Here is a 57,671-nt window from a genome sequence, read left to right as displayed (position 1 = left end):
GCGATGATGTTTTTCTGGATCTCGTTCGACCCGCCATAGATCGACACCTTGCGGGTGTTGAAATAGGTCGGCGCGATGGTCTCCGCCCATTCCGGCCCGATCGGCGGCTCGTTCGAGCCGTGATCGTCCTCCGGCGCATAGGGCGCGGCATGCGGGCCGATCACCTCCATCAGCAGCTCGGTGGTCGCCTGCTGGAGCTCCGATCCCTTGATCTTGAGCACGGAGGATGCCGGATCGGGCTTGCCCTTGGCGCGCCTGGCCTCGGCCGCGATCACCCTGAGCTGGGTGATTTCAAGGGCCTTCAGCTCGATCTCCACCGCCGCCACCTTTTCGCGGAAGCGCTGGTCCTCGATCAGCGGCCGGCCGCCGCGCTGCTCGATCGCGGCGAGCTCCTTGATACGCCGGATGCGCTGCTTGGAAATGCCGATGCGGGCGATGCCGGTGCGCTCGTTGCCGAGCAGGAACTTGGCATAGTCCCAGCCCTTGTTCTCTTCGCCGACCAGGTTCTCGACGGGCACCTTGACGTCGTCGAAGAACACCTCGTTGACCTCGTGGCCGCCGTCGATCGTCTGGATCGGCTTCACCGTGATGCCCGGCGTCTTCATGTCGATCAGCAGGAAGGAGATGCCGAGCTGCTGCTTCACCGTCGGATCGGTGCGGACCAGGCAGAAGATCCAGTCGGCATACTGGCCGAGCGTCGTCCAGGTCTTCTGGCCGTTGACGATGTAGTGATCGCCGTTCTTCACCGCGCGCGTCTTCAGCGAGGCGAGATCCGATCCGGCGCCGGGCTCGGAGAAGCCCTGGCACCACCAGTCGTCGAGATTGGCGATGCGCGGCAGGTAATGCGCCTTCTGGGCGGCGTTGCCGAAGGTGGCGATGACCGGCCCGACCATGGTGATGCCGAAGGCGAGCGGCGGCGGCGAGGGCGCCATCATCATCTCTTCCTGGAAGATGTACTGCTTCACGGCGCTCCAGCCGGTGCCGCCGAATTCGACCGGCCAGTGCGGCACACCCCAGCCATGGGCGTTCAGCGTCTTCTGCCAGAACACGATGTCGTCGCGGGTGGCGTGATGGCCGGCGGCCAGCCGGTCGCGCAGCGCCTTCGGCAGGTTCTTGTCGATGAAGGCCCGCACTTCCTTGCGGAAGGCCAGCTCCTCGTCGGTGAACTTCAGTTCCATCTCCGTCCTCCCTCGATCCCGGGCAACGCGGCCATCGGCGCGACATACCCGTGCGAATGTTTCTTGGCCGCATTCAACCGCCATGCGGGCGCGCTGGCAACAGGAACCTGCGTGGCAGCCCTGCCTCATGGGCTCACCTCGACGCCTTGCGGCACGGGCACTCGCCGCTAGTCTCTGCCTTTCGACGGAGGGCCGCCGGCCCGTTCGACCAGGAGCATCCCATGGCATTCGATTTCAAAGGCAAACGCGTCGTGGTCGCCGGCGGCAGCCGCGGCATCGGCCGATCGATCGCGCTCGGCTTTGCGGAGGCCGGGGCGGATGTGTCGATCTGCGCGCGCAATGCGGCGGGCCTTGCCGCGACGTCGGCCGAGCTCGGCCGCTTCGGCGGCAAGGTTCACGCCGCGCCCTGCGATCTCGCCAGCGCCGAGGCGATCGCGGCCTATGTGCCGGCTGCGGCCGAGGCGCTCGGCGGCATCGACATTCTCGTCAACAACGCGTCCGGCTTCGGCCAGGGCGATACGGAAGCCGGCTGGGACGCGGGCCTCAAGGTCGACGTGATGGCCGTCGTCCGGGCGAGCCATGCCGCCGAGCCGTTCCTCGCCGCGTCCAAGGGCTCTTCGATCGTCAACATCGCCTCGATCTCCGGCTTCCGCCCGTCGCTGCGCACCGCCGCCTATGCCGCGGTCAAGGCCGCGGTCATCCACTACACGACCTCGCAGGCCGCAGCCCTCGCCAGAAAGGGCATCCGCGTCAACTGCGTCGCGCCCGGCTCGATCGAGTTTCCGGGCGGTCTCTGGGAGCAGCGCAAGACCGCCGACCCCGCGCTCTATCAGCGCACGCTCGCCGCCATCCCCTTCGGCCGCATGGGCAGCCCCGAAGAAATGGCCCATGTCGTGATGTTCCTCGCCTCGCCCTATGCGAGCTGGGTCACCGGCCAGACCATCGCCGCCGATGGCGGGCAGTTGCTCGGCTGAAACCGGACGGGCGCGCGACACGCGGCGGCCCGCCCCCCAAACATGTCACGGGGCCGGCGCCGTCGATGATCTCGGCCAAAGGCTAACCGGCGGATGGACCCGGGCCGCCCGGCGGCCAGAGCAGCGCGGCCTCCAGCCCGGGGCGGTCCGTGCGGTTGCGCAATTCGAGACGCGCGCCGAGGCGCCGCGCCGCCGTCTCGACGATGGTGAGGCCGAGGCCGGTGCCGGCGGCCGGGCTGTGCCGGCCGCGATAGAAGCGTCGCCGGACGAGGCCGAGATCCTCGTCCGGAATGCCCTGCCCCTCGTCGCGCACGACGATGCCCGCCGCGCCCGGGACCATCGTCCAGGTCACCGTGCCGCCGCCAGGCGTGTGATGCAGGGCATTTTCGTGCAGGTTGCGCAGGGCGAGCGACAGGCTCTCCCGCTCGGTGGTGAGCACCATCCGGTCGAGCGCGGGATCGATCACCACGTGCACCGTCCGCGCCGGGAGTGCGCCGTGCTCGTCGATCTCGCGCAGCACCTCCCCGATGGTGACGCGGCCGACGGCAAGCCCCGGCCCACCGGCTTCCAGCCTGGCGAGCGCCAGCAATTGCCGGACGAGCGCGGTCATGCGGTCCACGGACACGACGATCTGCCCGAGCGCGCCCGCGCGGATCGCGGGATCGCTGGCCGCCCGGGCGATCTGCGCCTGGGTCTTCAGGCCGGCGAGCGGCGTGCGCAGCTCGTGGGCGGCGAAGGCGGTGACGTCGCGCTCGTGGCGCCACGCCGCCTCCACCTTGGCCATCAGGCCGTTGAGCGCAACCGCCAGCGGCCGCACCTCGGCCGGCGTCCGCGCCGTCTCGATCGGGCGGACGTCGTCGGCCCGGCGCGCCGCCAGCTCGCCGGCCATGACGGCCAGCGGCCTGAGACCGCGGCCGAGGCTGAGCCAGATCAGCGCGCCGAGCGCCGGAATGACGACGAGTCCTGGCGCAAGCAGGCCGAAGAGAAGGTCGTTGACCAGTTTCTGGCGCAGGCTGATGCGGTCGCCGACCATCACCCGGAATCCCTTGGCCGGATCCTCGACGGCATAGACACGCCAGGTCTCGCCATCCACCTGCCGGTCGGAGAAGCCGGCGGCCTGGTCGCTCAGCTGGCTGTCCGGCGCGCCGACGGAACGGCCGACGAGACGGCCGTCGAACGACCAGATCTGGCAGGAGAGCTGGCGCGTATAGAGCGCCGGCTCAGCTCCGGCATCGGCCGCCACCGCGGCGGCGGCCGCGTGGGCGACCGTCATATTGCCGTTGGCGACCAGCGAATGGATCATCCGGGCGGCTTCCTGCAGCCGCGCGTCGAGGACGCGCGTCAGCTCGGCGCGGCTGCAGACCAGGATCCAGGCGGTGGCGCAGAGCCAGATGGCGCCGGTCGCCAGCACCAGGATGACGAACAGGCGGCCGCGCAGCGAGGTCATGGGGCGGTCCTCATGCGATAGCCGATGCCGCGCACCGTCTCGATGGCGCCGCGCCCGATCTTGGCGCGCAGGTGGTGCACATGGACCTCCACCGCATTGCTCTCCACGTCCTCCTGCCAGCCATAGAGGCGGTCTTCGATCTCGGCGCGCGAGCGCACGGTGCCCGGCCGCTCCATCAGGGCGGCGAGCACCGCGAATTCCCGCCGCGACAGCGCCACCGGCCGGCCGGCGACGCTGACCGAAAGCGTCGCCGGATCGAGCGCGATGCCGGCCGCGCGCATGACCGGCTCGGCCCGGCCAGCCCCCCGGCGCGCCGCGGCGCGCACCCGAGCGGCGAGCTCGTCGAGATCGAAGGGCTTGCCGACATAGTCGTCGGCGCCGGCATCGAGGCCACGGATCCGGTCGGCGACCTCGTCGAGGGCGGTCAGCAGCACGACCGGCGTGCGATCGCCGCCGCGCCGCATGGCGGCGAGCACGTCGAGCCCCGATCCGTCGGGCAGCATCAGGTCCAGCACCACCGCCTCGAACCGCGCCGCGGCGAGCGCGGCACGGGCATCGGCGCAGGTTTCGACCACGTCGACCGTCGCGCCGCCGAGGCCGAGGCCGACCTTCAGGCCGTCGGCGAGCACAGGATCGTCCTCGATCACCAGAATGCGCATGGCTGTCGCTTCAACACCTTTTGTTCTGCCCTCGCCCACCCGCCTTAAGGCTGACTTAAGGTGGTTTTCGGACAGGCCGGCGCTCTCATCAGCCAAAGGGCCGCCATGCCGGCATTTCTCCAGCGTCGCCAGATCCTCGCCCGTCTCCTCATGTGCGCGGCCCTGCTCCTTTTCGCAGCGCCGGCCGCAGCCGCGCCGGCGCCCGCAGACCAGATCTTCCGGCTCGCGGTCAGCCGGACGGCCGATGGCGGACTCGCCCTCACCTGGACGATCCAGGCCGGCAACTATCTCTACCGCGACAAGTTCGCCGCCAGCCGCGACGGCCGCGGCGTCGCCGTCGAAACACCTCCGGGCGAGGCGAAGGATGATCCGAATTTCGGCCTGGTCGAGGTCTATCACGACACCGTCGCGGCGCGCATCGCAGCGCCGCTGCCCGCGGCCGGCGTCCTGCGGCTGACCTGGCAGGGCTGCGCCGAACAGGGCATCTGCTACCCGCCGGTGACGCGCGCGCTCGACCTCGCAACCCTCGCCCAGACCGACGTCGCGCTGGACCTCGACGCACTCGCGGCCGGCGGCAGTGTCGCCGCCGCGCCGCCGGCTGCCGCTGCGGGCGGAGCGGAGGTTTTGGCTCCCGTCGCGAACGAGGCCTCGCCGGCCCTCCTCGCCGGCCGGTTGCTGCCCATGCTCGTGGCCTTTTTCGGCTTCGGCCTGCTGCTGGCGCTCACACCGTGCATCTTCCCGATGGTCCCGATCCTGTCGGGCATGCTCGCGCGCGCCGGAGAAACCCTGTCGGCAGGGCGCGGCCTGGTGCTCTCATCGACCTATGTGCTCGCCATTGCCGGGTCCTACGCGCTCGTCGGACTGGCCGCCGCGTGGTCCGGCCGGAACCTGCAGGCCGCACTGCAGACCCCGTTCGCCCTCGGCCTGACGGCGGCCGTCTTCGTCCTGCTCGCCCTGTCCATGTTCGGCCTGTTCGAGCTTGGCCTGCCGACCCGGCTTCAGCCGGCGGGAACCGGCCGCCGCCGGGGCACGATCGCCGGCGCCGCAGGCCTCGGCTTCGGCTCGGCCCTGATCGTCGGCCCCTGCGCGACGCCGCCGCTCGCCGCCGCCCTGCTCTATGTGGCGCAGACGGGCGATGCGCTGCGCGGCGCTGCCGCGCTGTTCATGCTCGGCCTCGGCATGGGCCTGCCGCTTGTCGTCTTCGGCACGCTCGGCGGCCGTTTCCTGCCGAAATCGGGCGCCTGGCTCGTCCGCGTCAGGCAGGGCTTCGGCATCGTCTTCCTCGGCATCGCCCTGACGCTGGTCACCCGCCTCCTGCCGCCGACCGAGACGCTCGGCCTCTATGGCCTCGCCGCGCTGGCGGCCGGGGTCTTTCTCGGAGCCTTCGACCGGCTGGTCCGTGATGCGGGCGTGCTGCCGCGCCTTGGCAAGGCCGCCGGCCTCGCCGCCGTGCTTTACGGCGCAGCCCTGATCCTCGGCTTCGCCGCCGGCGCCACCGACCCGCTGCGCCCGCTCGTCATGCTCGCGCGCAGCGGCGCGCCGCCTGCCACCATCGCCGCCACGCCGGTCGTTGTCACCGCGCCAGCGGGTTTCGACGCCGCGCTGGCCGAGGCGCGCAGACAGTCCCGACCGGTGCTCGTCAGCTTCACGGCGGACTGGTGCACAGTCTGCAGGTCCAACGAGCGGATCATGGCCGAGCCGGCGGTCGCGGCGCGCCTCGCGCGCCTCGCCGTGATCAAGGCCGATGTGACCGCCTACGACGCCCGGAGCCGCGCGCTGATGCGCCGCTTCGACGTGGTCGGCCCGCCGACGCTGATCCTGCTCGATGCCGCAGGCGTCGCCGCTGGCCCGGCCATCGTCGGCGCCATCCAGGCACAGGACTTCGCCCGACGCCTCGACCAGGCCGCCGGCGCGGGCGGCTGAGAGCGTGCCCGCCCGATTTCCCCTCCACATGAACGGATGACGCAGCCATGAACCGGCGATCCCTGATGCAGCTTGCGGCCTCGGCCGCCCTTCCCCTGTCGGCCTCGGCGGCCCGGGCCGAGGCCGTCGACAGGCGCGCGCTCCTCGCCGATCCCGAAGCTCCGACCGTCGGCAATCCGCAGGGCGACCTGACCATCGTCGCCTTCACCGACTACAACTGCCCCTATTGCAAGTCGTCCGCAGGGCCGCTCGACCGCACCGTCAAGACCGACGGCCGCATCCGCCTCGTCTACAAGGACTGGCCGATCCTTGCCGAAAGCTCGGTCTTTGGTGCGCAGCTCGCGCTCGGGGCCCACCGGCAGGGCCGCTACGAGACCGCGCACATGGCTCTGATGGGCATTCCAGACCGGGGCGCCTCGCAGGAGCGCATGCTGGCGGCGGTGCGGGCCACCGGCATCGACATGGCGCGGCTGCAGGCCGACCTCGACGCCCACAGCCCGGCGATCATCGCGCTGCTCCGCCGCAACATGGCCCAGGCCGAGGCGCTTGGCCTGCGCGGCACGCCAACCTTTCTCATCGGCCCGCTGCGCACCATGGCGCTGGACGAGGCCGGCTTCCGCCGTGCCGTCAGCGAGGCGCGCCGGCGCCAGGCCGGCAACTGACCGATCCTTCCGACCCTCCCCCAACGAACCGAAATACAGCTCGACATGCAGCCCCGCATTTTCAGCCGGTCCCGCATCCTTGGCCGGGCCCGCCTCCTCGCCACCCTTGTCCTGATTGCGGCCGGCACGGCCGCCTGCACCACGACCGGATCATCGCCGAGCCCGACGGCGGTGGCCCGCCCGGCCGTCGACCCCGAAACGGCCCGGCGCTATGCCGCGATCGAGACGGAGCGCTTCCGCGTGCCGGCCGTGTCGCTCGAAGATCTGAAACCCCAATATGTCCGCCAGCTCGTCGACTATCCGACACGCCAGCCGCCCGGCACCATCGTGATCGATCCGCGCAACCGCTTCCTCTACCTCGTCCAGGAAGGCGGCAAGGCGCTGCGCTATGGTGTCGGCGTCGGCAAGGAAGGGCTCGCCTTCTCCGGCTCGGCGACCATCGACCGCCGCGCGCAATGGCCGCGCTGGGCGCCGACGCCCGACATGATCCGGCGCGAGCCCGCGCGCTATGCCCGCTGGGCCGGCGGCATGGCCGGCGGCGAAAACAACCCGCTCGGCGCCCGCGCGCTCTACCTCTACCGCAACGGCCGCGACACGCTGTTCCGCATCCACGGCACCAACGAACCGTGGACCATCGGCGATGCGGTGTCCTCGGGCTGCATCCGCATGATGAACCACGACGTCATCGACCTCTACGACCGGATCTCCGCGGGCGCGCGGGTCGTGGTGCTGTAGCGGCGCCAGGAGGTGCCGGCGCCCGAGGCGTCCCGGCTCAGCCCTGCGGGGTCGAGACCTTGCGCTGGCGCGCGCGCTCGAGGCCGAGGCGGTGCTCGCGCCAGATGACGAAAATGCCGGAGGCGACGACGATGGTGCCGCCGGCCAGCACATAGGCGCTCGGCAGGTCGTGGAAGACGAGATAGCCGATGATGATCGCCCAGATCATCGAGAAATATTCGAACGGCGCGATCAGCGAAGTGTCCGCGTGACGATAGCTCATGGTCAGGAGGATCTGGCCGAGCCCGCCGAACACGCCGACCGCGAGCAGCACCACCGCCTGCCAGAAACCCGGCACGATCCACCGTCCCATGCCGGGCACCAGATAGGCGAGCGGCCAGGTGAACAGGGCGAGCACGGTGCACAGCATCATGAAGGTGAAGACGATCGCGGCCGTCGTCTCGGTGGAGACGAGCTTGCGCACCTGGATGGTGGCGAAGGCCGCGCAGACCGCACCGGTGAGCGCGAACATGGCGCCGACCGACTGGCCGTCGGACATGGCGCGGATGGCGTGCACGTCGAGATGCGGCCAGAGGATGACAACGACGCCGACGAAGCCGATGGCGACCGCCGACCAGCGATAGACCCGCACCTTCTCGCCGAGGATGAGCGCGGCGAGCGGCACCACCATGAGCGGCGCGGCGTAGCTGATGGCGGTGGAATCGGCGAGCGGCAGCAGGGTCAGGCCGACGAAGCCGGCAAACATGCCGGTCGCGCCGATCACGCCGCGCTTGATGTGCGAGGAGACGCTGGTGACGCGGAAGGCGTCCATGATCTCGTCGCGCCAGGCCAGCATGATGAACAGCGGCAGCAGCGCGAAGAACGACCGGCAGAACACCACCTGGCCGACCGGCACTTCCTTGCCCGCCACACGGACCAGTGTCGACATGCAGGTGAATGCCATGGTCGAAAGGACTTTGAGCAGGATTCCCGTGACGGCGCGGGAGAGAACGGGCATGGCGGGGGATGGACCGGTCGGTGAGCGGTATCCCCTTCAACCATGTTCGCTCCGCAATGAGGAGCCTTTTCTCCGCAGCATTGCCCTGCGGCCGATTTTTTGCTCGAAACGGCCGGAAAGCGCCAGTCCGCGCAAGCTCAGGCGAACTTTTTGGCGCCGGCGACGCAGGCGACCACCGCCACCGTCACCGCCAGCATGACCGGGCTGACGCTCTCGTGGAGCAGGGTCGCCGCCAGCGCCAGGCCGAAGAACGGCTGCAGCAGTTGCAGCTGGCCGACGGCCGCGATGCCGCCCTGGGCAAGGCCGCGGTACCAGAAGATGAAACCGATCAGCATGCTGAACAGCGAGACATAGGCAAGGCCGATCCAGGCCGGCTCGCCGATGCCGCCGAAGCCGGCCGGCCAGGTCACGGCGGTGAGCAAGACCATGAGCGGCAGTGACAGGACCAGCGCCCAGGAAATGACCTGCCAGCCGCCGAGCCGGCGCGACAGCACCGCCCCTTCCGCATAGCCGAGCCCGCAGACGATGATTGCGCCGAGCATCAGGAGATCGCCCAAGGGCGCCCGCGTGATGCCCTGACTGAACGCGAAGCCGACGACCAGGGCGCTGCCGATGAGCGAGAAGATCCAGAAGGCGAGCCGCGGCCGCTCGCCGCCGCGAACGACGCCGAATATGGCCGTCGCCAGCGGCAGCAATCCGACGAAGACGATGGAATGGGCGGCGGTGACATGTTTCAGCGCGAGCGCAGTCAGGAGCGGGAAGCCGACCACCACGCCGAGCGAGACGACCGCGAGCGGAACGAGATCCTGCCGCGCCGGACGCTTTTCCCGGAAGGCGGCGAGCAGCACGACCGCCAGCAGGCCGGCGATCGCCGCGCGCGCCACGGTGAGGAAGACCGGATCGAAATCGGCGACCGCGACGCGCGTCGCCGGCAGCGATCCCGAAAAGATCACCACCCCCAGGAACCCGTTCATCCAGCCGCTTGCCGTCTTGGTCACGTGACAGCTCCTTGTCGTGAGCGCCGCTCTATCGGCTGTTCGCCCTGGCCTCGCCAGTCACAATCCAGTACAATTTACATGAACCGTTATGGATGCGAGTGCAGTACGGATGCATCAGACCGTCGCCACAGAACGATCCGGCGCGACACGCATCGACCAGGTCATGGCGGCCATCCGGAGCCGGATCGCCGCGCGGACCCTGACACCGGGCTCGCGCCTGCCGTCGGTCCGCGCCTTCGCCAAGGCGATGCAGGTCTCGACCTCGACGGTCGTCGAGGCCTATGAACGGCTGGTCGCCGACGGCACGATCCACGCGCGGCCGGGCTCGGGCTTCTATGTCGCCGCGCCTCTGGCGCCGCTGTCCCTCGCCGAGATCGGCCCGAAACTCGACCGCGCCATCGATCCGCTCTGGATCTCACGCCAGGCGCTCGATGCCGAGGGCCTGCTGATCCCCGGCTGCGGCTGGCTGCCCGCCTCCTGGATGCCCGAGGAGGCGATCCGGCGGGCGCTGCGCCTCGCCGCCCGTGCCGATGCCGCCGTTCTCACCGACTATGGCGGCCCGCTCGGCCTGCCGCCGCTGCGCCAACTGCTGGCCCGCCGCCTTGCCGACCATGGCGTCACCGTGCCGCCGGAGCAGATCATGCTGACCGAGTCCGGCACCCAGGCCATCGATCTCGTCTGCCGCTTCCTGATCGAGCCCGGCGACAAGGTGCTCGTCGACGATCCCTGCTACTTCAACTTCCACGCGCTGCTGCGCGCGCATCGCGCCGAGATCGTCGGGGTACCCTATACGCCGACCGGCCCCGACATCGCCGCCTTCGGCGCGGCGCTCGCCGAACACCGCCCGCGGCTCTACATCACCAATTCCGGCCTGCACAACCCGACCGGCGCGGTGCTCTCGGCGGTCACCGCCCACCGCATCCTGAAGCTTGCCGACGAGGCCGGGCTCACCATCGTCGAAGACGACATCTTCGCCGATTTCGAGCATGTGCCTGCCCCGCGCCTCGCTGCCTTCGACGGGCTCGACCGCGTCATCCAGATCGGCAGCTTCTCCAAGACGCTCTCGGCCTCGATGCGCTGCGGCTTCGTCGCCGCCCGCCGCGACTGGATCGACGGGCTGGCCGATCTGAAGATCGCCACCAGCTTCGGCGGCGGCCGGCTCGCGGCCGAGCTCGTGCTAGGCCTGCTCACCGACGGCAGCTACCGCCGGCACATGGAGGCGCTGCGCGCCCGCCTCGCCCGGGCCATGGACGAGACGATCGAGCGGCTCGGCGCGCTCGGCATCAAGCCGTGGCTGAAGCCCGCGGCGGGCATGCTGCTCTGGTGCGAGCTGCCCGAGGGCATCGATGCGAGCGAGATGGCCCGGGCCTGCCTTGCCGACGACATCGTGCTGGCACCCGGCAATGCCTTCAGCCTGGCCGGCAATGCCGGACGGTTCCTGCGCTTCAACGTGGCGCAGAGCGCGGATCCGCGCATTGACCGCGCGCTCGAGAAGGCCATGGCAGGCGCAAGATCGGCGGGCCTTGGCTAGTCCGGCTCGCGCCTGATCATGATCGCGCAGGGGGTGTGCAGCTCGCCGGCGATGAAGGTGCGCAGCCCCACCCCGCCGCCGCGCTCGTCCGCCGCGACCTCGGTGCGATCGTCGCGGTTCTCAGCGGGCGTGCGATCGTAGGGCGGATCGACATAGCAGCCCCGGCCCCGGCCGACGACCCTGGCCGTCGCGACATCGATCAGCCGCGCCTCGCACAGGCTGAATTCCGGTTCGTCCTCGTCCTGCTGCGCGCAGCGGCTGGCGGCGATCGTGATGACATGCCGGCGCCCGCCGATCTCGATCCGCTGCGCCAGGAGCTGGAGCTGCGGCATGCCGTCCGGCGGCAGAGCCAGGCCGGGCGTAGCCAGGACATCGGCGGTCTGCGCGGCAATGACGTCGGACCAGGCCGCGGCGATCACCGGGTCCTGGTCCTGGCGCTTCAGGATCAGCAGTTCCAGGCGCTGCCAGGTGGCGGCCGGCTCCGCCTCTGCCGCTCCGGCCGCGGCGAACCAGCCGGCCGCGACGCAGGCAAGGATCAGCCCGCGACCGACGGTGGCGGCCGCCCGGCGGACCGGCACTGCGTTCCGGATGTCATGCGCGCGGCGAACCACGTGCCCCCCTTCCGTTCGACGGACAGTCCTCAGCTTCATCGCGACGATCTTCACCGACGGCGACCGTCACGACTGGCCCCATTCCTTGCGGCGGCGCTCGGGTTCCAGCACGGCCAGGCCGAAGACGAGCATGGCGCCGATCGCATAGGCGAGGATATCCCACCAATCCGGCGTTGCGCCGAAGACGATGCGAAGGGTTGGGCTGGGGATGCGCACACCGACGACCGTCAAGACATATTGCACCAGTTCCACGGCGGCGCCGGCGGCGAAAGCCAGGACGGCGACCAGCGCCGGGTCTGCCGCGACAAAGGCCCTGATCGCATAAAAGACCCACGCGACGGCGAGCACGTCGCCCAGGAAGCCGCGGACCCACCCGAGATTCCGGCCGAAGACGGCAAGCAGGACCAGGATCCCGAACAGCAGCACCGCGCGCAGGAACGAGGCCGGATCGAATGTCAGCCGCATGGTCGGGCCCCTGCTCGCCGCGGCCTGCCGCCGGCGGATGATGTGCAGCGGACCGGCTTCCTGACGAATCGGATGCCGGTCCCATCGGTCGTTAAGGCCGCAAATGATGGCGGGAGTCGGGACGGGCGATGCTTGGGCGCGTCCAGCTCCCGCCATTGCCGCGATCCGGCGGCGATCCGGAATTTCACCGGGATTATGGAAGCCGGCGCGCCGATATAGGCTTTGCCCGTCATCGCGCTGCGATCGCCAACAGAACACACGACCGAGGGGAATTTCGCCATGGACCGACTGACCGACACACTCAGCCGCGCCGCGCCGGTGATCCTGAGCCTGCTCCGGATCGTGGTCGGCCTCCTGTTCCTGCAGCATGGCCTGGTCAAGCTGTTCGGCTTTCCGATGGCCTCGCCGACGCCACCGGCGATGTTCTCGCAGATCTGGTTCGCCGGCGCGATCGAGATCGTCGGCGGCATCCTGCTCGTGCTCGGTCTGTTCACCCGGCCGGTCGCCTTCCTGGTATCGGGCGAAATGGCCTTCGCCTATTTCATCGGCCACCATCCGCGCGCGATCTATCCGATCCAGAACGGCGGCAATCTCGCCATTCTCTACTGTTTCGTCTTCTTCTACCTGGTCTTTGCCGGCGCAGGCCCGCTGAGCCTCGATGCCCTGCGCGGGCGCCGCCCAGCCTGATCCCTTCGGCCTCACCAGACGAAACGCAGGCCCGCGCTGCCGCCATAGGACAGGCCGCCGGACGAGACTTCGCCCGACACCTTGGCCCGCGCCGACCAGCCATTGCCGAAGCGCCATTCCGAACTGATGGAGGCGCTCAGCGCATCGCGCGGCGCCGCCGTGCCATGAACGACGAAGGCGGTTTGCGGCAGACTGTCGAAGGTTGCGAGCGCCACCGGCCGGCCGGAATAGTCGTGGCGCCAGGCAAGATGCCCGCGCAGCAGAAGGATCGACTGGTCGGTGATGGCAAGGCGCGTATCGAAGCGCAGGCCGAGCTCGCTCGTCAGGCTGTCGTAGCGGCGCGCGCCATAGCTGAGCGCGAAGGCGCCGGCCGCTTCGGTTCCGGTCTCGCCATAGCCCGGCTGCCAGAGGCTGCGGGCCTGCACCGCGGCAAACGGCGTGATGCCGATCACGGGGGCGACGGCGAACCGGTAGCCGGCTTCCAGCCGCCCGGCGAGGACATGGGCTCCGTAGCGCCCGGTCAATTCGCCGCCGCGGCCGGTCAGCGGCAGCTTGCGGCTGGTGGTGAGCGCGTAGTGGCCATAGGCTGCCGAGGCCGAGAGATAGAAATTGCCGATCCGCGTCGAGGCATAGAGCCCGGCCTTGAAGGCCTCGCCCTGGCCCGAGCCGAGCCCGCGCGAGAGGCCATAGTTGATCGCGGCGCCGGAAATGGCGAAACCGAACAGGCTACTGCCGTCGAGACGGTAGTCGGCACCGGCGGCCACGCCGGCGGAACGGGCGCTGAGATCGGCCGTGCCAAGCCGCGCATTGCCGTTCATCGCTCCCGCGCTGCCATAGGCCGTGCCCCAGCTGCTCCAGCGCCGCTCGGCATTGCCGGCGGCACGCCCTTCGAACGACGCGAAGGCCTGGGTCAGCCGGGCTGGCGCCGGCACGTCGCTCTCGGCGAAGGCCAGCGCCGGACCAGCGGCATCGGCCGCCGCCGCATCGCCGCGCGTCTCCATCGAGGGATCGAGCATCATGTCGAGGAACTGGCCCATGTCGCGGCCAGCCGCCACGGTGCCGCCGGTCGCGACCTCGCCTGACAGTTGCGACATCGCGGCGGCCAGTCCCGCCTTGGACAGGTTGAACAGGCCGATGAAGGATTCCGGCGCATTGCCGACCGAAAAAGCCGCGTCGATGGCGCCGGCGACGTTGCGCTGGTTGACGCGGGCATCGCCGGGCAGGAACGGCGAGATCGAATTCGGATCGAGCTGCAGGTAGACGCTGCTTGCCTCGTAGACGAGCTTCGGCTTGATGGTCAGCCCGAAGCCGGTGGTGAAGTCGATGCTGGAGAAGGTGCCGGCGAGGCCCCCGTCGGCATTCAGGATCAGATAGCGCGCATTGATCCTGTAGGTGCCGCCGGTCGGCAGGATCACCGCGCCGCCGGCGATGGTCGCCGTGCCCGTCACGTTGGTCCGATCCGCCGCCGTCGGCGAGACTTCGACGCGATAGGCGCTGCCGGCGGCCAGGATGAGATCGCCGGCGATCGTGATCGTGCCGATGGAATTGCCAGGCGCCAGCGCCGCCCCGTCATGGACGCGGGTGGTGGGCAGGCTGCCCACTCCGCCGACCGAACCGGCATTGATGTCGAGGCCGCCGGCCGCGACGAGCACGCCGTCGACGGTCACCGTGCCGCTGCTGGCGATGCCACCGGCAAGCGCATAGTGGCCGCCCGCGGCGACGGCGAGCCGCGCCCCCGCCGCATTGGCGAAGCTGTCGCTGCCGGTCACCGGGCCGGTGACGGCGAAACTGCCGCTATTGACCACCGGGCCGTCGATACGTCCGCCGCCCGCACGCACCGTTCCCGACGTGCTGAGGCCGCCGCTGATCGTCCCGTAGCTTTCCAGCGCACCGCTGTTCATGAAGCCGCCGCCGGTCGTCAGGCTGCCGCCGGCCTCGATCAGCGCCTGGCCGGCATTGGCGACGACGCCCGTGACCGCGTAGGCGCCGGAGCCGGACACGACGAATTCGGCGCCTGTCCGATTGGTCAGGCCGCGGGATGTCGCGACCAGGCCGCTGACGGCGAAGATACCGGCATTGTCGACCGCTGCGCCGAAGGTTCCGCCGCTCGCGACCGTCGTTCCCCGGTTGACGAGATCGCCGGTGACGAGACCGGCGGTCTGGACGAACCGGCCTGCCATGACCTCGACGCTGCCATCGATCGTGCCGCTGTTGGTGGTCGTCCCCGCGCTATTGGTGACCGCTCCCGTGACGATGCCGCTATTGTCGAAGCGCGCACCGTTGTTGATCGCGCCGAGCCAGGTACCGGCATTGCCGAGGGTGCCGGCATTGGTCGCGGCGCCCGTCCAGCTGGCGCCGCCGCGGTTGATGATCAGGCCGCCATTGATGACCGCACCGGTCCAGATGCCGCTGTTCTCGATGCCGCCGGCATTGTCCTGGACCGCGCCCGTCCAGACCCCCGTCGCCTGGTTGGTGATGGTGCCGCCATTGCTGACCACGACCGCCTGGGTCACGCCCTTGGCGCTGAAGCTGCCGGCATTCTCGAGCGTCGTCTGCAGCGTGCCGTCATTGGTCACGGCCGCACGGTTGACGAGGCGGCCGATCGCATAGCCAGCCCCGGCGTCGACGACCAGCGTGCCGCCGGCGGCGTTGGTGAACGTGTCGACGCTGGTCACCGTGCCGGTGACGCGGAAGCTGCCGGAATTGGCGATGGCGCCGTCGACCGCTCCGGCCTGCGCCTCGACGGACGCGCTGTTGGTCAGGCCGCCGCGGATCGCGCCGGACTGCTGGATGAGGACGCCGCCGGTCACCCCCACGCCGCCATCGAGCGTGCCGGCATTGGTCACCGTGCCGGCCGTGCTGGTCAGAAGGCCCGAGACGGTGCCGCCCGCCCTGTTGATGAAGGTCGCGGCATTGTTCACGGCGCCGGTCAGCGCCGCGCTGTTTTCGACCGTGCCGGTGCCGGACACCGTGACAGTGCCGACGATGGTGTTGTTGTTGATCAGGATACCGCCCGAAACCGTCGCCCCGTCGTTGAGCGAACCGGCATTGGTCGTGGTCCCCGCCGTATTGGTCAGGAGACCCGAGACGGTGCCCCCCGCCCTGTTGGTGAAGGACGCCGCGTTGTTGACCGCACCGGAGATCGTGGCGCCGTTCTCGACCGTGCCGGTGCCCGACACCGTGACGGTGCCGGCGATGCTGCCGGTGCTCGTCAGGATACCGCCCGAAACCGTCGCCCCGCCATTGAGCGCGCCGGCATTGGTCATCGTCCCCGCCGTATTGGTCAGCAGACCGGAAACCGTACCGCCGGCCAGATTGGTGAAGGTCGCGGCATTGTCGACCGTTCCGGCAATCGTCCCGCTGTTCTCGACCGTACCGGTGCCCGACACCGCGACCGCTCCGCTCATGCTGCCGGTGCTCGTCAGCATCCCGCCCGAAACCGTCGCCCCGCCATTCAGCGCGCCGGCATTGGCCGTGGTGCCCGCCATGTTGGTCAGGAGGCCCGAGACCGTGCCGCCGGCCTTGTTGATGAAGGTTGCGGCGTTGCTCACCGGCCCCGCAATCGTCGCGCCGTTCTCGACGGTGCCGCCGCCCGACACCACGACCCCGCCGGCGATGCTGCCGGTGCTGGTCAACGTTCCGCCCGAAACGGTCGCACCGCCATTGAGCGCGCCGGCATTGGTGGCGGTGCCCGCCGTGTTGGTCAGGAGGCCCGAAACCGTTCCGCCAGCCAGATTGGTGAAGGTCGCGGCATTGCCGACCGTTCCGGTGATCGCCCCGCTGTTCTCGACAGTCCCCGCGCCCGATACGGTGATCGCGCCGGTGATGCTGCCTGTGCTCGTCAGGATGCCTCCCGAAACGCTGGCGCCGCCGTTCAGCGCGCCGGCATTGGTCGCCGTGCCCGCCGTGTTGGTCAGGACGCCGGACACCGTGCCGCCAACCTTGTTGATGAAGGCCGCGGCATTGTCGACCGTCCCCGAGATCGCGCCGCTGTTCTCGACCGTGCCTGTGCCCGACACGACGACCGCGCCGGCGATGCTGCCGGTGCTGGTCAGCGTGCCGCCTGAAACGGCGGCGCCACCGTTCAGGGCCCCGGCATTGGTCGTGGCGCCCGCCGTGTTGGTCAGGAGGCCCGAAACCGTGCCGCCAACCTTGTTGATGAAGATCGCGGCATTGTCGACCGTTCCGGCGATCGTCCCGCTGTTCTCGACCGTGCCCGCGCCCGACACGGCGACCGCGCCGGCAATGCTGCCGGTGCTGGCCAGCAGGCCGCCGGACACGGTCGCGCCGCCGTTCAGCGCGCCGGCATTGGTTGTCGTCCCCGCCGTATTGGTCAGGAGACCCGAGACCGTGCCGCCAACCTTGTTGGTGAAGGTCGCGGCATTGTCGACCGTTCCGGCGATCGCGCCGCTGTTCTCGACCGTGCCCGTGCCCGACACGACGACCGCGCCGGTGATGCTGCCGGTGCTGGTCAGCGTGCCACCCGAAACGGTGGCACCGCCGTTCAGCGCACCGGCATTGGTCGTGGCGCCCGCCGTGTTGGTCAGGAGACCCGAGACGCTCGCGCCCGCCTCATTGGCGAAGGTCCCGGCATTGGCGATCCTGCCGGTCCAGGTTCCTTCGTTGACGAGGCGTCCGCCGGCGTCGTTCGTCGCGTTGCCGGTCCAGGTGCCGGTCGACGCATTGGTGATCGTGCCGCTGTTCGACAGCACATCCGCCCGGGTCGTCCTGGTGTTGGTGAAGGTGCCGGAATTGCTGAGCGTGGTGGTCAGCGTGCCGTCGACCACGACCGCACCGGCATTGCCGAGCGAAGCGACCTGGTAGTTGCCGCTCGCTGCGATCGCCAGGGTCGCGCCGGCCGCATTGGTGAAACTGCCGCTGCTGGTCACCGTGCCGCCGACCGTGAAGGTGCCGGCATTGTTGGCGATCGCCCCATCGACCGTCCCGCCATCGGCATGAACCGTGCCGGTATTGGTGAGCCCACCCGCCAGGGCGCCGCTCGATGTCAGCGTGCCCGTATTGCCGATGCCGGAACTGCCGGTCAGCGAACCGCCGGCCGCGACCGTGATCGTGCCGGCATTGCTGACGAGGCCCGCCACCGTGTAGCTGCCGCCTGCCGACACGGCGAGCGTCGCGCCCGCCGCGTTAGTGAAGGTCGAATTGCTGGTCACCGTACCGCCGACCGTGAAGGTGCCGGCATCGTTGGTGATCGCCCCGTCGACCGCGCCGCCATTGGCAATGACCGTACCGGTATTGGTGAGCCCACCCGCCAGGGTGCCGCTCGATGTCAGCGTGCCCGCATTGCCGATGCCGGAACTGCCGGTCAGCGTACCGCCGGCCGCGACCGTCACCGTGCCGGCATTGCTGACGAGGCCCGCCACCGTGTAGCTGCCCGTCGCCGACACGGCGAGCGTCGCGCCCGCCGCATTGGTGAAGGTCGAATTGCTTGTCACCGTGCCGCTGACATTGAACGTGCCGGCATTGTTGGCGATCGCTCCGTCGACCGCCCCGCCATTGGCATGAACCGTACCGGTATTGGTGAGGCCGCCGGTCACCGTACCGCTCGAGGTGAGCGTACCGGTATTGCCGATGCCGACGCTGCCGGTCAGCGTGCCGCCGGCGGCGACCGTCATCGTGCCGGCATTGCTGACGAGGCCGGCCACCGTGTAGCTGCCCGTCGCCGACACGGCGAGCGTCGCGCCCGCCGCATTGGTGAAGGTCGTGTCGCTCGTCACCGTGCCGGTGACGTTGAAGATGCCGGCATTGTTGGCGATCGGCCCGTTGACCGCGCCACCTTCGGCATTGAATGTGCCCCGGTTGACGATATTGCCGGTGACGGTGCCCGCCGTCGTCAGGGTGCCGGTATTGGTAATGCCGCCATTGCCGGTCAGGACGCCGCCGGCCGCAACGCCCAGCGCGCCGGCATTGTTGATCGCTCCACCGACCGTGTAGCGGCCGGTCGCGTTCACGACCAGCGTCGCGCCTCCGGAATTGGTGAAGGCGCCGCTGGTAGTGCCCGTGCCGCCGACGGTGAAACTCCCGCCGCTGTTGTTGTTGACGTTTCCATTGATCGCTCCGCCATTCAGGATGACGGTGCCACGGGTGATAACGGCGCCGGAGACCGATCCCGCGGTCTGGGTGAATGAGCCGCTGTTGATCGTGAGGCCGCCCGTGATGGTGCCGCTATTGGTGATGGAGCCGAGCGTCAGAGTGACGCCGTTGAAGATCGAACCGCTGTTGTCGAGCGTGCCGCCGGTGAGATAGGCGCCGTTGTTGAGATTGCCGGTAGTGGTCGTGCTGCCGCTGCCCTGGTTCAGGATGCCGGTGACCGTGCCGCTGTTGGTGAAGGTGCCGCTGTTGTTGAACGGCCCCTGCATGGTTCCCGAATTGTTGAAGGTGCCGCCATTCGTCGCCGTGCCCTGCAGCGTGCCCTTGTTGATGAAGGTGCCGCCGCCATTGTTGGTGACGTTGCCGGTCCAGGTCCGGCCGGTCTCGTTGGTGATCGTTCCGGTGTTGCCGAGGACCGCGCCGGTCCAGGTCCCGCCGGCATTGGTGATCGTGCCGCTGTTCGAATTGACCTGCGAATTCATCGCGGCATTGTTGGCCACCGTGCCGCTATTGGCGATCCGGCCGCTGAACGTGCCGTTGTTCTGCAGGACGCCACCGTTGGTGGTGATGCCGGTGACCGACATCGTGCCGGTGCTCTGGACCGTCACCGCGCCGCCGTTGGCCAGCGTGTTGCTGATGGTCAGCGCCGTTCCGCCATTGACCTGCATGCCGGCGCCGGCATCGACCGACCAGGCAAGGCCGTTTGAACCGGACACCGACCAGGTGGCGGAACCGGTCACCTGCATAAAACCGAAACCGGTATATTGGCCGCCGATCTGGTTCGTGTTGAACGCGCCGTTGCTCGCGCCGCCGAGCCGCAGCGTGTCGTTGCCGTCGCCGGCGACCCGGCCGGTGATCGACGAGCCGTTGCGGATCTCCAGGACGTTGTTGCCGCCGGTGAAGGTGATGGCATTGGCCTGGCCGCCCGTGCCGGTGCCGCCGGCTATGCTGCCCGCATTGATGATGGTGAGGTTCGAGCCGTAGATGCCTTCGCCGCCCGCGCCCTGCGTGCCGGCCCGTGCCGGGCGGACCGGATCCTGGCCGGTGCCGCCGGCCCCGCCGGCCCCGCCGGTGCCGCCTTGGACGCTGCCATTGTTGATGAAGGTGAAGTTCGACCCGTAGACGCCGACGCCGCCGTCGCCGCCATTGCCGCCGGCGCCGCCGATGCTGCGCGTCTCGGCGCCCGCCGCCGAATTGGAGGCATTGCCGCCGGCGCCGCCCGTGCCGCCGAGTCCGCCGAGGACGGTGCCATTGGACGTGATGACGGCTCCGCCGCCACCGACCACGCCATAGCCGGCCGCGCCGCCACCACCACCGCCGCCGCCGCCCAAGGCCCCGGTCGAAGAATTGTTCGCCGCGATATTGCCGCCGCGGCCGCCCGTGCCGCCCGTGCCGCCGGTCACCGATCCGATGGTGGCGTCGCTGTTGATGATGGTGCCGTGCGCGCCGCCATTGCCACCACCGCCGCCGCCGGGTGCGAACATCGTGCTGTCCTGGCCGGCATTGCCGGCCGTGCCGCCATAGATGATCACTTCCGGGCTGCCAGGACCAGGAGAACCGGCATTGGTGTAGCCGCCGGTGCCGCCGATGCCGCCGCCGGCGCCGCCACCGCCACCGCCGCCATTGCCCAGGAAAAGCACGACGTAGCCGGGATCATGGACGTTGGCGTGACTGCCCTCGCTGCCCGCCTGCCCCGGTGCCGTCGCGCCCGCGCCACCGAGGACCATCGGGGCGCCGGGACCGCTGTCATAGTAGCCGCCGACGCCCGAACCGCCGGTGCCGCCGGAGGTCTGGGCCGACGCCGACGTCAGGGGCAGGCCGAAGGTCGAACCGACGGCAAACGTCAGCGGACCGAGAACCCGGCCGACAGTTGCCAGCGGGGCCGCCGTCCGGCGCGCCCTTCGATGTCTCCAGCGTCGCTGACCCACGCTCCGAACGCCCTGCCCTTCCACCGCCCGTCCTGCAGCGGGTCCATGACGCTAGGGCAAGGCAGAATGCGGCGTCTTCCCACTGAGCGCAGGAACTCGCGGTTAACCAACAGGCACGCGAAAAGGCCGCGGCGCACCGGCCGCGGCCCCGGGGCAAAGCTCTCGGTTCCTGGTTCGTCAGGCCGCCTTGCGGGCGGCGACGGCATTCTGGATCGTCTGCCAGACGCGTTCGGGCGTCGCCGGCATGTCGATCTCGCGGATGCCATAGGCCCGCCAGAGCGCGTCGACCACCGCGTTCATCACCGCCGGGCAGGCGCCGATCGTGCCGGCCTCTCCAGCGCCCTTGATGCCCAGAAGATTGGTGACGCAGGGCACGTTGCGCGTCTCGAAGTGGAAATTCGGGACATGGTCGGCCCGCGGCATCGCATAGTCCATGAAGGAGGCCGTCAGAAGCTGACCGGAATCCTTGTCGTAGACGGTGCGCTCCAGCAGCGCCTGGCCGATGCCCTGGACGATGCCGCCATGGATCTGGCCGGCGAGCAGCACCGGATTGATGGTGACGCCGAAATCGTCGACCACCGTATAGGCCACCACCTCGGTGCGGCCCGTCTCCGGATCGATCTCCACCTCGGCAATATGGGTGCCGTTCGGAAAGGTCGGCTCGGGCGGCGTCCAGGTGCCATGGGTGCTGAGCTTGTCCTCTGCACCCGGCAGGTTGGCGACCGCCTGATAGGTCAGCGCCTTGTCGGTGCCGACGACGCGCACCGTGCCGCCGGCGATTTCGAGATCACCGACCCCGACCTCCATCTCGGCGGCTGCCAGCTCCTTGATCACGTCGACCAGCTTGCGCGCGCCGACATCGACGGCCGCGCCGCCGACGGGGAGCGAGCGCGAGCCGCCCGTCCCGGTGCCGGTCGGGATCAGCGCCGTATCGCCCTGGATCACCGTGATCTTCTCGATGGGGATGTCGAGATGCTGCGAGGCGAGCTGGGCATAGGCGGTCTTGTGGCCCTGGCCGTTCGACTGCGTGCCGATCTTCAGCGTCACGCCGCCGTCCTTCTCCAGCGTCATCCAGGCGTTCTCGGGATTGCCGCCACCGCAGGCCTCGATATAGGTGGCCATGCCGATGCCGCGCACCCGGCCCTGTTTTTTCGCCGCCTTGACCCGGTCCTTGATCGTATCCCAGCCCGCCACCTCCATGGCGCGGGTCATGTGGCCGTCGAACTCGCCGGAATCGTAGGTCCGGCCGACCGGCGTCTTCCATGGGAACTGGTCCGGCCGGATGAAGTTGCGCCGGCGCACCTCGGCTGGCGTCAGGCCGGTCTCGATGGCGATACGGTCCATCAGCCGCTCGATCAGATAGGCCGCCTCCGGCCGCCCGGCGCCGCGATAGGCATCGACCGGCACGGTATTGGTGAAGGCATAGGTCAGCGAGACGTGGATGGCCGGGATGGCATAGACGCCGGCGAGCATCAGGGCGCCGACATAGGGGATGAAGGTCGAATATTGCGAGAGATAGGCGCCCATATCGGCAACCGTCTCGACCTTGACGCCGAGGACGCGGCCGCGCTTGTCGAGCGCGGCGGTGGCCGTGGACACGTTGTCGCGGCCCTGCGAACAGGCCATGAAATGCTCGGCGCGCTCCTGCACCCAGGCGACCGGCTTCTTCAGCTTGCGCGCGGCCAGCATGCACAGCGGATATTCGCGGAACATGAAGGTCTTGGTGCCGAAGCCGCCGCCGACATCGGGGGTGATCACCCGGATGCGCTCCTTCGGGATGCGGAAGATCTTGTCGGCCAGGATCGCCTGCACGCCGTGCGAGCCCTGGCTGCCCATGGTCAGGGTGAAGCTCTTGGCCTTCGTGTCGTATTCAACGAGGCAGCCGCGCGTCTCCATGTAGTTGGTGACGAGGCGGTTGTTGACGATCGTCAGGCTGACCGTGCGGGCGGCCTTGGCAAAGGCCTTTTCGGTGGCCTCCGCATTGCCGAGCTCGACCTCCGCGGCGACATTGCCGGAATATTCGGGCCAGATCTGCGGCGCGCCCGGCTTCAGCGCGTCGACCGCGTCGACCACCGGATCGCGCGGCGAATAGTCCACCTGGATCGCTTCCGCCGCATCCTTCGCCCGTTCCAGCGTGTCGGCCACCACGAAGGCGATGCCGTCGCCGCCGTGGCGCACGGTCTTCGAGCAGAGCACCTCCCAGGGCGGCGCGACGATCGGCTTGCCGCTCTTGGTCGGCACGACCGACATCAGCGGCAGGTGCCCGATGCCTTCCAGATCGTCCGCGGTGAACACCGCCTTCACGCCCTTCATCGCCCTGGCGGCCGATGTGTCGGTGATGGTGAAGTCGGCAAAGGCGTAAGGCGCACGCAGGACGTAGCCGACGAGGGCTCCTTCCGGAACGAGGTCGGCGACGTAGCGTCCCTCGCCCTTGATCAGCGGCGCGTCCTCGAGGCGGGTCGGCGCCTGACCCATTCCGAATTTCGTCGGCGTCATGAATGATGCTCCGGGCTGTCGAGCGAGGATGGAACGGCCGCGCCGCATCGCGCAAGACCCGCCAGACGCAACGGCGCAATGCAGGTCTGGCCACCGCCGGGCGCGGCGGGCCCGCAGGCCGCACACCTTTCAGATAGGCATGCGGACCGTCCTGACCAAGGGGCAGGCGCGCGCGCCGGTCCGGCCGGAAGCCGCCCCTCGCATTGCCGGCACGGCCTCCCCATCTCTCCGCCACCCCCTTCAGGAGAGCCTGTTCAGATGCTCGCTGTCACTCCCCGTTTCGTCCTCGACGAGGACGCGCCGGTGGCCCCGTCGGCCATCCCCGCCGACGGCGCCGGCGATGCCGCGCTGCTCGACGCCTATTCCACTGCCGTGACCAGGGTGGTCGAGGACGTCGGCCCGGCCGTGGTCAAGCTGACCGTCGCCGGCCGCGACAACCGCCGCGCCGGCACCGGCTCGGGCGTCATCATCTCGCCCGATGGCCTCGTTCTGACCAACAGCCACGTCGCCGGCGGCGCCCGTGCCATCCGGGTCGCCACCCAGGACGGCCGCGACCTGTCGGCCCGGCTGATGGGCGACGATCCCGACACCGATCTCGCCCTCGTCAGGGTCGACGACCCGGCCCTGCTGCCCGCCGCCAAGCTCGGCAGTTCCAAGGCGCTGAAGCGCGGCCAGCTCGTCGTCGCCATCGGCAATCCGCTCGGTTTCGAATCGACCGTCACCGCCGGGGTGATCTCCGCGCTCGGCCGTTCGCTGCGCGCCCAGACCGGCCGGCTGATCGACGACGTCATCCAGACCGACGCCGCGCTCAATCCCGGCAATTCCGGCGGGCCGCTGGTCGCCTCCTCCGGCGAGGTGATCGGCATCAACACCGCGGTCATCATGGGCGCCCAGGGCATCTGCTTTGCGGTGGCCGCCAACACGGCCGAGGTGGTCCTCGGCGAGCTGATCCGCCACGGCCATGTCCGGCGCGCCTTTCTCGGCATCGGCGCGCAGCAGATCGCGCTGCCGCGGCGGCTGGTCGCCGCCCTCGGCCTCACCGCCGCTTCCGGCGCGATGATCGCCTCGGTCGACCCCGAAGGTCCGGCCGCCAAGGCGGGCCTGCGCGAAGGCGACGTGCTGGTCCATCTCGACGGCATGCCGGTGACCGGCGCCGACGACGTCATTCGCCTGATGGTCTCGGCCCGCATCGGCCGCCCGCTGGAGGCGACCTATCTGCGCGGCGGACGGATCGACTATGCGAGCGTGACGCCGACGGAGCGGAAGCGCTGAACGGCCACGGCCGGCACGGCCCGAGGAGCCGCGCCGGCCGACCGAACGATCCGGTTATAGCACCTATAGGATCTCTCTCTTAGACCCCGCTGCCCCGGCGGCGTAGCAATCATCGTGCGGTCACGGTTGTGAGGAAAGCGCGATGAAATTCGGCCTGATGACGCAGATCCAGGTGCCCAAGCCCTGGACCGAGACCACCGAGCGCAATGCCTTCTGGGACGGCCTCGCCCAGGGCGTCGCGGCCGAGGCTGCGGGCTTCAGCCATTTCTGGATGACCGAGCAGCATTTCCTCATCGAGATCGGCCATGCGCCGGCTTCCGACCTGTTCCTCGCCGCGCTCAGCCAGCGCACAACGACGCTGCGCATGGGGCTCGGCGTCGTGCTGCTGCCGCTGCACAATCCGTTCAGCGTCGCCGAGCGCGTCGCGACCCTCGACATTCTCAGCAATGGTCGCGTCGAGTTCGGCACCGGCCGGGGTACCACGCCCTATATCCTGGAGGGCATGGGCGTCGACCCCGCCAAGGGCCGCGAGCTTGGCAAGGAATCGCTCGAAGCCATCCTCAGGATGTACGAGCACGACTATTTTCCCGGCTACAAGGGTGCCCATTTCGATCTGCCGGCGCGCCATGTGACGCCGCGGCCGATCCAGCGGCCGCATCCCCCGCTCTGGATCGCCGCGACCAATCTCGAAACCTATGAATTTGCCGGCCGCCAGGGTTTCGGGGTGATCGGTGTGACGCGCAACAGCCTGACCGAGACCAAGGCGGCGGTGGAACGCTACCGGGCCGCCGCCGGCGGCAGCGACCGGTCGAGCCAGATCGGCAAGGTCGCCAACAACCAGGTCGCGGTGTTCGGCATTGCCTGCTGCCACGAGAACGACCGCGTCGGCCGCGAGCTCGCCTGCGCGGCGGCGCGCTGGTACTACGGCGACAACGACGCCGAGCTCAACCATCTGCGCTTCAACACGGCCGGCGGCGTCGAGAAGGTGCGCGCGCGCATCGCCGCGCTCAGCAACGACGAACTGATCGAAAGCGGCATGGCGCTCGGCGGCGATGCCGACACGCTGTCGCGGCAGGTCGAGAACTGGGCCAATTGCGGCCTCGACCAGATGATCTTCATGATCCAGGCCGGCCGGACCACCCATGACCAGGTGATGCGTTCCATCGAGCTGATCGGCGAGAAGGTGATCCCGCGCTTCGCCGACCGGGACTATGCGATGGCCGTCTGAGCCGGCCCGCCATGTCGAAATCCGATTTCCCGCCGGAGGAATTCGCCGATCGGCTCGCCCGCCTGCGCCAGGCCATGTCCGCCGCCGCGCTCGACTGGCTGCTGGTCTTTCACCCGGTCTCGATCCACTGGCTGACCGGTTCCGATGCCAAGAGCTACCAGGCCTTCCAGTGCCTCATCGTGCCCGTGGCCCCGGCGCCGACGGTCATGTTCACCCGCCGCTCGGAAGAGGCCGAGTTCCACGACGACGCGCTGGTCGGCACGCTCGCCACCTGGGGCGGCCCCGATCCCGAGGATCCGCTCGCCGCCTTCGAGCGGCTGGTCGGCCGCCTCGGGCTGCATGAGGGCCGCGTCGGCATGGAGGTGCCGGCCTATTACCTGCACCCGCACCACTATCTGAAGATCAAGGCCCTGCTCGGCCGCGCCCTCGTCGGCGAGCCGAGCCAGCTCGTGCACGACCTCAAGCTGCGCAAGTCGCCACGCGAGATCGCCTTCATCCGCACGGCGGCGGCGATAGCCGACCGGACCGTCGAGACGCTCGCGGGCGCGCTCCGCCCCGGCCGCAGCGAGCTGGAGGTCGCCGCCGAGATCTTCCACACCATGCTCGCCGCCGGCGGCGGCCAGCCGGCGACCCCGCTCAACCTGGTGTCCGGTCCGCGCGCGGCCTTCAGCCATGGCGCGCCGACCGAGCGGCGGCTTTGCCTCGGCGACACCGGCAACGCCGAATATTGCGTGCCCTACCGGCGCTATTCCGTCACGATCGGCCGGCAGTTCTCGATCGGCCCGCCATCGCCGCGCCTGCGCGCGCTCCACGACGTCGTCCGGCGTGCCGGCGACGCCGCCATCGCCGCGATCCGGCCGGGCGTTGCCGCGACCGTCCCGCACGAGGCGGCCCGCGCGATCATCGCGGAAGCCGGTCTCGATGCCGCCCGGGTCCACCTGACCGGCTATGGCGTGGCGCCGGCCTTCCCGCCGGCGACGGCCGAGCCGGTCCAGCTCTTCGCCGGCAGCCCCTACCGGCTGGATACCGGCATGGTGCTGTCGGTCTGCCCTCCGGTCTTCATCACCGCCGAGCGCCTCGGCGTGCGGCTCGTCGACAATGTGCTGGTGACCGATACCGGCGCCGAGCGGCTCTGCACGGCCGCGCGCGACCTCATCGTGGTCTGAACGGCTTTCAGGGTTCGGGGATCTCGCCGCGCCAGACACCCGAGCGGACGAGGTCGCGCACGACCTCCTGCACCGTTTCCGACAATTTGCCGATGAGCACCTGCTGCGCCTCGGTGCGCGGCACGTTCTGGCAGGTGATCAGCGCGAAGGGCCAATAGGCCGCAGGCGCGAAGGAGCGGATTTCCAGCTCGCCGCGGCTCAGCTCGTCCTCCACCGAGCCGCGGGTCAGGAGGCTGAAGCCGACGCCCTGGCGCAGCAGCGCGCGGGTGATCGTCGTATCGTCCACCTCGACCTTCGCCGACAGGGAAATGCCGCGCTCCGCCGTCCATTTGTCGAGCAGGCGGCGCGACGCATTGGGCCGGCTCGGCAGGATCAGCGGCAGCCGGGCGAGATCCTCGGTGCGCACCGGTGCCCCGCCGGTGCCGAGCGCGCCGGGCCGTCCCACCAGGAACACCTCCTCGTTGAGGAGGGGCGTCGCCTCGAACCCGCGCTGCGGCACCGGATCGTGCAGGCAGGCGAGATCGACCTGGCCGCGTACCAGCCATTCGTGGATATAGCCGCTGAAGCCGCCGACGATCTTCAGGAAGACATGCGGATGGGCCTGGCCGAACCGCTCGACCAGCGGCGGCACGATGAAATGGCCGGCCGCCGGCGGCACCGCGAAGGAAATGACGCCCGACAGGCCGGCATGGCCGCTGCGGATCTCGGCCTTGGTCTGCTCGATCTGGCGCAGCAGCAGCTGGCTGCGCTCGAGAAGGAGCTTGCCGGCCTCCGTCAGGGTGACGCCGTGGCCGTGGCGCTTGAACACCGGCCGGCCGAGCTCGTCCTCCAGATTGCGGATGGTCCGGCTCACGGCCGGCTGGGAAATGCGCAGAAGCTCGGAGCCGCGGCTATAGCTGCCGCTCTCGGCCACCGTCTGGAAATAGCGAAGCGCCCTGATATCCAAGCCACCGTCCCGTCAGATCAATTCAGGCATGAGACGCTGCCGAGACTATCAGAACCTGAACAAGAGAAAGAAATGCGCGGGCAGTGCCAGGCCATGCCCGCCGGCGGCGCGCATGCCCCGGCCAGCACCGGTCAGTCCGGCCCCTCGCCCGCGCGCGCCTGGGCTGCCCGCACGAAGCCGGCCATGTCGGCAAGCTTCACCTCGCAGAGCGATACCGACTGGGCGCCGGCGATGAACGGCCTCAGCACAGCCGCAAAGGTCTCGGCATAGGCGCGCGAGGCCTCCCAATCGTCGACGCTCTGCCGGTCGGCCCAGAACGTGAGGGTGAAGAGGTTCTCCGGATCATTGGCATCGCGGGTCACCAGGCGGCCAAGGAGACCCGGAGCCTCGATCGCCATCAAGCCGCGATAGCTGCGCTCGATCGCGTCCCAGCTGCCCGGATAGGTCTTGCCCCAGTAGATGCGGACGAACATGGGCACCATCTCTTCCTGAAGGGAGACATCCGGGCGTCGGGTCGCCGAGGCGGCCCGGTGGCTAATGCGGCACGACGGCCGCCTCGATGCCGCGGCCGATCCGCGCCTTGGCGAAATCGACCACCTGGCGACCGACCTCCTGGAGCTGGAACCGCGCCGAGAGGTCGAGACAGTCGCCGGCCGCGTCGAAGACCGGCGTCGCGGTGTTCAGCATGGCGGCGAGCGGCGTCGGCCAGCCGCGCAGGGCATGGGCAATGCCGCGCAGAGCTGCCAGCGTCTGGCCGCCCGCCTGCCAGCCACCGGCGCAGACGATGAGCCCGACGGCAAGGCCGTCGAAATAGACGCGCTCGTCGGCCCTCAGGTCCTCGGTATAGTCGAGCGCGTTCTTGACCAGCCCCGACATGGAGCCGTGATAGGCCGGAGAGGCGACGATCACCCCGTGGCAGCGCCGGAACGCCGCGACGAGCCGCGCCGCTTCAGGCGTGCGCTCGACCTCGCCCGGCACATACATGGGCAGCATGAGGGAAGGTCCCGCGATCATCAGCGTCTCCGCGCCGTGCGCGGCCGCCGCCTTCAGGCTCAGGGCCAGCGCACGCTCGGTGGACGACCCTGCCCGCGTGGTCCCGCCGAGACCGAGGATGAGGGGACGGACGGCCTGATGCATGATGGTCCTCGCAGGCACCGAAGGGGCCGATCGGGACCCCCATGGGAACCAGTCTGCCGGCCACACGCTCATACGTCCAAGGCAAAGCACCTATAGCTGATATAATTCATTCGCGCCGACGGGCGCTCAGTCGACGATGATCATGCCGCGCGGATGGCGCGACAGCAGCTCGGCGCCGTCGGCCGTCACCAGCACGTTGTCGATCAGCCGGACGCCGAGCTTTTCCTCGGCGATGAAGATCGGCGGCTCGACCGACAGGACCATGCCCGCCTCGAGCACATGGCGCGAGCCGCCGAACATGTTGACCGGCTCGCCCCAGGACGGCGGAAAGCCCGGCGCGAGCCCGTAACCGGAGGTGTGGACGCGGTGGCGGTCGAGCCCCTCGCGCGCGATCACCCGCTTCGCCGCCTCGTGCGGCCGGATCGCCGGCACGCCGGCGCGGATCTCGGCGATCAGGGCGTCCGCCGCCTCGAGCGCGATCGCATGCAGCTCGTTCATGCGCGGCGTCGGCCGGCCGATCGAGAACTGCCGGCCGATCGTCGCGGTATAGCGCCTGAACGCCGCACCATATTCGACATTGCCGAAATCGCCCGGCTTGAGGCGGCGCTCGGTCGGCGCGCCATGGCTGAAGCATGACCGCTCGCCGGAGACGAGATTGAGCGTGCTGGCCGGCAGGCCGCTGCCGTGCTTCAGAAGCGCGGCATAGACCGCGCCGGCGACGGCGAGCTCGGTCTCGCCCTCGGCGAGGCTCGCGGCGAACACCGCCATGGCGGCGTCGGCGATCTCGGCCGAGCGCCTGACATAAGCGAGCTCGGCCGGCGACTTCACCATCTTGAGATCGTGCACGAGATGGTTCGGCTCGGCAACGAGAGCGGCGCCGAGGATGGACTTCACGCCGAGATAGTGGTGCGGATGCAGGTAATAGGCGGGAACCTCGATGCCGACCCGGCCGCGCCGGAGGTTGAGCCGGCCCGCGATCCGCTCGAACAGCGCGAGCGGGTCTTCCGGCTCCGGCCCGCCCCAGGTCTCGAGCTGGTCGATCAGCGCGTCCTCTTCGAACTCGGCGCGCTCGGCCTCGCGCGTCAGCATGACCGTCGGCCGGTCCTCGGCCGCCAGGATCAGGCACTGGAAGGCCTGGTAGCTCTTGGCATCGGACCCGGTCAGCCAATGGATCGAGACCGGGTGGAACAGGATCATCCAGTCGAGACCGGCCTCGGCGACGGCCTGGCGCACCCGCGCCCGGCGCGCGCCGAACTCGGCGCTGGTGAAATCATGGCGTGACATGGCGGCTGCAATCTCGGCCCGAGGATCGGGCCGAACCTACGGCCGGGCCTCCGCCGCGTCTAAAGCCTTTAGATTATAGCAGCTATAGACGCTTGGCATTATGCGCGACGGCCGGCTTGATCCAATCTTGCCGGCGCGTCGGCGGTGACCTGGCCTTGCGGCAAGGCGCGCCCGCCCAGCCCGGTACCGCACGGACAATAACGCGCCGAAGGCGCGAGGAGACGAGAGGGGAGGCCCATGCCCGAGGCACGACAGGCGATCGACCGCCGCGCCGCCATGGCGTCCGCAGCGGGCATGACACGACGCAGCTTCACGCTCGCCGCCGCGCTGCCGCTCATGCTGGCCGGCCCGGCACGGGCCCAGCAGCGCCCCAAGGTCAAGCTGTGGGGCGCGTCCGCCACCGTCGAGGCCTATCACGGCTTCCTGTTTCTCGGGAATCCGCTCGGCTTCTTCAAGGACGACGGCGTCGACGTCGAGTTCGGCACCGCCGCCGGCTCGGCCGCGACGCTGCAGCTGATCGCCGCCGGCCAGGTTCAGATGGGCTATCTTGGCATGGACGTGCTGATCCTCGCCAAGGCGCGCAACCCGCAGCTGCCGATCACCGCCGTCTATCTGCAGGACCGCGGCAACATCTACGAAATCGTCGTGCCGGAGACGAGCGGCATCCGCAGCGTCGCCGATCTCAAGGGCAAGACCATCGGCGTCGCCAATCTCGCCTCGGGCGCCATTCCCTCGCTGCGCGCCATGCTGACCGATGCCGGGCTCGATCCGAATTCCTCCGTCGGCCTGATCCCGGTCGGCAACGGCGCCCAGGCCGCCGCCGCCCTCAATGCCGGGCGGATCCAGGCGTTGTCGCTGTTCCGCGCCCAGCATGCGCTGATCGAGACTCTCGGCATCAAGTTCCGCCGGTTCTCGCGCAGCGCGCCGAGCGCGGTGATCGCCGTCAACACGGCCTTCCTGAAGGACAACCGGGAGGCCGTGGTCCGGACGCTGCGGGGCATCGCCAAATCCTCCATCTTCGCCGAGGTCAACCCCGCCGCCACGGTGCGGCATTTCTGGAATCTGTTCGGCAAGCCGCAAGGCCTGAGCGAGGACCAGGCGCTGAAGCGCTCGGAATACATCCTCTCCTCCACGGCCGAGCTGTGGAAGGACTATCGCGACGCATCGGTGCCCTGGGGCGAGATGTCGGCCGCGCAGTGGGACGACATGCAGAAGTTCCTGATCGAGCAGAAGCTGCAGGAACGCCCCGTGCCGACCGAGGCGCTGTTCACCAATGCCCTGACGACCGACGTCAACCGGTTCGATCAGGAGGCCATCGTCGCCATGGCCAGGGCGGCCGGCTGACACGGCCCTTGGCCCTGCATCCCAGGAGGGGAGCTCGCATGGAAAGCGCTGTCGCAGGCGAAACGATGGCAAGGCCCGGTGCCGCGCCGGACGGCGAACCGGTCAGCGCCCTCTCGGTGCAGAACGTCAGCATGGTGTTCAACCGCGGCGAGACCCAGGTCCATGCGCTCGATCACGTGTCGATGGACATCCGCGACGGCGAGTTCATCGCGATCGTCGGCCCCTCCGGTTGCGGCAAGTCGACCCTGATCAAGCTCGTCTCCGGGCTGCGCACGCCGACGGCGGGACGGCTCGCCGTGCGCGGCCGGCAGGTGATGAAGCCGCGCGGCGACGTCGGCATCGTCTTCCAGAGCCCGGTTCTGCTGCCATGGCGCTCGATCCTCGACAATGTGATGCTGCCGATCGACGTGCTCAAGCAGGACCGGACGACGGGCCGCGAGCGCGCCCTCGCCCTGCTGCGCCTCGTCGGCCTCGGCGGCTTCGAGACCGCCTATCCGAACGAGCTCTCCGGCGGCATGCAGCAGCGCGCCGCGATCGCCCGGGCGCTCGTCTACGATGCTCCGCTGCTGCTCATGGACGAGCCGTTCGGGGCGCTCGACGCGCTGACCCGCGAGCAGATGAACTCCGAGCTGCAGCGGATCTGGCAGGCGAGCGGCAAGACCGTCCTGTTCATCACCCATTCGATCCCCGAGGCGGTGTTCCTCGCCGACCGGATCGTGGTGATGTCGCCGCGGCCCGGCCGCGTCCTGAAGATCATCGCCAACCCCATCCCGCGGATGCGCACGCTCGACGACATGCTGCGTCCCGAATTCGGCGCGCTGGTGCGGGAGATACGCGGACTGTTGGGCGGCCATGTCGCCGGCGGGGAGAACCATGGAACACGTGCTGAATGGTGACCGGGCCGGCGCGCCCGCCGACAGGCCCGACGTCGCCGATGCGCCGCCGCCGGTGCGCCGGCTCTGGGGGCGCTTCGGGCTGCCGCTGGTCGTCTTCGTCGTGCTGATGGGGTCCTGGGAACTCGTCATCCGGCTGCTCGACGTGCCGGGCTTCCTGGTGCCCGCGCCGTCGGCCGTCGTCACGGCGCTCTGGTCCGGACTGGTCACCGGCCTCTATCCCGCCCATGCCGCCGTCACCGTGGTCGAGGCGGTGGCGGGCTTCGTCATCGGCAGCCTGATGGGCCTCGCGCTCGGCACGGTCATCGTCGTGTTCCCGACGATGGAGCGCATCGTCTATCCCTATGTGGTGGCGCTGCAGACCGTGCCGAAGGTCGCCATCGCGCCGCTGATGGTCGTCTGGTTCGGCTTCGGCGTCACGTCGAAGATCCTGGTCGTCGCCCTCGTCTCGCTGTTTCCGGTGCTGGTCAACGTCATCGCCGGCCTGCGCGCCATCGACCAGGACCGGCTCGACCTGCTGGGGGCGCTCGCCGCCTCGCGCTGGCAGGTGTTCCGTTATGTCCGCTTTCCCAACGCCCTGCCCTTCGTCTTCGCGGGGCTCAACACCGCCATCGTGCTGGCGGTGATCGGCGCGATCGTCGCCGAATTCGTCGGCTCGAACTACGGCCTCGGCTTCCTCATCCTGCAGGCCAACTACCAGCTCGACATTGCCGGCGCCTTCTCGCTCTTCGTCGTGCTCTCGATCGTCGGCGTGGCGCTGCACGGCGCCCTGAAATGGCTGGAGCGGCGCTGCGTCTTCTGGGTCAATATCGAGGCACGCGACGGACTGTAGCGGCGCCTTGAGGCATTCGTGACGGCATCGATTGGAGAGAGCGCCGGACAACGAAGCTCTGTCAGTCCCGAGCATGCCGCCGCCGCACCTCGGCTTCAAGACCGGCTTCCATCTCATCGAGCCTCTTCGGCGGGCCCTCGTGCGCAAGCAACCCGAAGACCTCGTTCGGCTTTGTCCTGGCAAAGACTTCTGCCGGCTTCAGGAGCACAACCGTCGACCGCTTCTTCGACGATCAGCCGCGTTCCAGCGTGCCAGCCGTAGCGCCGTCGGATGGCCTCGGGCAAGATCACCTGTCCCTTCGGCAAATAACGATCGTCAGCTTGTTCGCGTGGGTCGTCGGCGACATCGGCTAAGACATGACGGCGGCGGGATAGATCCTGGCGATTGATCCTTCAAACCCGTGGCGGGATGTCAGCCGTCGCCATTCGCCATGCCGCGCCGCAGCCGCTTCAGGTCGGACAGGAATTCCCGGCCGAACAGCACGACGAGGGTGCCGCCATAGGCGAACGCACCGGCGGTCATCAGCACCACGAGCGCGAGGCGGTCGGCCCCGACGCCCGTGCCGAGCGCCGCGCGCAGCGCGTAGGAGCCGGCCGCGAGCGTCGCGGCCAGGATGCCGAAGGCGAGGAACAGCCGCGGCAGCACGCGCCGGGCCCGCGCGTCGAGCCCCATCAGGCCCTGGCGGCGGGCGAACCAGCCGAGCAGGATCAGGTTCATCCACGCCCCCGCGCCGGTGGCGAGCGCGAGGCCGACATGACCGAGCGGCCGCATCAGCAGGAGCTTCAGGGCAATGTTGATGAGGATGGCGATGACCATGGCGATGACCGGCGTGCGGGTATCGCCACGCGCGTGGAAGGTGACCGTGAACGAGCGGATCAGCACGAAGGCGGCAAGGCCGAAGGCATAGGCGGACAGCGCGCGCGCCGACTGCAGCGCGTCGGCGGCGGTGAACCGGCCGTGGACGAACAGGGCACCCATCAGCGTGTCCGGCACGATCATGAAGGCGGCGACCGCCGGCAGGGTGAAGACCAGCGTCAGCTCGATGGCGCGCAGCTGCGCATGGCGCGCGCCGGCCTCGTCGCCGGCGGCGATCCGCCGGCTCATTTCGGAGAGGAGCACGGTGCCGACGGCGACCGCGATGACGCCGATCGGCAGCTGGTTCATCCGGTCGGCGAAATAGAGCCAGGTGATGGCGCCCTCGACCAGGAAGCTCGCGATGATCGTGTCCGCGAAGACGGCGATCTGGCTGCCCGCCGAACCGGCGGCCGCCGGCACGAAGGTCGCCCAGAACTGCTTCACCTCCGGCGTGATCTTGGGCAGGCGGAATTCCAGCATGACATTGGCGCGCAGCGCATCCGCCGCCACCAGCACGAATTGCAGGACGCCCGAGATCAGGACACCCCAGGCGACGGCATGGCCTGCCGTCGGGAAATGGCCGGCGAGCAGCAGCGTCGCGATCATCGCGACATTGAGGAGGATCGCCGTCGCGGCGGGCGCCGCGAACCGGCCGACCGCGTTGAGCACGCCGCCGATCAGCACGACCAGCGAAATGAAGGCGAGATAGGGAAAGGTGATGCGGGTGAGCTCGACCGCGAGGCCGAACCGCATGCCGTCGCCGGTGAAGCCCGGCGCGAGCAGCGACACGACCGCCGGCATGAAGACCAGTGCCAGTCCGAGCAGGACGAGCTGGGCCAGCAGGAGATAGGCGAAGATGCGATCGGCGAAGACCAGCGCCGCATCGCGTCCCCGCTCCGCCGCGACGCGCGCGAAGGCCGGCACGAAGGCGGCGTTGAACGCGCCCTCGGCGAAGATCGAGCGGAAGTGATTGGGGATCCGGAAGGCGACGTTGAAGGCGTCCGACACCGCGCTCGCGCCCAGCACGCTCGCCAGCATCATGTCGCGCACGAAGCCGATGGCACGGCTGACCAGCGTCAGCGCCGAGACGGAGAAGATGCTCCGGATCACGCAGGAAGACCTTGGATGGGCGATCGGCGCAAAGGCTGGCCTTCGGCAGGTGCGGTCAGGGGACGGATGTCTGCGGGGTGAACCGGGAGCCTGCCGGCCCCGGGGGCTTGCGCCGAAGGCCGGCAGACTTGTGCGAGGCGCCGCTCAGGTGGCCAGCGTCAGCCCCGCGGCCAGCGCATCGGTGCGGAAGCCCTTCACGGTGTCGAGCGAGATCGCTTCCGGATCACGGCCGAGCCCTTCGAGCTTCTTCAGGATGTCGGCCGGCGCGGTGATGATGTGGCAGCCGATGCGGTCGGCCTCGATGACGTTCCAGACCTCGCGGGTCGACGCCCAGATCACCTCGACGGTGTCGGTGCCGCGCGCAAGGCCGACCGCATATTTCATCACCGGCATGTAGTCGTGGCCGGCATCGCCGAGCCGTCCGGCGAAGACCGAGACGATCGACGGCGCGCCGCCGCGCAGCGCATCGACCGACGCCTTGACCTGCGCTTCGGTATAGAGCGCGGTGAAGTTGATCTTCACGCCCTCGCGCGACAGCTTGTGAATGAGGTCGTAAAGCGGCTCGCCCTTGGTGTTGGTCACCGGCAGCTTCACATAGACGTTACGGCCCCAGGTCGCGATCACCCTGGCCTGAGCCTCGATCTCCTTGAGGTCGTCCGAGAACACCTCGAAGGAGATGTGATGGTCGGGCACCGCGGCGACGAGATCCTTGGCATAGGCGGCATAGTCGGAAACGCCGGCCTTCTTCAGCAGCGAGGGATTGGTGGTGAAGCCGCGAATCCAGGGCTTCTGCGCCATTTCGACGATCGAGGCCTTTTCGGCCCCGTCGGTGTAGAGCTTGACCTTCAGGTCCGCCAAGGCGGGCATGGCATCCTCCGCAAGACTGCATCGGCCGGTGTTGTAGGCAAGGCTCGTGCCCGTGTCCAACGGCAAGAATGCGGCGTTCCCGCACGGATGCAATTGGTAACGATGCGTGATGTGCGCCCATTTGCGCCGTTGCGATGGGAAACTGTATACGGGTTGCGTCGCCCGGCTCGGATCGCCGCGGCCGATCTTTTGAGGAATCGACGGGTATGAGCAAGAACCAGGACGGCGGGGCGAGCCTGCGCGTGGGCGTCATCGGCTGCGGCGTGATGGGCAAGAACCATGCCCGGGTCTTTGCGGAACTGCCCGGCATCACCCTTGTCGGCGTTGCCGATCCCGACGCCGAACAGGTCAAGTTCGTGACGAGCCGCCTCGGCTGCGGCGGCTATGCGAGCCTGTCGGCGCTGCTCGACGCCGGCATCGATGCCCTGACCATCGCCGCCCCCACGCAACTGCATACGCCGATCGCGCTCGAAGCCATCGCCCGCGGCGTCCATGTCCTCGTGGAAAAGCCCATCGCCCAGTCGGTCGAGGAGGGCAGCCGCATCATCGCCGCCGCCGAGAAGGCCGGCGTGACGCTGATGGTCGGCCATGTCGAGCGCTTCAATCCAGCGGTCCAGTCGATCAAGGAAGCGCTGGCGGGCGAGGACATCCTGTCGATCCAGATCACCCGGGTCGGGCCGTTCCCGCCGCGCATGTCCGACATCGGCGTCGTCATCGACCTCGCCGTGCACGACATCGACCTGATCCGCTGGTTCACCGGCTCGGAAATCTCCGACATCCAGCCGCAGACCAACTCGATCCACGCGGCCCGCGAGGACATTGCGCTGCTGCAGTTCCGCACCGCCTCGGGCGTGCTGGCCCACATCAACACCAACTGGCTGACGCCGTTCAAGGCGCGCACGGTGCATGTAGCGACCCGCAACAAGTACATTACCGGTGACCTCATCACCCGCCAGGTCACCGAATGTTTCGACTACAAGCCCGACGGCAGCTATTCGATGCGCCACCTGTCGGTCGCCTATGCCGAGCCGCTGCGCGCCGAGCTCCTGGCCTTCGTCGAGGCGGTGAAGAGCCGTACGGCGCCCGTGGTCGGTGGCGCCGACGGCCTTGCCAGCCTCGACATCGCCATGCGCTGCCTCGGCGATCGGCCGGCGCCACAGCCGAAAAAGGTGGCCGGCAGCCGCGCCTGACCGGCCAAGAGCGCCGGTGCCCTGTCTTCGGCTTGTCATCGGCATTTGGCACTCAGACTCCCCTGATTGCCTTCGGGCCGACTCGCGGCAGTTCGTCCCCAAGGCTCGCCACCAGGGGCGGACGCCATGCGGATCACCATTGTCGGCGCCGGATATGTCGGGCTCGTCACCGGCGCCTGCCTCGCCGAGACCGGCCATGAGGTCGTCATCGTCGACCGTGACGCCGAGCGCATCGGCGGCTTGAAGATCGGACGGATGCCGATCTACGAGGCCGGACTCGAGCGCCTGGTTTCGAACACGGCCGGCGCCGGCCGCCTGTCCTTCACGACCGATCTGGCGCCCGCCGTCGCCGATGCCGACGCCGTCTTCATCTGCGTCGGCACGCCGCCCCGGCCAGCCGACGGCCATGCCGACATTTCCGGCGTGCACGCAGTTGCCGGCGAGATCGCCACGGCGCTTTGTGCCTTTACCCTCGTCGTCACCAAATCGACAGTGCCGGTGGGCACGGGCGACGAGGTCGAGGCCATCATCCGGGCACGCCGTCCGGACGCCGATTTTGCCGTCGTCTCCAATCCCGAATTCCTGCGCGAAGGCGTCGCGATCGCCGATTTCCTGGCTCCCGATCGCATCGTGGTCGGGGTCGAGGAGGAGCGGGCCGGAGCGCTGATGGCCGCGCTCTACGCGCCGCTGACCGCCAAAGGGGCACCTCTGGTCGTCACCAACAGGCGCACGGCCGAGTTGATCAAATATGCCGCCAACAGCTTCCTGGCACTCAAGATCACCTACATCAACGAGATCGCCAATCTGTGCGAGGAGGTCGGCGCCGATGTCGTCGATGTCTCGCGCGGCATCGGTCTCGACAGCCGCATCGGCGCGAAATTCCTCAAGGCAGGCCCCGGTTTCGGCGGCTCCTGCTTCCCGAAGGACATGCTGGCCCTGATGAAGACCGCACAGGACCATGGCGTGCCGCTGCGGTCGGTGGAGACGGCTGTCGCGGTCAACGATGCCCGCAAGGGCGAAATGGTGCGCAAGATCGTACGTGCTGCCGGCGGCTCGGTCGCCGGCAAGACCCTCGCCGTGCTCGGCCTCACCTTCAAGCCTGACACCGACGACATGCGCTCGGCGGCCTCCCTCGTCATCCTGCCACGGCTGATCAAGGCCGGTGCGGTGATTCGCGCCTACGATCCGGCCGGCATGGCCAATGCCGCCCCGCTCCTGCCCGACGTCGCCATGGCGACCAGCGCCTTTTCCGCCTGCGAGGGCGCCGATGCCGCCGTGCTCATCACCGAATGGGACGAGTTTGCCCGCCTCGACCTGTCGCAGCTCGCAGGAGTGATGAAGACGCCGCTGCTCATCGACCTGCGCAATCTGTTCGACCCCGCCATCGCCGCCCGGGCCGGCCTGCGCTATGTCTCGATCGGGCGCGGCGACGATGCCGCGGGCCTGCCGCCGGCCGGCTTCGAGACCGCCGCACGCAGCCCCCGGCGGCTCGCGCTTTCTTGACCTTCGGTCCCGATCGGGCCAAGGAAGGGCCGGTTCGGGGGCCAACCTGGAGAAGTGCATGACTGTGCTTGTCACCGGCGGCGCCGGCTATATCGGCAGCCACATGGTTCTCGAACTGCTGGACGCCGGTGAAGCCGTCGTTGTCCTCGACAATCTCTCCACCGGCTTTCCCTGGGCGGTGGATCCGCGCGCCACGCTGATCGTCGGCGACATGGGCGACCAGGACCTGGTCGAACGGGTGATCCGCCAGCACGGCGCCGATGCCATCATCCATTTCGCCGCCCGCATCGTGGTGCCGGACTCGGTCTCCGACCCGCTCGGCTACTATCTCTCCAACACCGTCAAGACGCGCGCCGTGATGGCCGCCGCGGTGGCGACGGGCGTCCGCCACTTCATCTTTTCCTCGACCGCCGCGGTCTATGGCACGCCCGAGGTGATGCCGGTGGCGGAGGACGCGCCGACCCGGCCCGAAAGCCCCTACGGCACCTCCAAGCTGATCACCGAATGGATGCTGCGCGATGCCGCCGCGGCCCATCCGCTCGACTATGTCGTGCTGCGCTATTTCAACGTCGCCGGCGCTGATCCGGCGGGTCGCACCGGCCAGTCCTCGCCGAACGCCACCCATCTCATCAAGGTGGCGGTGCAGACGGCGCTCGGCCTGCGCGCCAAGATGGACGTCTTCGGCACCGACTATCCGACGCCCGACGGCACCTGCGTGCGCGACTATATCCATGTCACCGACCTCGTTCGCGCCCATTCCGCGGCGCTTGCCTATCTGCGTGCCGGCGGCGCCAGCATGGTGGCGAATTGCGGTTATGGCCGCGGCTACTCGGTGCAGGAGGTGATCGACACCGTGCGCAAGGTCACCCGGGTCGACTTCCGCGCCGATTATGCGCCGCGCCGGCCGGGCGATGCGGCGGCGGTCGTCGCCAATCCGGCGCTCGCCAAGGCCCGCCTTGCCTGGCAGCCGCGCCATGACGATCTCAACGAGATCGTCGAGCATGCCTTCGCCTGGGAGCGGCGGCTCGCCAACGGGCCCGAGGCCTGACGCGCCAACGGTCGCCAAGGCCGGACAAGCGCCCGCAATGGCGGGCAGCGCCGCCGGCCGGCACGGTGGCGCCGGCCCTGCCTTCATTGACAGGGCCGCGCCGCCGCGGCGAGCGGGCTCGGCCGGCCGTCGTCGGCGCGGCCTCGCCCGGTGCCGGCAAGCGCCTTGCATGCCGTGTTGAACCGGATCCGACGATGACATCTTCCCGCGCAGCCCTCGGCCTTGTCGCCTTCGCTCTCGCCTTTGCTCCGGCCGCCCATGCACAGACCGAGGCGCTGCCCCGGCAGGTCGAGATCGCCGAGGATTTCGGCACCTATCTCTGTCCGAGCGAAAGCGCCGGACGGCAGATGGTCGGCTATCTCCAGCGCTCGGATATTGCCGGCGGCTATCAGGCCACCGGCTGCCGCGCCCGCCCGGACCGCTCCGGCACGATCCGCATCACCGAAGTGCTGCAGCGCTTTCGGGTCGAAGCGTTCCATCCGCCGCAGACCTACATGCTCTATCGCGGCACGGCCGTCGACGGCCGCCAGGTGATCGGCCTCGTCGGCGAGGAGGGCAACGACCGGCATCCGCGCGATGCCCTCGGCTATTTCCTGCGCGACGCGACGCGTGAGGGAATGATCGAGGTCGAAACGCGCAATCCCGCCTATGTCTGCCCGGACGGCATCGCCGCAGCCAAGGTGGTCGTCGCCCTCGCCGACCGCGCGCGCGGCACAGCGCCCGCCGCGCGCCGCGCCGCCCTGCTGCAGCAGGCGCTTGCCGCCAACGGCTGTTCGCCGGCCACGGGCCGGTATCGCGTCACCGCCCTGCACCAGCGCCAGCAGGCCGAGCCCAGCCTGGAGGCGGAAGAAGACTGGGTGGCCCTGTCGGCGACCGATCGCGACGGGCGCACCGTCGGCTTGCTCTACAACACGGCCATGCACGACTGAGCCGCGCGGGCGGGACAGGCGCGACACCGTCCCCCGCACGGTCCTGCCCGATGGGCGCGGCTTTCCGGGCCCATGGACGCATCGGCCGATGGCGCGACGCACGATCTGCGCTACCATCCCCCAGCACACGGATCCCGCGGCCGCCGCCAGGGCACAGCCGCGGGGCATCGCACCGGGCCCTTCCCGGCAAGGACAGGCATCATCGAACCGACCAGCACACCGTCAGCATGAGATCAGCGAGGCCGACCATGACTGCACATGCGACCGAGAGCCAGAAGCCCGCTTATGCTCCACCGCCGGTCAATGGCGACTTCTATCGAATGCTGCACCTCCTCGGCGAGGACGAGCGGACGATCGTCAGGCGCGTGCGCGATTTCATGGAAAGCGAGATCGCCCCGATCATCGAGGACTATTGGGCAAGGGACGCGTTCCCTTTCGAGATCGTGCCCAAGCTGCGCGCGCTGGACATTGCCGGCATCGGCTATCGCGGCTACGGCAGCGCCGGCGGCAGCTGGTTGCTGAACGCCGTGCTGTGCATGGAGATCGCCCGCGTCGACGCATCGATCGCCACCTTCTGGGGCGTCCATACCGGACTTTCGGCCGGCTCCATCTATCTCTGCGGCGACGAGGAGCAGAAGCAGCGCTGGCTGCCCGCCATGATGCGCTGGGAAAAGATCGGTTCGTTCTGCCTGACCGAGCCGGATGTCGGCTCGGCTACCTCCGGGGGCATGAAGACAACCTGCCGGCGCGACGGCGACGGCTGGGTGCTGAACGGCCAGAAGAAATGGATCGGCAACGCGCCCTTCGCCGATCTCAACGTCATCTGGGCCCGCGAGGAGACCTCCGGCCAGGTCAAGGGCTTCGTCGTCCTCAAGGACAATCCCGGCTTCTCGGTCGAGAAGATCCACAACAAGATGGCCCTGCGCGTGGTCCAGAACGGCCTCATCACGCTGGCCGACTGCCGCGTTCCTGAAGCCGACCGGCTGCAGAACGCCAACAGCTTCAAGGATACCGCCAAGGTGCTGCGGATGACCCGCGCCGGGGTCGCCGGCTTCGCCGTCGGCTGCGGCATGGGCGCCTATGAGCATGCCCTGCGTTATGCCCAGACGCGCACCCAGTTCGGCCGGCCGATCGGCGGCTTCCAGCTCGTCCAGGACCTGCTCGTCCGCATGCTCGGCAATGTCACGGCGACCCAGATGATGCTGCTCCGCCTCGGCCAACTGCAGGACGAGGGCGCAATGCTCGACGAGCACGCCTCGCTCGCCAAGGCCTATTGCACGGTCAAATGCCGGGAGACGGTGGGTTATGCCCGCGAGCTGCTCGGCGGCAACGGCATCCTGCTCGACAACCATATCGGCCGCTTCGTCGCCGATGCCGAGGCGATCTATTCCTACGAGGGCACGCGCGAGATGAACACGCTGATCGTCGGCAAGGCGATCACCGGGCTCAGCGCCTTCGTCTGAACGCCGGGACGGCCCGGAACCGTCACGCAGCGCGATCACGCGGCGCCCTTGACCCTCCACCAGATGGAGGCGCTACGACGGCCGCATGACGGAAACATTCCACACCATCGGCGAGCTCTCACGGCTGAGCGGCGTGTCGGTCCGGCGCATCCGCTTCTATTCCGACCGTGGCCTGCTGCCGCCGCACGAGCGCACGGCCGCCAACTACCGCGTCTATGCCGCTGCCGATATCGCCCGGCTCGACCTGATCCGCGCGCTGCGCGCATCGGGCCTCGGCCTTGCCGCGATCCGCCGCGTGCTGACGCGGCCGGTCTCGCTCGGCGAGGTCCTGTCGCTGCGCCTGAAGGCGCTGGAAGCCGATATCGCCGCCAAGCGCCGTCTCGCCGCCGTGCTGCGGGCGACGCTGCGCACCCCGTCCCCGTCTGAAGCCAATCTGAGGAGATTGTGGACCATGACCAGCCTGACCAATGCCCAGTCGCGCACAATGGTCGAAAGGTTCTTTGATGCCGTGACCGCCGGCATGACCATTGACGACGCCTGGAAGCGGCAGATGATCGAGGCCGGCACCCCGGAACTGCCGGACGCGCCGACGCCCGAGCAGATCGATGCATGGACCGAAATCACCGCCATGCTGGGCGATGCGCAGTTCATCGCGACCATGCGGGCCGAGATGGCGGGCATGTGGGCCGCCGATTTCGACGCCGAAGCCTATGCCCGGGCCGCCGACGCCATCCTTGCGCGGACCCGCGCCGCCATCGCGTCGGGCGAGAGGCCTGACGGCGAGACCGGCCGTTCGATTGCCAGCGACTGGCTGGGCGCCTCCGCCAAGGCCATGCGGCGCGCGCCGGACGCGGCTTTCCTCGCCTGGCATCTCGATCAGTACCGCAAGCATCACGCGCGCTCGCTGCGCTACCAGAAGCTGCAGGCGATCCTGCGCGGCGAAGACCCGTGCCATGTCGACGATCCCTGGCTCTGGATCAACGAGGCGATGGGGGCACAGCTCGGCTGAACGGAGCTGTCCGGCGGGCGATGCATGCCCGCCGCGGCTCGTCCACGAATTAGCCGACTCGCGCTGTGAAATTCGACGAAGGGATGAGAACGGCGATTGTCGCAATCAGCTTGACCTGGCACGGTAAGGTTCTGCTAACGTTAGGGCAGCAGGGCGCGCAAGACGCCCGCCGCGTCCTGGGGGAGCCCATGTTCCGATCCGTGATCGTTGCGCCGACGGCCGCAACATATCGCCGTTGCGCCCGCAACGTCGTCCCGGCGACGGTGCGCGAGCGTACCGGCCACCGAACATCCTGAACGTGGACCTTCGGGCGGGCATCGCCCGCTGACGGTTCCGGCTGCTGCGACAAATCCGCCCTCATGCCGGCCCGCAGCCCACGAACCCACTCACCAGTTACATACTTGATTGACGCTTCGGAGGACCACTGACTATCGTTTCGGACAAGCGCGGCGGGACCGGACGGATGCCGGTCGATGCCCGCAGCTGTTGGGCGCGGAGCCTTGCGCCATCCGATGGAGGAATTCCCGTGAGCATGATCAGGCTGGCGCTCGCCGCTGCCGTCGCAACCGTTCTGGCCGCTGCCCCGGGCGAAAGCCGGGCGCAAACCTATCCGAACCGCCCGATCACCATGGTCGTGCCATTCGCGCCGGGTGGGCCGACCGACATCGTCGCGCGCATCGTCGCCGAGCGCATGTCGCAGACGCTCGGCCAGCAGGTGGTGATCGAGAACGTCGCGGGCGCGGCCGGCACGACGGGTGCGGCGCGGGTCGCCCGGGCGGCGCCCGACGGCTACACCCTGCTGATGGGGCCGATGAGCACGATGAGCTTCAGCCCGGCGCTCTACCCTCGCCTCAGCTTCGATCCGCTCACCGATTTCGAGCCTGTCGGCATCGTCGCATCCGCACCGATCATGCTGGTCGCCTCGAACCGCAGCCCCGGCGCGACCCTGACGGATTTCTCCGGCCACCTGAAGGCCAACGCCCAGGGCGTCAACAACGGCAATGCCGGCGTCGGCTCGACCTCGCACCTGGCCTGCGTGCTCTACAACAACCGCGTCGGTGTCAACCCGACCCTCGTGCCCTACCGCGGCACCGGCCCGGCACTGCAGGATCTGGTCGCCGGCCAGATCGGCTACATGTGCGACCAGGTCACCAGCCTGATGGCACAGGTCCAGGCCGGCGCGGTGAAGCCGCTCGCCGTGCTCGCGCCGACCCGCTCGCCCGTCCTGCCCAACGTCCCGACCGCAGCCGAGGCCGGCCTGCCCGGCGTCGAGATGGTGGTATGGAACTCGATCTTCGCGCCCAAGGGAACGCCGGCGGAGATCGTGTCGGCCCTCAATGCGGCGATCCAGAAAGCGATCGACGATCCTGCGGCGCTGCGCAGCTTCCTGCAGCTCGGCGCCGAACCGCCTCCTCCCGCCCAGCGTACGCCTCAGGCGCTACGCGCCACCCACGCCGCGGATGTGGCCAAATGGGGCCAGATCATCCGCGACGCGAATATCAAGGTGGAATAACGGCGGGAGACCGGCCGCGGTGCGGGCTGGGGGGCTTGCATCGCGGCCGGAGCCTCGTTTCGGTTTCCGGCCTTTGGCCGGGCTTGGCGCCGGCGCGCGCCGTTCACAGGCAAGGCATGACGCCGACGGCGCCCCATGGCAGTCTGCCTTCATGGTCGAATCGCAGCGGACGACCCGTCCCTGTCGCGTCGCGCCGACAAGACCAAGAAGGGCGAAACACCCATGCACGAGGATGAGCTGAAGCCCGATGCCCCGGCGCGGGCCGAGGCCGAGACGATCAGGCCCGTGCGCAAGCGCGACAGCGCCGGCACCCGGGCCCGCATCCTCAACGTCGCCACTCGTGAATTTGCCAACAAGGGTTTCGAGGGCGCCAAGACGGACGATATCGCGGATCGTGCGCGCATCAACAAGCGCATGATCTATCATTATTTTTCGTCCAAGGAGCAGCTCTATCTGGCGGTTCTGGAAGCGGTCTACCACCAGGCCCGATCCGCCGAGCACAAGCTCGACCTCGAACGGCTCGAGCCGCTCGAGGCGCTCGCCCGCTTCGTCGAATTCACCTTCGACAGTTTCGTCCGCGACCGCACCTTCATCAACCTTCTGGCGACCGAGAACCGCCAGCGCGCCAAGGTGCTGAAGAAGTCGAGTCGCGTGAACACGATGAACTCGCCGATCATCGCCGCGATCGACGCGGTCCTGAAGGCCGGTGTCGCCAAGGGCACGATCCGTCCCGGCCTCGACGCGCTGCAGCTGTGGATCACCATTACCGGCGTCTGCTACTTCTTCTTCTCCAACATCTATACGCTCTCGGTGATCTTCGACACCGACTTCGAAAGACCCGACGTCATCGCCGCCCGCCGCGCCCATGTCGTCGAGTTCGTGATGAACGGCGTGAAGGCCTGATCGCTCTGTGAAGCGCCTCTCGGTGCACTGCCGCGCTCGTCGAACAGCGGGGGCGGGGCGGCCACGGACCCTGCCCCGAAACGCCGACAGGGCCAGCAGGCCCTGTCATGCAAGATCCGGCACGGCTGGTCGACTGCCTAGACCACGGTCTTGTGCCTTTCGATACAGGTCTTCAGCACCTCGTCCATCGGGCGCTGCCACCAGTCGAGCTCGGAAAAGATCTCGACCTCCGAAAAGCCGTCGAAGCCTTCGGCCTCCACGGCGGCGCGGATCGACCGGATGTCGATGACGCCGTCGCCCATCATGCCGCGGTCGGTGAGGAGATCGCGCGTCGGCACCAGCCAGTCGCAGACATGGAAGGCGAGCAGGCGCTCGCGGCCCGCCCGCTTGATGTCCGGATAGAGGTTCGGGTCCCACCAGATGTGATAGACGTCGGCCGCGACGCCGAGCATGCCGCTCCGGCCGGGATCGAGCGCATCGCAGATGTCGAGCGCCTGGGCGAGCGTGTTCACGCAGGCGCGGTCCGCCGCATACATCGGATGCAGCGGCTCGATGGCGAGCGGCATGCCGACGTCCCTGGCATGGTCGAGCAACTCACCGATACCGTCCTCGACCTGCCGGCGGGCAGCGCCGATATCCTTCGAGGCCGCCGAGCCGGGACGCGAGAACTGCGGCAGGCCGCCGACGACCAGCACCAGGCACGGCGCGCCGAAGGCCTTGGCCTCGTCGACCGCCCGGCGATTGTCGTCGCGCGCCGCCTCGGCATGCGCCGCATCGGCCGGGAACATGCCGCCCCGGCAGTAGCCGGAAAAGGCGAGACCGGCATCGCGGGCGGCCCGGACCGCCCGGTCGAGCCCGACCGCGGCGACCTGGTCGCGCCAGGGCGCGATCGCGGTTATGCCATGCCGCGCCGCCGCCTCGATGATGGCGACGAGATCGCCCTGCTTGCGCACCGTCGCCGTGTTCAGCGACAGCGCGCGATGGTCCCTGCTGAAGTCGCGCATCGGGACCTCAGGCGCCGATGCCGCGAGTGGCCATGACGCTGGCCATGCGGGCTGCCGCCCGCTCCGGATCGGTCAGGATGCCGGCCTTGTCGGCGAGACGGAACAGCTCGGCGAGATGCAGCGTCGAGCGCGTGCTCTCCTGGCCGCCGACCATGGTGAAATGGTCCTGGTGGCCATTGAGATAGGCGACGAACACGACGCCCGTCTTGTAGAAGCGGGTCGGCGCCTTGAAGATGTGGCGCGACAGCGGCACGGTCGGCGCGAAAATCGCGTGGAAGGCCTTCAGGTCGTCCTCTGCAAGCGCCGCCAGCGCGCCCGCCGCCGCCGGCGCGATGGCGTCGAAAATGCCCAGCAGCGCATGGGAATAGCCCTGCTCGTCACCGGCGATCAGTTCGGCATAGTTGAAATCGTCGCCCGTATACATGAGCACCCGGCTGTCGAGCCGGCGGCGCATGGCGATTTCTTTGTCCTTGTCGAGCAGAGACACCTTGACGCCGTCCACCTTGGCGGCGTTGGCGTTGATCACGCCGACCGCCGTGTCCATGGCGGCATCGAGGTCGCCGGTGCCCCAATAGCCTGCCAGCGCCGGGTCGAACATGTCGCCAAGCCAGTGGATGATGACCGGCTCCCCGGCCTGGCCAAGGATCCGGTCATAGACCCGGGCATAGTCGTCGGGCCCCCTGGCGAGGCGGGCGAGCGCGCGCGAGGCCATCATGATGATGCGACCGCCCACCGCCTCGATCGCCTCGAATTGCGTTTCGTAGGCCTTGACGACGTCGTCGAGCGAGCCGGCCGCCGCCGGATCGAGATGGTCGGTGCCGGCGCCAGAAAACACCACGGCGCCCGGCGTCGCCTTCGCCGCCTTCACCGAGCGCTTGATCAGCTCGAGCGCCATCGGCCAGTCGAGGCCCATGCCGCGCTGCGCCGTGTCCATCGCTTCGGCGACCCCGAGGCCGAGCCCCCAGAGATAGTCGCGATAGGCCATCGTCCGGTCCCAGTCGACCGCAACCCCGAGCCAGGGATCGACCTCGGCCAGGGGGTCGGCGACCATGTGGGCGGCGGCGAGCGCGATCCGGTTGAGCGGCTTGGCGCTGCGGCTCGGAAACTCGGCCGGAGCCGAGAGCCTGTAGCTTTCGATCCGGCGATCGGCGGTCGGCAGCAGAACGGATGCAGCCGGGCGGGGCTTGTCCAGCATGGTCTCGGCTCCCTGGTTCGGGGTCAGATGATCCGGTTCAGATCGAAAGCTTGGGAACGTCGACCCAGCGGCGCTCCTTCCAGCTCTCGAGGGCACATTCGACGAGCTGCACGCCCTTGGCGCCCTCGACCAGCGTGTAGCTGTAGGGGGCATCCTCGACGACGTGGCGGATGAACATCTCCCACTGCGCCTTGAAGCCGTTGTCGAAGACGGTGTTGTCCGGCATTTTCTGCCAGGTCGAGCGGAAGTCGATCGTCTGCTTCTGGTCGGGGTTCCAGACCGGCCGCGGCGTGGCGGCGCGGGGCTGGATCATGCAGTCGTGCAGGCCGGCCACTGCCGAGCCGAGCGTGCCGTCGACCTGGAAGGTCACGAGGTCGTCGCGATAGACCCGCGTCACCCACGACATGTTCATGTGGGCGATCACCCCGCCTTCCAGCTGGAAGGTGGCATAGGCGGCATCGTCCGCGGTGGCCTTGTAGCGCTGGCCCGCCTCGTCGACGCGCTCGGGGATATGGGTCGCGCCGAGGCAGGAGACCGCCTGCACCTGGCCGAACAGATTGTCGAGCACGTAGCGCCAGTGGCAGACCATGTCGAGGATCATGCCGCCGCCATCCTCCTCGCGGTAGTTCCAGGACGGCCGCTGCGCCGGCTGCCAGTCACCCTCGAAGACCCAGTAGCCGAACTCGCCGCGCACCGAGATCATCCGGCCGAAAAAGCCGGAATCGCGCAGCATCTTCAGCTTCTGCAGGCCCGGCAGGAACAGCTTGTCCTGCACCGTGCCGTTCTTCACGCCCTTGTCGCGGGCAAGCCGGCAGATCCGCAGCGCCTCGGCCAGATTGGTCGAGATCGGCTTTTCGCAATAGATGTGCTTGCCGGCGTTGATCGCCTTCTCGAGCAGCGTCGGGCGCATCTGGGTGGTGGCGGCATCGAAGAAGATCTGGTTCTTCGGATCGGCGATCGCGGCGTCGAGATCGGTGCCCCAGCGTTCCACCCCATTGGCCTTGGCGAGCGCCGCCACCTTGTCGGCATTGCGGCCGATCAGGATCGGGTCGAGCTGCACCTTCGTGCCGTCGGAAAGGGTCACGCCGCCCTGGGCGCGGATGGCCGCGACCGAACGCACCAGATGCTGATTGGTGCCCATCCGGCCGGTGACCCCGTTCATCACGAGGCCGAGCGTCTTCGTCGTCATGCGGGGTGTCCTTCGGTTCTGATCGTCAGATGCGACAGGGAAGACCAGTCGGGCATCGCTCCGGAGGCGAAGCCGACGGTTTCGAAAAGCGAGGCGGTGGCGAGTTGTCCGGTGGCCGTGGCGAGCCGGACGGCGCCGCCGCCGCGGTCGTAGAGCGCGGGATGGGCGGCAGCGAAGGCTTCGGCCTCAGCGGCAGGCGCCGGCCCGAAGCCGTCGACATAGTGATGGCCGTTGCGCTCGACATGGCCGAGCCCCATGGCGGCGACGAGCGCGGTATCCTGCTGCACGGCGAGCCCGGGCTGGCAGGTCAGGTCCTCGGCCGACAGCACGTGGCGAGCGCCGTCGCCGGCATTGGTGGCCATGACGCGCGCGCCGTTCAGCAGCGCCTTGTAGATCCCCTTGCAGGATTTCGAGGAGACGCCGCGGTAGCCCAGCGCCTGCGCGCGCGGGAAGGCGTCGTAGTCCTCGTCCGCCTCGTCGATGATGACGGTCAGCGCGGCGATATCGGGCTGCAGCGCCGCCGCGAAGGTGGTGCGCCGGTCATAGGGCTGCTCGACGAGAAGGAGGCCGGCACGGAGCCGGTTCAACCGCGCATCGGCCTCGAGCCGGGCGGCGAGCTCGGCAAGGCCCTCCGCGCCATATTGCTCGTTGGCATCGACGGTGACGCCATAGGCGAAGCCGCCGGCATCGAGGATCGCCGCGATCGCCGCGAGCCTGTCGTGATCGACGGCCGGATCGCCGCCGAGCTTGATCTTGAAGAAGCGCAGCGTTTGGCCGCTGAGCTCGGCGGCAAGGCCGCCCGGCCCTTCGAGCGGATCGGTGAGGCCGACCGTATGGCGGATCGCGATCGACCGGCGAGGGCGGAGACCGGCAAGCCACTGCCGGATCGCGGCCTCGCCGAGGTCGGGCGTCAGCCGCGCGTCGAGCCCGACGGCGTTGGCCGTGAGCAGCGGCAGGAAGCCGGTGCCGAGTGCCCGCGCAAAGCCGTCGAGAACCGCCTTGTCGATCAGGGCAACGCCGAAGCCCGACGAAAGCCCGGTCAGGCCGGCGTCGCGTCCCCAGTTCCGCTGCGCTTCATAATGGGCGGTGTGGCGGCCGAAAGCCGTGTCCGGCCGTCCCGCAGCCGACGCCGTCGCCACCGCCCGGGCGAGGCTCGCGCGGAGGTCGTCGACCGTCTCCGCAGCGCTGCGTTCGGGCCGCTTGTCGAACCATTTCGGCGGCATCAGCTCGGCCGCGGCGCCGACCGCCCGGCCATGGCCCTCGACCTCCACGACCAGCCGCACGAAGGCCTGACTCGCACCCTCGACCGTCACCGCGCCGAAACGGAACGGCCGGGCAAACGGCGTCCAGCGCTCGAAGGCCTCGATATCGTGGAGGGTGAGCCGGGGCGCAGACATGTCAGTCGATCTGTCCCTGCGCGTAGAAATGCGAACGCACCTGGCGGGCGAGCTCGGTGAAGGCCGGAGCGCCCATCATCTCCAGGGTACGCGGTCGCGGCAGCGGCACGTCGTAGATCGCGGCGATGGCCCCCGGCCGGTCGGTCATCACGATCACCCGGTCGGCGAGGAACACCGATTCCGGAATGGAGTGGGTGATCAGGAAGATGGTCTTCCTGGTCTCGAAATGGATGCGCTGGAGCTGCAGATTCATCCGCTCGCGGGTCAGCGCGTCGAGCGCGCCGAAAGGCTCGTCCATCAGCACGATCTTCGGATCGTGCACCAGCGCCCTGCAGATGGCGGCGCGCTGCTGCATGCCGCCCGAGAGCTGCCAGGGATACTTGCCCTCGAAGCCGGTGAGCCCTGCGGTCTTGATCAGGGCCTGGGCGCGCGCAAGGTGCGTCGCGTGATCGAGCCTGCGGACCTCGACCGGCATCATGATGTTGCGCAGCACGCTGCGCCAGGCGAGCAGGACCGGGCTCTGGAACACGATGCCGACGTCGTCGGGCGGTTCCACCACCGGCTTGCCGTCGACCTCGATGCTGCCGCTGCTCGGCGCGATCAGGCCGGCGATCAGCTTCAGAAGGGTCGACTTGCCGCAGCCGGAAGGGCCGACCACCGCGACGAATTCGCCGTCGCGAATGTCGAGGTCGATCGGGGTGAGGCTCGGGACGTCGCCATCGGCCGTCCGGTAGGTCTTGGTCAGCGCCTTGATGGCGATCGCCGGTCGCGACGCGGTGGCGGCGGCGGGCGCATCGACGAGGCGGAGCTTGGCGGCAGTCATCGTGGCACGGATCCGGTCGGTTCGGGTCTTCGGACATGGCGATCGGCCGCGGCACCGCACGGCACGAAGGCGCCGCGCGCGACGACCGCCCGCAAGGACGGATGGAGCATGGCCTGCCCCCGCCGGTGTCCCGGCTCCGACATCGGTCCGCGCCATCGCGCGCAGGCCGCATGCCGGCGGCGGACGGGCCCTAGTTGGTGGCCCGGCCGGGCAGGAAGTCGGTCGTGAAGAACGACTGGACCCGGCCCTTGGCTGCGGCGTCGACGCCGCCATATTCGACCAGGATATCGACCGTGTCGGCGACCGCCTTGGCATTGGTCTGGAACGGCCGCTGATCGGGCGACAGACGATAGAGCCCGGCCGAGATGGTGAAGCCTTCGGTGAGCGTGTCCTTCTTGCCCGCCTTCGGATCGGCCTCCAGCATGGCCTCGGCGGCGGCCTGCGGCGCTTTCTCCGCCGCTTCCGCCGACAGGGTCGCGGCCTTCATGAACCGGCGCACGAGATCGGCATTGCCCGAGAGCGTGTCGCGATGGGCGATGATGCCGGTCGCCACCGAGTTGATGCCGTAATCGGCGAACATCACCGGGAAGACCGCCTTGCCGGTCGCGTCCTTGATCTTCATCGACTGGTCATGGGAATAGCCGAGCAGCACGTCCGCCTGCCCCGAGATCACGGCGTTGAGCTTGGTCTGGGCATCGCCGGCGAGGATCTTGACGTCGGCTTCGGTAAGCCCGGCCTTCTTCAGGAAGGCCGGCCAGACCTGCGACAGCGCGTCGCCCGGCGTGGTCGCGACCGTCTTGCCCTTGAGGTCGGCGGCCGTGCGGATGTTCTTGTCGGCGAATCCCATGGCGCTGGCCGGGTTCTTCTGCAGCAGCACGCCGGTCGAGATGACCGGAGCGCCGCGGATGGCGCCACGCACCACCGCCGACATGTCGGAATAGCCGAACAGGGCGGACTTGGCAGCGACCGCCTGCAGCGTCACGGCCGAGCCGCGCCCTTCCATGATGTCGAGGTCGATGCCTTCGGCAGCGAACAGGCCGAGCTTCTTGCCGTAGAAGAACGGCGCGTGCTCGCCGTAGAGATACCAGTTGAGCAGCAGCTGCGCCTTCTCCAGCGGCCTCGCCGACTGGGCGATGGCGGGGCTTGCGAGAACCGAGCTTGCGGCGAGTCCCGCAAGAAACTGGCGGCGATGCGGATGACGGTCGTTCATGGGCATTCTCCCGTTGATCGGCCGCCCCTGCATGGGAGCGGCCTTGTCGGCCTCACGATGTGAACTGGAACTCCTGCCGCCGGCTGGCGTGCCAGGGCAAGGCCAGCCGCTCGAGGACATCGATGGCCCAGAAGAGGATGACGCCGATCACGGCGAGCAGCACCAGGGCCGCGAACATGGTCGGCAGCTCGAAATTGCCGATCGAGCGCTGCAGCACGAAGCCGATGCCGGAATTGGAGCCGACGAACTCGCCCACCACCGCGCCGACCACCGCCAGCGTCACCGACACTTTCAGGCCCGAAAAGATCGCCGGCAGGGCGTTGGGCAGACTGACCATCGTGAACATCTGCCAGCGCGAGCATTTCATCGAGCGGGCCAGATCGCGCATGTCGGTATCGAGCGACTTGAAGCCCTGGACGCCCGCCACGACCACGGGAAAGAAGCCGAGGAGGAAGGCCGTGATCACCTTGGGCGCCAGCCCGAAGCCGAACCAGACGACGAAGAGCGGCGCGATGGCGACCTTGGGGATCGACTGCGAAAATACCAGAAGCGGATAGAAATAGGCCTCGACCCGCCGCGACGCGGCGATCAGCATGGCGGTCGGAATGCCGAACAGGGCCGACAGGACGAACCCGCCGAGGGTCGCGATGGTGGTCGGCACCGACTGGACGAGCAGCATGCCGCCCTCGGTCTGGAAGGTCTTCAGGACCTCGAGCGGCGCCGGCACCAGATAGGGCGGAATCTGCAGGATGCGGATCACCAGGTCCCAGCCGACGAGCATCACCAGAAGCAGGGCGAAGGGTCGCAGCCAGGAGGCTCGTGCCAGGGCCCTTGCCCAGGATTGGGGCTGTGACGCCTGCTCCGCCATGTCGATCGCTCCCGGTGACCAATCAGCCCTTCTGGCGGGGCTCTTATTGTGTAACTCACCAGTTACTTACATGGCGGCTCGCGGCGCTGTCAAGGTGCGGTAGGTGCCGAGCACGGCGGCCGTCACGGTCTCGACCGAATAGCCGTCGCTCACACGGGCGCGCGCCGCCTGCCCCATCGCGTCCACGTCGCCGGCATGAAGCCGCCGGATCGCCTCGGCGAGGCTTGCGACGTCATCGGGCCGGGCGATCGTGCCCGTCGCCGCCTCGACGACGAATTCGCGGCAGCCGGGCACGTCGGTGACGACGGCCGGCAGGCCACAGGCCGCCGCTTCCAGCAGCGCCTTGGGCAACCCCTCGCCGCCGCGGGAGGGCAGGATGAAGGCGTGGTGCTGCCTCAGGATCGCGGCGACATCGCGCCGGGCCCCGAGCGCCGTCACGCCCGGGCTCGCGGCAAAACCGGCAAGCTCCACCGCCGTATAGGCGCGTGGATTGAGCGGATCACCGGCGCCGACCAGCGTCAGCGTGACGTCGAGCCCTTCCGCCCTCAGGGTACCCACCGCCGCAACCGCGAGATCGACGCCCTTGGAACGGATCATCCGGGCGACCAGGGCGAGCTTCAGCGGCGGCCGCGCCAAGGGCGGCCGGGCGGTGAACGCACCGATATCGACACCGGCGCCACCCAGCTGAACGACACGGCCGGCCCGAAGTGCGCGTTTCAGCCCCATCGTCATGGCGTCGGAGGGGTTTTCGGTCAGCCAGACCGTCCTGTTCCCGTCGAGCGCCGAACGCGCCGCAAGCGCCAGGGCCCCTGAGGCGAAGCGCGTCGCCGGCGTCCGGCTCGCCGCCAGGAAACCAAGCCCTGTCACACTGATGACGGTCGGAAAGGCACCCGACATGGTGCGCGCGAGCGAGGCGATCGCCATGCCATGCAGCCCGAAGGCATGAACGAGGGTCGGCCGCGCCGGCTCGACGAGCCCCATCACCTGGCGTGCGGCCGGCATGAGGTTCTTCGGCACCAGGCCGGCGCGCGCCGCCTTGGCCGCCACGACCTTGATCCCCTCGGCCTCGATCCGCTCCGCCGCCGGCCCGCGCGCGGCGTGCAGCACGGCCTCGAAACCGGCATCACGCGCGGCGATCGCCCAAGGCAGGAAATGCGACTGGAAGAACCAGTCCTCGTTGATGACGAACAGAATGCGCGGCCGGGTCACGGGCGCCCTCCGCGGCCGAAGCCGGCGGCGCCATCCCGTCCACAGGCGAGCGGTGGGCAGTCCTCAACGGGCCATCTACGCGCCATGTTTCTTGCCTTTATGTCCGCCGAGTGAGACAAGACGCTCATGGCCGGACCTGCCATTCGCCTGCCTTCCGGCCTCCGGACGACGGCGCATTCCAGATCCGGCGGCCATGACCAACAGATTGATCTCGAACGTCGCCCGGAGCCGGACATCGCATACAAGCGGACTTCGCAACCACGACTCTCGCTGCTGTTTCCGACCTGACCATTCGGGCGCCATTCCATGCCGACCATCTCAGAAGAAGTCGAACGCTGCCTTCCCTACTTCGTCCGGCTTTGTGTTAACAGCGTCATTGTGACCGGCACGGGGCTGGACGAGGCGGCGCGCATGGTGGCGCAGGAGCTCGCCGACCGCATGAACCGCGAGCCGCGCATGGCCGACGACCTCAAGGAACATTTTGCCGCGACGCTCGAGGAGCTCATTCACCTCGTCTCCTCGCTCGCGCCGCGCCTGCCTGGCCGCATGCTGATGGAATTTGCCGAAAAGGCTTCGCAGGCCCAGGTCGCCTCCACCCTCGAACGCTCGCTGATCGGTGCCCTGCGCGCCGGCCACGGATAGAGCCCGCCGCGCTCGCCCGCTGGCGGCCGCACGGCCGTTTCGGGCGAAGCGCGAAATAACCTCTGACGCTACGGCATAGGGGTGTCCACCGGCTTGACCGGCCGGGGAAACGATGGTTTGTCGTACAGACTGTCCATTCAGCCGCCATAATTACGGGTCAGGTCTCGATACCGTCGATCCGATCAACATACAGCGCCGCGAACAGCCCTTTGAAACAGATCCCGCTCAAGACCTACCTGGTTGCGCTGCACGATTTCGGCGTGACCTTCCTGGCTCTGGCGCTCGCCGTTTCGCTGCGCGGCGAACCCTATATTTCGGGTTTCGGACGCAAGATCGAGATCGTCGGCGGCCTCGGCTTTGCCGCCTTCGCGCTGCTCGTCTACTACAGCTGCTCGCTTTATGCCTCGCGCTGGCGCTTCGCCTCGCTGTTCGACCTGTTCGGCATCGTCAAGGCCGTTTCGCTGCTGACCGCCGCGCTGCTCGTCGCCGACTACATGATTTCGCCACGCTATATCGAGGCCGGCAAGTTCTTCGGCGGCCGGACGCTGGCGATCTACTGGTGCGTGCAGATCATCCTGCTCGGCGGCCCGCGCGTCGCCTACCGCGCCTTCCGCAACTGGCGCCGCGCCAGCGTCGCCAGCGCCGACCTGCTCGGCGCCGTGGTGATCGGGCGGACCTCCGACGCGGAAGGCATCGTCAAGCTCGCCGAGGCGGGCGTTGCCGGCCCCATCCGGGTCTTCGGCATCATCAGCACGATCCCGCACGAGACGCGCCAGGTCGTGCGCGGCGTCCCGGTGCTCGGCTTCATCGACAGCGTCGAGAGCATCGTCCGCGACGCGACCGAACGGGGCATCGCCATCCAGCGCGCGCTGATCGGGCCGGAAGCGCTGCGGGATGTCCACCAGATCGAGGAGGTGATCGGGCTGTTCCGCCGTCTCGGCATTCCGACGATTCGCCTCGACATCGCCCATTCCACCGATATGAGCCGCCCGGCCAAGCTGCATGCCGTCATTGACGACGACCTGCTGATCCGGCCGCTGGTCGAGGTCGACGAGGAGCCGCTGAAGGCCTATGTGCGCGACAAGCGTGTCGTGGTCACCGGCGGCGGCGGTTCCATCGGCTCGGAACTCGTGCTGCGCAGCGCCGAGATCGGTGCCGCCGAAGTGCTGGTGATCGAGCATTCCGAGGCGGCCCTCCATGCCGTGCTGGAACGCGCCGAGCTGACCCTGGAAGGCAAGGCCAAGGCGGTGAAGGGCCGGCTCTGCGACATCCGCGACCGGGCGCGCATCGCCGACCTGATCACGGCGTTCAAGCCTGACGTGGTGTTCCACGCGGCCGCCCTGAAACACGTGCCGCATCTTGAGCGCGAGGTTGCCGAGGCGGTCCGGACCAACGTGCTCGGCACCGTCAATACCGCCGACGCCGCGATCGCCGCCGGCGCCAGCGTCTTCGTGCTGATCTCCACCGACAAGGCGACCAAGCCGGCTTCGATCCTCGGCGCCACCAAGCGGATTGCCGAGCTCTACACCCAGTCGATCGACGCGGCGCCGACCCTGGTCGGCGGCCATGTACACAGCGCCACCCGGCTCGTCGCCGTGCGTTTCGGCAACGTTCTCGGCACGGCCGGTTCGGTGGTGCCGCGCTTTCGTGCCCAGATCGAGGCCGGCGGCCCGGTGACCGTCACCGACCCGGCGATGGTGCGCTATTTCATGACCAAGCGCGAGGCGACGGACCTGCTGTGGACCGCCGCCCGCGTGACCACCACCCCTGGCGCGGCCTGCCAGTCGGCCGTGCTGGTGCTCAATATGGGGCAGCCGGTGCGCATCGACGATCTCGCGCGGCGGATGATCCGGCTGGCCGGCTTCGAGCCCGAGCGCAGCATGCAGATCGTCTATACCGGCAAGCGCCCGGGCGAGCGCATGGCCGAGTTCCTCTTCGAGGAGCGCGAGCCGCAATTCGATATCGGCGTGCGCGGCATCGTGGCCGCCGAGTCGCAGTCGATCCCGCTGCCGCGGCTGCACGCGATCATTGCCGAGCTCGCGAGCGCGGCCCAGCAGGGCGACGACGAGGTGGTGCGCGCCCTGGTCGCCGACCTCGTGCCGGATATCCGCAAGCCCAACAATGTCGTGCCCCTCGAACAGGTGCGCGGCCAGGCGAGCTAAAGGCGAGCCGCCGGCCCCGGGGCGCCAGCCGTCCGCGGCGCCCCAACCACGGCAGAGGCCGTCCTGTTTCTGAACGGCGCC

The 57,671-nt window shown here is 69.0% G+C and carries 44 protein-coding genes and 2 pseudogenes (1 of these 46 only partly in view); 22 read left to right on the top strand and 24 right to left on the bottom strand.

Going from position 1 to position 57,671, the window contains the following annotated elements; translation table 11 throughout:
- Positions 1-1,178: the 5' portion of a pimeloyl-CoA dehydrogenase large subunit gene (gene pimC / locus OZ671_RS13880; protein ID WP_268861298.1), read on the bottom strand. 22 nt of this gene lie to the left of the window's left edge; only the first 1,178 of its 1,200 coding nucleotides appear in the window; its start codon is at positions 1,176-1,178; its stop codon lies off the left edge, out of view.
- A gap of 221 nt (positions 1,179-1,399) precedes the next feature.
- On the opposite strand from pimC, the gene OZ671_RS13875 reads away from it, so the two are divergent.
- The gene (locus tag OZ671_RS13875; RefSeq protein ID WP_268861297.1) at positions 1,400-2,152 is read left to right on the top strand and encodes an SDR family NAD(P)-dependent oxidoreductase; all 753 of its coding nucleotides are present in this window, start codon (positions 1,400-1,402) and stop codon (positions 2,150-2,152) included.
- Positions 2,153-2,234: 82 nt separating this feature from the next.
- On the opposite strand, the gene OZ671_RS13870 is transcribed toward OZ671_RS13875, so the two are convergent.
- Together OZ671_RS13870 and OZ671_RS13865 are read right to left on the bottom strand one after the other, a co-directional pair.
- Positions 2,235-3,599 (bottom strand): ATP-binding protein, encoded by a 1,365-nt coding sequence (locus OZ671_RS13870; protein ID WP_268861296.1) that lies wholly within the window; start codon positions 3,597-3,599, stop codon positions 2,235-2,237.
- Complete coding sequence (locus tag OZ671_RS13865; protein ID WP_268861295.1) at positions 3,596-4,258, bottom strand: response regulator; 663 nt, start codon at positions 4,256-4,258, stop codon at positions 3,596-3,598. The genes OZ671_RS13870 and OZ671_RS13865 overlap by 4 nt, the downstream gene beginning before the upstream one ends.
- Before the next feature lie 105 nt (positions 4,259-4,363).
- Here OZ671_RS13865 and dsbD point away from each other — a divergent pair, with 105 nt between their 5' ends.
- The 3 genes and pseudogenes from dsbD to OZ671_RS13850 all read left to right on the top strand — a co-directional run.
- Positions 4,364-6,181: a protein-disulfide reductase DsbD gene (gene dsbD, locus OZ671_RS13860; RefSeq protein WP_268861294.1), complete on the top strand. Its 1,818-nt coding sequence runs from the start codon at positions 4,364-4,366 to the stop codon at positions 6,179-6,181.
- A gap of 47 nt (positions 6,182-6,228) precedes the next feature.
- The gene (locus OZ671_RS13855; RefSeq protein ID WP_268861293.1) at positions 6,229-6,843 is read left to right on the top strand and encodes a DsbA family protein; all 615 of its coding nucleotides are present in this window, start codon (positions 6,229-6,231) and stop codon (positions 6,841-6,843) included.
- A gap of 45 nt (positions 6,844-6,888) precedes the next feature.
- A pseudogene (locus OZ671_RS13850) lies at positions 6,889-7,575 on the top strand (L,D-transpeptidase); the annotation flags it as partial.
- Between the two features lie 40 nt (positions 7,576-7,615).
- Here OZ671_RS13850 and OZ671_RS13845 read toward each other — a convergent pair.
- Entirely contained in the window at positions 7,616-8,575 is a 960-nt protein-coding gene (locus OZ671_RS13845; RefSeq protein ID WP_268861291.1) for a DMT family transporter, read from the bottom strand.
- A gap of 137 nt (positions 8,576-8,712) precedes the next feature.
- Positions 8,713-9,573: a DMT family transporter gene (locus OZ671_RS13840; protein WP_268861290.1), complete on the bottom strand. Its 861-nt coding sequence runs from the start codon at positions 9,571-9,573 to the stop codon at positions 8,713-8,715.
- 109 nt (positions 9,574-9,682) lie between these two features.
- Here OZ671_RS13840 and OZ671_RS13835 point away from each other — a divergent pair, with 109 nt between their 5' ends.
- Positions 9,683-11,104, top strand: coding sequence for an aminotransferase-like domain-containing protein (locus tag OZ671_RS13835; protein ID WP_268861289.1), 1,422 nt, complete (start codon positions 9,683-9,685; stop codon positions 11,102-11,104).
- On the opposite strand, the gene OZ671_RS13830 is transcribed toward OZ671_RS13835, so the two are convergent.
- Entirely contained in the window at positions 11,101-11,715 is a 615-nt protein-coding gene (locus OZ671_RS13830) for a hypothetical protein (RefSeq protein WP_268861288.1), read from the bottom strand. The genes OZ671_RS13835 and OZ671_RS13830 overlap by 4 nt on opposite strands.
- A 66-nt stretch (positions 11,716-11,781) precedes the next feature.
- A complete protein-coding gene (locus OZ671_RS13825; protein ID WP_268861287.1) occupies positions 11,782-12,180 on the bottom strand; it encodes a DUF2809 domain-containing protein in 399 nt (132 codons plus the stop codon).
- A gap of 279 nt (positions 12,181-12,459) precedes the next feature.
- On the opposite strand from OZ671_RS13825, the gene OZ671_RS13820 reads away from it, so the two are divergent.
- Positions 12,460-12,867, top strand: coding sequence for a DoxX family protein (locus OZ671_RS13820; RefSeq protein WP_268861286.1), 408 nt, complete (start codon positions 12,460-12,462; stop codon positions 12,865-12,867).
- An 11-nt stretch (positions 12,868-12,878) separates the two neighbouring features.
- Here the strand turns inward: OZ671_RS13820 and OZ671_RS13815 are convergent, their stop codons facing one another.
- Positions 12,879-20,702, bottom strand: a complete 7,824-nt coding sequence (locus OZ671_RS13815; RefSeq protein WP_268861285.1) for a hypothetical protein — start codon at positions 20,700-20,702, stop codon at positions 12,879-12,881.
- Between the two features lie 378 nt (positions 20,703-21,080).
- Complete coding sequence (locus tag OZ671_RS13810) at positions 21,081-23,399, bottom strand: xanthine dehydrogenase family protein molybdopterin-binding subunit (protein WP_268861284.1); 2,319 nt, start codon at positions 23,397-23,399, stop codon at positions 21,081-21,083.
- Between the two features lie 258 nt (positions 23,400-23,657).
- Between OZ671_RS13810 and OZ671_RS13805 the strand changes: the two genes are divergently transcribed.
- From OZ671_RS13805 to OZ671_RS13795, 3 genes are all read left to right on the top strand, one after another.
- A complete protein-coding gene (locus OZ671_RS13805; RefSeq protein WP_268861283.1) occupies positions 23,658-24,671 on the top strand; it encodes a S1C family serine protease in 1,014 nt (337 codons plus the stop codon).
- A gap of 142 nt (positions 24,672-24,813) precedes the next feature.
- Positions 24,814-25,899, top strand: a complete 1,086-nt coding sequence (locus OZ671_RS13800; RefSeq protein WP_268861282.1) for an LLM class flavin-dependent oxidoreductase — start codon at positions 24,814-24,816, stop codon at positions 25,897-25,899.
- An 11-nt stretch (positions 25,900-25,910) separates the two neighbouring features.
- Positions 25,911-27,065: a M24 family metallopeptidase gene (locus OZ671_RS13795; protein ID WP_268861281.1), complete on the top strand. Its 1,155-nt coding sequence runs from the start codon at positions 25,911-25,913 to the stop codon at positions 27,063-27,065.
- A gap of 7 nt (positions 27,066-27,072) precedes the next feature.
- On the opposite strand, the gene OZ671_RS13790 is transcribed toward OZ671_RS13795, so the two are convergent.
- From OZ671_RS13790 to OZ671_RS13775, 4 genes are all read right to left on the bottom strand, one after another.
- Entirely contained in the window at positions 27,073-28,011 is a 939-nt protein-coding gene (locus OZ671_RS13790; RefSeq protein ID WP_268861280.1) for a LysR family transcriptional regulator, read from the bottom strand.
- Positions 28,012-28,142: 131 nt separating this feature from the next.
- Positions 28,143-28,484 carry an antibiotic biosynthesis monooxygenase family protein gene (locus tag OZ671_RS13785; protein ID WP_268861279.1) on the bottom strand — a complete coding sequence of 114 codons (342 nt, stop codon included), beginning with the start codon at positions 28,482-28,484 and terminating at the stop codon, positions 28,143-28,145.
- Positions 28,485-28,545: 61 nt separating this feature from the next.
- The gene (locus OZ671_RS13780) at positions 28,546-29,148 is read right to left on the bottom strand and encodes an NADPH-dependent FMN reductase (RefSeq protein WP_268861278.1); all 603 of its coding nucleotides are present in this window, start codon (positions 29,146-29,148) and stop codon (positions 28,546-28,548) included.
- Positions 29,149-29,274: 126 nt separating this feature from the next.
- Entirely contained in the window at positions 29,275-30,432 is a 1,158-nt protein-coding gene (locus tag OZ671_RS13775) for a M24 family metallopeptidase (protein WP_268861277.1), read from the bottom strand.
- Between the two features lie 237 nt (positions 30,433-30,669).
- Between OZ671_RS13775 and OZ671_RS13770 the strand changes: the two genes are divergently transcribed.
- Genes OZ671_RS13770 through OZ671_RS13760 form a run of 3 tightly spaced genes read left to right on the top strand, consistent with a single transcriptional unit; the run spans position 30,670 to position 33,501 of the window.
- Entirely contained in the window at positions 30,670-31,776 is a 1,107-nt protein-coding gene (locus tag OZ671_RS13770; RefSeq protein ID WP_268861276.1) for an ABC transporter substrate-binding protein, read from the top strand.
- A 38-nt stretch (positions 31,777-31,814) separates the two neighbouring features.
- Positions 31,815-32,672 carry an ABC transporter ATP-binding protein gene (locus OZ671_RS13765; RefSeq protein WP_442957081.1) on the top strand — a complete coding sequence of 286 codons (858 nt, stop codon included), beginning with the start codon at positions 31,815-31,817 and terminating at the stop codon, positions 32,670-32,672.
- Positions 32,650-33,501 (top strand): ABC transporter permease, encoded by an 852-nt coding sequence (locus tag OZ671_RS13760; protein ID WP_268861275.1) that lies wholly within the window; start codon positions 32,650-32,652, stop codon positions 33,499-33,501. Before OZ671_RS13765 ends, OZ671_RS13760 begins: the two co-directional genes overlap by 23 nt.
- 61 nt (positions 33,502-33,562) lie before the next feature.
- Here OZ671_RS13760 and OZ671_RS13755 read toward each other — a convergent pair.
- The 3 genes and pseudogenes from OZ671_RS13755 to OZ671_RS13745 form a co-directional block, all read right to left on the bottom strand.
- Positions 33,563-33,806 (bottom strand): annotated as a pseudogene (locus OZ671_RS13755) (AbrB/MazE/SpoVT family DNA-binding domain-containing protein).
- A gap of 106 nt (positions 33,807-33,912) precedes the next feature.
- Complete coding sequence (murJ, locus tag OZ671_RS13750; protein ID WP_268861274.1) at positions 33,913-35,466, bottom strand: murein biosynthesis integral membrane protein MurJ; 1,554 nt, start codon at positions 35,464-35,466, stop codon at positions 33,913-33,915.
- A 144-nt stretch (positions 35,467-35,610) separates the two neighbouring features.
- Positions 35,611-36,333 (bottom strand): transaldolase, encoded by a 723-nt coding sequence (locus OZ671_RS13745; RefSeq protein WP_268861273.1) that lies wholly within the window; start codon positions 36,331-36,333, stop codon positions 35,611-35,613.
- A 206-nt stretch (positions 36,334-36,539) separates the two neighbouring features.
- On the opposite strand from OZ671_RS13745, the gene OZ671_RS13740 reads away from it, so the two are divergent.
- The 8 genes from OZ671_RS13740 to OZ671_RS13705 all read left to right on the top strand — a co-directional run bounded on the left by OZ671_RS13740 (position 36,540) and on the right by OZ671_RS13705 (position 45,891).
- Positions 36,540-37,523 (top strand): Gfo/Idh/MocA family protein, encoded by a 984-nt coding sequence (locus OZ671_RS13740; protein ID WP_268861272.1) that lies wholly within the window; start codon positions 36,540-36,542, stop codon positions 37,521-37,523.
- Positions 37,524-37,649: 126 nt separating this feature from the next.
- Positions 37,650-39,026: a UDP-glucose dehydrogenase family protein gene (locus OZ671_RS13735; protein WP_268861271.1), complete on the top strand. Its 1,377-nt coding sequence runs from the start codon at positions 37,650-37,652 to the stop codon at positions 39,024-39,026.
- 58 nt (positions 39,027-39,084) lie between these two features.
- Positions 39,085-40,074 (top strand): UDP-glucose 4-epimerase GalE, encoded by a 990-nt coding sequence (gene galE / locus OZ671_RS13730; RefSeq protein WP_268861270.1) that lies wholly within the window; start codon positions 39,085-39,087, stop codon positions 40,072-40,074.
- 194 nt (positions 40,075-40,268) lie between these two features.
- Positions 40,269-41,003: a hypothetical protein gene (locus OZ671_RS13725; RefSeq protein ID WP_268861269.1), complete on the top strand. Its 735-nt coding sequence runs from the start codon at positions 40,269-40,271 to the stop codon at positions 41,001-41,003.
- A 248-nt stretch (positions 41,004-41,251) separates the two neighbouring features.
- The gene (locus tag OZ671_RS13720; RefSeq protein ID WP_268861268.1) at positions 41,252-42,466 is read left to right on the top strand and encodes an acyl-CoA dehydrogenase family protein; all 1,215 of its coding nucleotides are present in this window, start codon (positions 41,252-41,254) and stop codon (positions 42,464-42,466) included.
- Positions 42,467-42,551: 85 nt separating this feature from the next.
- Entirely contained in the window at positions 42,552-43,475 is a 924-nt protein-coding gene (locus tag OZ671_RS13715; RefSeq protein WP_268861267.1) for a helix-turn-helix domain-containing protein, read from the top strand.
- A 532-nt stretch (positions 43,476-44,007) separates the two neighbouring features.
- A complete protein-coding gene (locus tag OZ671_RS13710) occupies positions 44,008-44,988 on the top strand; it encodes a Bug family tripartite tricarboxylate transporter substrate binding protein (RefSeq protein ID WP_268861320.1) in 981 nt (326 codons plus the stop codon).
- Between the two features lie 222 nt (positions 44,989-45,210).
- Positions 45,211-45,891: a TetR/AcrR family transcriptional regulator gene (locus tag OZ671_RS13705; protein ID WP_268861266.1), complete on the top strand. Its 681-nt coding sequence runs from the start codon at positions 45,211-45,213 to the stop codon at positions 45,889-45,891.
- A gap of 137 nt (positions 45,892-46,028) precedes the next feature.
- Here OZ671_RS13705 and OZ671_RS13700 read toward each other — a convergent pair whose 3' ends face one another.
- The 8 genes from OZ671_RS13700 to OZ671_RS13665 form a co-directional block, all read right to left on the bottom strand.
- Positions 46,029-46,895, bottom strand: a complete 867-nt coding sequence (locus tag OZ671_RS13700; RefSeq protein WP_268861265.1) for a sugar phosphate isomerase/epimerase family protein — start codon at positions 46,893-46,895, stop codon at positions 46,029-46,031.
- 7 nt (positions 46,896-46,902) lie between these two features.
- The gene (locus OZ671_RS13695) at positions 46,903-48,090 is read right to left on the bottom strand and encodes a dihydrodipicolinate synthase family protein (RefSeq protein ID WP_268861264.1); all 1,188 of its coding nucleotides are present in this window, start codon (positions 48,088-48,090) and stop codon (positions 46,903-46,905) included.
- Between the two features lie 37 nt (positions 48,091-48,127).
- Positions 48,128-49,279 (bottom strand): Gfo/Idh/MocA family protein, encoded by a 1,152-nt coding sequence (locus OZ671_RS13690; protein WP_268861263.1) that lies wholly within the window; start codon positions 49,277-49,279, stop codon positions 48,128-48,130.
- Positions 49,276-50,676 (bottom strand): enolase, encoded by a 1,401-nt coding sequence (locus OZ671_RS13685; RefSeq protein WP_268861262.1) that lies wholly within the window; start codon positions 50,674-50,676, stop codon positions 49,276-49,278. Before OZ671_RS13685 ends, OZ671_RS13690 begins: the two co-directional genes overlap by 4 nt.
- Position 50,677: 1 nt before the next feature.
- Positions 50,678-51,499 carry an ABC transporter ATP-binding protein gene (locus OZ671_RS13680; protein ID WP_268861261.1) on the bottom strand — a complete coding sequence of 274 codons (822 nt, stop codon included), beginning with the start codon at positions 51,497-51,499 and terminating at the stop codon, positions 50,678-50,680.
- A gap of 190 nt (positions 51,500-51,689) precedes the next feature.
- On the bottom strand, positions 51,690-52,709 hold the full coding sequence (locus OZ671_RS13675) for an ABC transporter substrate-binding protein (protein ID WP_268861260.1): 1,020 nt from the start codon (positions 52,707-52,709) through the stop codon (positions 51,690-51,692).
- Between the two features lie 52 nt (positions 52,710-52,761).
- Positions 52,762-53,577, bottom strand: a complete 816-nt coding sequence (locus OZ671_RS13670) for an ABC transporter permease (RefSeq protein WP_268861259.1) — start codon at positions 53,575-53,577, stop codon at positions 52,762-52,764.
- A gap of 66 nt (positions 53,578-53,643) precedes the next feature.
- Complete coding sequence (locus OZ671_RS13665; protein WP_268861258.1) at positions 53,644-54,786, bottom strand: glycosyltransferase; 1,143 nt, start codon at positions 54,784-54,786, stop codon at positions 53,644-53,646.
- Positions 54,787-55,092: 306 nt separating this feature from the next.
- Between OZ671_RS13665 and OZ671_RS13660 the strand changes: the two genes are divergently transcribed.
- Positions 55,093-55,428: a hypothetical protein gene (locus tag OZ671_RS13660; RefSeq protein ID WP_268861257.1), complete on the top strand. Its 336-nt coding sequence runs from the start codon at positions 55,093-55,095 to the stop codon at positions 55,426-55,428.
- 209 nt (positions 55,429-55,637) lie between these two features.
- On the top strand, positions 55,638-57,590 hold the full coding sequence (locus OZ671_RS13655) for an SDR family NAD(P)-dependent oxidoreductase (protein ID WP_268861256.1): 1,953 nt from the start codon (positions 55,638-55,640) through the stop codon (positions 57,588-57,590).
- Positions 57,591-57,671 lie beyond the last annotated feature (81 nt).

The organism is Phreatobacter sp. AB_2022a, from assembly GCF_026847585.1.
Classification (GTDB): domain Bacteria; phylum Pseudomonadota; class Alphaproteobacteria; order Rhizobiales; family Phreatobacteraceae; genus Phreatobacter.
The sequence above is the reverse complement of the archived record's forward strand: the minus strand, read 5'-3'. Positions and strand labels throughout refer to the sequence as shown.

Excerpts from the sequence above, each read along its gene's own strand:
- OZ671_RS13705 (WP_268861266.1), top strand. The coding sequence starts at position 45,211 with ATGCACGAGGATGAGCTGAAGCCCGATGCCCCGGCGCGGGCCGAGGCC.
- dsbD (WP_268861294.1), top strand. The coding sequence starts at position 4,364 with ATGCCGGCATTTCTCCAGCGTCGCCAGATCCTCGCCCGTCTCCTCATG.
- OZ671_RS13770 (WP_268861276.1), top strand. The coding sequence starts at position 30,670 with ATGCCCGAGGCACGACAGGCGATCGACCGCCGCGCCGCCATGGCGTCC.
- OZ671_RS13710 (WP_268861320.1), top strand. The coding sequence starts at position 44,008 with ATGATCAGGCTGGCGCTCGCCGCTGCCGTCGCAACCGTTCTGGCCGCT.
- OZ671_RS13720 (WP_268861268.1), top strand. The coding sequence starts at position 41,252 with ATGACTGCACATGCGACCGAGAGCCAGAAGCCCGCTTATGCTCCACCG.
- OZ671_RS13690 (WP_268861263.1), bottom strand. The coding sequence starts at position 49,279 with ATGACGACGAAGACGCTCGGCCTCGTGATGAACGGGGTCACCGGCCGG.
- OZ671_RS13660 (WP_268861257.1), top strand. The coding sequence starts at position 55,093 with ATGCCGACCATCTCAGAAGAAGTCGAACGCTGCCTTCCCTACTTCGTC.
- OZ671_RS13795 (WP_268861281.1), top strand. The coding sequence starts at position 25,911 with ATGTCGAAATCCGATTTCCCGCCGGAGGAATTCGCCGATCGGCTCGCC.
- OZ671_RS13855 (WP_268861293.1), top strand. The coding sequence starts at position 6,229 with ATGAACCGGCGATCCCTGATGCAGCTTGCGGCCTCGGCCGCCCTTCCC.
- OZ671_RS13685 (WP_268861262.1), bottom strand. The coding sequence starts at position 50,676 with ATGTCTGCGCCCCGGCTCACCCTCCACGATATCGAGGCCTTCGAGCGC.
- OZ671_RS13845 (WP_268861291.1), bottom strand. The coding sequence starts at position 8,575 with ATGCCCGTTCTCTCCCGCGCCGTCACGGGAATCCTGCTCAAAGTCCTT.
- OZ671_RS13675 (WP_268861260.1), bottom strand. The coding sequence starts at position 52,709 with ATGAACGACCGTCATCCGCATCGCCGCCAGTTTCTTGCGGGACTCGCC.
- OZ671_RS13835 (WP_268861289.1), top strand. The coding sequence starts at position 9,683 with ATGCATCAGACCGTCGCCACAGAACGATCCGGCGCGACACGCATCGAC.
- OZ671_RS13680 (WP_268861261.1), bottom strand. The coding sequence starts at position 51,499 with ATGACTGCCGCCAAGCTCCGCCTCGTCGATGCGCCCGCCGCCGCCACC.
- OZ671_RS13775 (WP_268861277.1), bottom strand. The coding sequence starts at position 30,432 with ATGTCACGCCATGATTTCACCAGCGCCGAGTTCGGCGCGCGCCGGGCG.
- OZ671_RS13825 (WP_268861287.1), bottom strand. The coding sequence starts at position 12,180 with ATGCGGCTGACATTCGATCCGGCCTCGTTCCTGCGCGCGGTGCTGCTG.
- galE (WP_268861270.1), top strand. The coding sequence starts at position 39,085 with ATGACTGTGCTTGTCACCGGCGGCGCCGGCTATATCGGCAGCCACATG.
- OZ671_RS13800 (WP_268861282.1), top strand. The coding sequence starts at position 24,814 with ATGAAATTCGGCCTGATGACGCAGATCCAGGTGCCCAAGCCCTGGACC.
- OZ671_RS13735 (WP_268861271.1), top strand. The coding sequence starts at position 37,650 with ATGCGGATCACCATTGTCGGCGCCGGATATGTCGGGCTCGTCACCGGC.
- OZ671_RS13875 (WP_268861297.1), top strand. The coding sequence starts at position 1,400 with ATGGCATTCGATTTCAAAGGCAAACGCGTCGTGGTCGCCGGCGGCAGC.
- OZ671_RS13870 (WP_268861296.1), bottom strand. The coding sequence starts at position 3,599 with ATGACCTCGCTGCGCGGCCGCCTGTTCGTCATCCTGGTGCTGGCGACC.
- OZ671_RS13745 (WP_268861273.1), bottom strand. The coding sequence starts at position 36,333 with ATGCCCGCCTTGGCGGACCTGAAGGTCAAGCTCTACACCGACGGGGCC.
- OZ671_RS13805 (WP_268861283.1), top strand. The coding sequence starts at position 23,658 with ATGCTCGCTGTCACTCCCCGTTTCGTCCTCGACGAGGACGCGCCGGTG.
- OZ671_RS13715 (WP_268861267.1), top strand. The coding sequence starts at position 42,552 with ATGACGGAAACATTCCACACCATCGGCGAGCTCTCACGGCTGAGCGGC.
- OZ671_RS13740 (WP_268861272.1), top strand. The coding sequence starts at position 36,540 with ATGAGCAAGAACCAGGACGGCGGGGCGAGCCTGCGCGTGGGCGTCATC.
- OZ671_RS13670 (WP_268861259.1), bottom strand. The coding sequence starts at position 53,577 with ATGGCGGAGCAGGCGTCACAGCCCCAATCCTGGGCAAGGGCCCTGGCA.
- OZ671_RS13780 (WP_268861278.1), bottom strand. The coding sequence starts at position 29,148 with ATGCATCAGGCCGTCCGTCCCCTCATCCTCGGTCTCGGCGGGACCACG.
- OZ671_RS13785 (WP_268861279.1), bottom strand. The coding sequence starts at position 28,484 with ATGTTCGTCCGCATCTACTGGGGCAAGACCTATCCGGGCAGCTGGGAC.
- OZ671_RS13865 (WP_268861295.1), bottom strand. The coding sequence starts at position 4,258 with ATGCGCATTCTGGTGATCGAGGACGATCCTGTGCTCGCCGACGGCCTG.
- OZ671_RS13820 (WP_268861286.1), top strand. The coding sequence starts at position 12,460 with ATGGACCGACTGACCGACACACTCAGCCGCGCCGCGCCGGTGATCCTG.
- OZ671_RS13700 (WP_268861265.1), bottom strand. The coding sequence starts at position 46,895 with ATGCGCGACTTCAGCAGGGACCATCGCGCGCTGTCGCTGAACACGGCG.
- OZ671_RS13760 (WP_268861275.1), top strand. The coding sequence starts at position 32,650 with ATGGAACACGTGCTGAATGGTGACCGGGCCGGCGCGCCCGCCGACAGG.
- OZ671_RS13695 (WP_268861264.1), bottom strand. The coding sequence starts at position 48,090 with ATGCTGGACAAGCCCCGCCCGGCTGCATCCGTTCTGCTGCCGACCGCC.
- OZ671_RS13810 (WP_268861284.1), bottom strand. The coding sequence starts at position 23,399 with ATGACGCCGACGAAATTCGGAATGGGTCAGGCGCCGACCCGCCTCGAG.
- OZ671_RS13725 (WP_268861269.1), top strand. The coding sequence starts at position 40,269 with ATGACATCTTCCCGCGCAGCCCTCGGCCTTGTCGCCTTCGCTCTCGCC.
- OZ671_RS13815 (WP_268861285.1), bottom strand. The coding sequence starts at position 20,702 with ATGGTCCTCGGTGGCGCGGGCGCGACGGCACCGGGGCAGGCGGGCAGC.
- OZ671_RS13765 (WP_442957081.1), top strand. The coding sequence starts at position 31,815 with ATGGAAAGCGCTGTCGCAGGCGAAACGATGGCAAGGCCCGGTGCCGCG.